This window comes from Ereboglobus sp. PH5-10, assembly GCF_029504735.1.
Classification (GTDB): domain Bacteria; phylum Verrucomicrobiota; class Verrucomicrobiia; order Opitutales; family Opitutaceae; genus Ereboglobus.
Genome location: NZ_JAQFIP010000010.1, coordinates 57672 through 115342 on the forward strand (window position 1 = coordinate 57672; position 57671 = coordinate 115342).

The window sequence follows — 57671 nt, forward strand, 5'->3', positions numbered from 1 at the left end:
TTCCGCGACATGGCAAAACGACGGCAAGCAGCTTACCCTGAAAAAAGGAGGCACCCGAATCGAGATTACGGGCGAGTCGCGCGAATTCCTGCTCAACGGCACGCGGGTTTTTGCGGGCTCGGCGTTCAGAATCTATCGCCGCAGCCTGTGGGTCAGCCGCATCGACGCCGACACCCTTTTGGCGCCGATCATGGACCCGAGGCGCGGACGCGGCACCGTGATACCGCTGAAAGTTATCGCAATCGACGCCGGGCACGGGGGCATTGACAAAGGCAAGATCAACGAGCGCCTGAAAATCTACGAGAAGGACATGGTGCTCGACACGGCCAAGCGCCTCAAAACCCTTCTCGAAAAACGCGGCTACAAGGTCGTGATGACGCGCACGTCCGACAAAAAAGTCGAGCTCGGCGACCGTCCCGAGATCGCGGCCAAGGCAGGCGCGGATTTGTTCATCAGCATCCATTACAATTCCGTCGCGTCGAGGCCGCAGAGTGTTTCCGGCGCGGAAGTCTATCGTTTCACGCCTCGCTACCAAGTGCCGATGCGCCGCGAAAAATCGCAGCCGTCCGACGCGCTTTGGAATCCCGGCGATGCGCACGGCTTTTGGAGTTCCGTGGCGGGGATTAAAATCCAGCAGGCGCTGCTCTCGTCGCTGAAAGTTTCCGACCGCGGCTTCAAGCATGACAAGCTGGCCGTCCTGCGCCTTGCGAAGTGTCCGGCGGTTTTGGTCGAGGCGGGTTTTCTCTCGCACAATGCCGAGGCGCGCAAAATCGCCACGCCCGCCTACCGCCAGCAAATCGCCGAGGCCATCGCCAAGGGCGTTGATGCTTACGCCGCCGCCGTGGCCGCCGCGCGGAAGTAGGCTGCGCGCCAGCGCGTCCCCGTGTCCGCTTGCGTTCAATGTCTCGGAGCCCGCTCTGTTTTTTGCCTAAATCCTTGGTGGAAAACATTCACGGCAGGCAAAGAATCTGGAAGAATCCGTCCGATGGAAAATATTTTGCAACAAGGATGGTCTTGTTTTTCATTACTTTTTGCAGGGCAATTAATTACGGGATATATGCGGCATCTGTGCATATTGAAAAACAGCTTGCGCTTTCCGGCTTACCTCCCTGCTTTTAGATGCCCATTTTTCTTATTCTCATCAACTGCATAGCACAAACGTAAAAAACATATGAATAACAAACCCTCGGATTCACCGGTTCAGCGTGAAATCAAGAATTTCCGCTCAAAGCCTTCCCGGCTTTCTACGATAAAAAGATCGCCGTTCATTTGTGGCACGTTTGCCGCCGTTTTCATGCTGGCTCTTGTGCTGGGATCGACGGTGGAGATGTTGGGGGCCAACATTTACTCTAGTATTTTTGACACGGACCCATACGCCACGCACCAAGGCACCCAGTCTCTTAACATTACTACCCAAGGAAATTATTCCACAGCATACAACGCAACTCCGACAGCCACAATCTACACGGGCACCAATGCGTCGGGTGACTATTTCTACAATCGATATTACGCTTACAACAAGGACATGAACGCCGTGTTGAACGGCGTCGCGGGAACGGGTGGCGTGGTTTCCATTACCCATGACAACACAGGCGCCCTAGCTGCCGACGGCAATCTCAACGTCACCACCTCCGGCAACAACAGCAATTATGCGCTGGATCTGACCAATCAGAGCCTCGACGGCACCACCACGGTTACTCTCAACAACGCATCCTTTGTTGGCACCACCAGTGGTGTCCGCCTCATTACCCCGTCCACGGGCGCCAGCTCGATCGCCCTGGGATCCAATGTCACCGTGAATGCAACCACGGCATTGTATTTTAGCTCCCTGAGTGGCGCGACGACAATCAACAACGCCGGCACAATTACTGGTGCTGATTCAGCCATCCAGAACGCCAACGGCGGCACCGCCGCAGTGCGCCTCGTCAACACCGGCAACCTCATTTCACAAGGGCTTAGCGGCCTCTCCTCGGCGGTCGAGCTCTACTCGGACTCAGGCGATATCACGGTCGAGCACAACGCCGGCACCATTGTCGCCCAGAACCAGGCCTCCACGGGCCACGCCATCGACCTCGCCTCGACCTCCGGCAACCTCGCCGTCACCACGGCGGCGGGCGCCACGGTCACGGCGGCGGGCAGCGGACGCGGCATCGATGCCACTTCATCGACCGGCGACATCGCTATTGCCGCAGGCGGTGCCGTGACCGTGCAAAACGGCGACGGCATTTATGCCAGCAGCGCGGGCGATATCGACATCACCACCACCGGCAACGTCATCGCCACCGGCAATGGCCGCGGCATCGTTGCCGCCGGCACCGGAACCGAGGACATCAACATTACCGCCAGCGGCGGCGTCATCAGGACGGCCAATAATTCCGGCATCGTGGCCACAAACAATGCCGCCGGTGCGGGCGATATCACCATCGACACCACCGGCGCCACGCTCGACATCAATGTCAGCGGCTCCCAAGGCATTCAGGCCACCCTCGGCAGTGTCTCGGCCACGGGCGACATCTCCGTCACCACCGGCACGGGCACCATCAGGCTGGGCGTCAACGGCGACGACGGCATCCAGGCCCTCAACTACGGCTCCGGCAAAGTCACCGTGGACAACAGCGCCAACATTTACAACCAGGGCCAGCTTGCCCACCACTACGGCATCGTTGCGATTTCCGGATACAGCTCCACCACCGACGGTGGCGCGGTCTCCGTGACCAACAGCGGACGGATCGAAACCAATGCCGGTCCCTCCATCCTTGCCTCCGCCCGGAACAACGCGGACGGCGACGCCGTCACCGTTGTCAACAACGGCGTGCTCAAGAGCGAGAATCACAGCGGCATCGTCGCCACAAACGCCGGCGGGGCGGGCGCGGTCAACGTCACCAATTCCAGCACCATTGACGCTTACAGCCACGGCATTGAGGCCGTCGTCGCCACTGGCACGGCCACAATCACCAACACCGGCCTCATCACCACCGAAAACGGCTCGGGCGTGCGTGTCAGTGCCGGCTCCGGGCTGGCGGTCGTGCGAAACCAGAACGGAATTCTCGCCCAAGGCATCGGCATGCACGGCGTCGAGATCAACGGCTCCGGCACCGTCACCAACACCGGCGTCATTGAAAGCGAAAACGTCAACGGCGACGGCGTGCGCATCACCGGCACGGGCTACGTGGACAACCAGCTCAATGCCGTCATCAAATCTGGCGGCGGCAACGGCATCCACGTCGGCTCGGGCACGGTCTCCAACTCAGGTCGCGTCGATGCCGCGGACGGCACGGGCGTGCTCATCGACAACGCGGGACTCGTGGTGAACACCGGCAGCGTCAACGCCGCCAGCGGCGTGTTCGTGGGCGGCGTCGCCCGCGTGGACAACTCCGGGCGCATCAAGGCGACCGAGGGTCACGGCGTGCGTGTCAATTCCGGCCTTGTGCAAAACCTCGGCGCGACCGGCAGCATCGAGGCGGACGGGGCGAACCACCACGGCGTGTTCATCGACACAACCGGCACCCTCATCAACCAGGGGCTCGTCCAGGCCTCCGGCGCCAACGGCCACGGCGTGAACATTGGCGGCGACGGCGCGGTCGGCAACACCGGCGCGATCACCGCGATCAACGGCCACGGCGTGACCATTGGCGGCGACGGACTCGTCGAAAACACTGGCGCGGGCAGCATCCAGGCTGGCGGCGCGGATCATCACGGCGTGTTCATCGCCGGTTCCGGCACCGTCATCAACGAAGGCTCCATCAAGGCCACCGGCGCCAATGGCGACGGCATCAACATCGGCCCCGGCCTTGTCCAGAACGAAAACCTCATCGAAGCCAACCACAGCGGCATTGTCATCAACGGCTCGGGCACGGCCCTGAACACCGTCACCGGCAACATCTTCGCAGGAAACGGCAACGGCATCCAAATCAACGACGCTGGCGCTGACTTAAACCGCGTCGAAAACGCGGGTAACATCTCCCTCGGCGTCAACACCGGCGCGCGCGGCATCGAAGTCACATCCCAAGGCGGCAATATCGACATCATCAACACGGGCAAGGTCGCCAACCTCCACGGCACCGGCGGGGCCGGCATCTACGCCACCACCACTGCCACCGGCGAAATCAACATCACGCAAACCGGCGCGGGCGCCGAAATCCGCACCGGGCACGCCACGGGCATCTTCGCCGAGGCGGAGGATGGCGCGATCAACGTCGTTCTTGATGAAGGCATCCTGAGGGCCACCGACGCCGCGGGCATCGTGGCGCGCACCCAGGACGGCGACATCCTCGTCGACACCACCGGCGCCACCGTCCAAATCAGTGCCATTGCCGCCAACGAGCACGGCATCGAAGGCTCCTCCTCCGGCGCGGGCAGCGTCCAAATCGTCACAGGCGACCCCGCCACAGTCATTTCCACCATTGGCACCGGCGCCAACGGCATCCGTGCCACCAGCGATACTGGCGCGGCCGTCACAGTTGACATGCAGGGCGGCTCCATCACGACCGCCGGCCCCGACGCCACGGGCATTTACGCCGCGCTCACCGGCGCCGCCGCCACCGGCGATGTGGGCGTCCGCCTTGCCGGCTCCATCACGACCACCGGCAATGTTTCCCACGGCATCTCCGCCACCAATGCGGGCTCCGGCGACTCCATCGTCGAACTGGCCGACACCGCGGCAATCACCACCTCCAACGGCTCGGCGGTTCACGCCACCACGGTTGACGGCGACATCTTCGTCACCGGCACAAAGGCCACCATCAACGCCGTCACCCGCGACGACGCCCTCAACGCCCTCAACACGGTCTCCACCGGCGCGGGTAACATCGAGGTCCTCGCCGCCGGCAACTACACCACCCACGGAGACGGCGCGCACGGCTGGAACCTCCAGACCGACGGCGGCAACATCCTTGCGATTCACAACAACGGCGCGCTCACCACGAGCGGCGAGCTTTCGCACGCCGTCAACGCCGAGACCACCGGCGCGGGCACCGTCACGATCGGCCTGTCCGACGACACGGTTATCAGCACGGTTGACGGCTCGGCGGTCAACGCGCTCTCCGAGGACGGCGACATCATCATTTCCGCCACAGGCGCAACCATCGACGCGAACACCGTGACCGACGGCATCGCCGCGCTCAACGCGGTCGCCACCGGCGCGGGCGACATTCAGGTTGCTGCCCAAGGCAACTACACCACCACGGGCGACGGCTCGCATGGCTGGAACCTCCAGTCCGACGGCGGCAACATCACCGCGATTCACAACAACGGCGCGATCAAGACCTCTGGCGAAGTTTCGCACGCCGTCAACGCCGAGACCACCGGCGCGGGCAGCGTCACGATCGGCCTTTCCGACGACAGCGTGATCAGCACGGTTGACGGCTCGGCGGTCAACGCGCTCTCCGCGGACGGAGACATCATCATTTCCGCCACCGGCGCGACCATAACCGCGAACACTGTCACCGACGGCCTCGCCGCGCTCAACGCGGTCGCCACCGGCACGGGCAATGTGTATGTTAAGACACAAGGCGACTACACCACCGCGGGCGACGGCGCGCACGGCTGGAATCTCCAATCCAATGGCGGCGCTATCGAGGCGATTCACGGCGGCGGCGCAATCACCACGACCGGCGAAATTTCGCACGCCATCAACGCCGAGACCAGCGGCGCGGGCTCGGTTGTCGTTTCCATATCCGACGACACCGTGATCAGCACGGCGGACGGCTCGGCGGTCAACGCGCTCTCCGGGGACGGCGACATCACGATTGTCTCCGGCACTGCCACGAGCATCACCGCGAACACCGTGACCGACGGCATCCACGGCCTCAGCGCGGTTGCCACTGGCACCGGCAGCATCCTCGTTGCGACGCAAGGCGACTACACCACTGCGGGCGACGGCGCGCACGGCTGGAACCTTGCGTCCAACGGCGGCAACATCCTCGCCCTGCACTCAAATGGCGCAATCACCACGACCGGCGAAATCTCGCACGCCATCAACGCCGAGACCAGCGGCACGGGCGCGGTTGTCGTTTCCATATCCGACGACACCGTGATCAGCACGGCGGATGGCTCGGCGGTCAACGCGGTCTCCGAGGACGGTGACATCACGATCGTCTCCGGCACCGCTACGAGCATCACCGCGAACACCGTGACCGACGGCATCCACGGCCTCAGCGCGGTTGCCACTGGCACCGGCAGCATCCTCGTTGCGACGCAAGGCGACTACACCACCGCGGGCGACGGCGCGCACGGCTGGAACCTTGAATCCAACGGCGGCAACATTGTCGCCTATTATGGCGGCGGCGCGCTTACGACGACCGGCGAGGTTTCCCACGCGATCAACGCCACGACCAGCGGCAACGGCGGGGCTGGGATTTATCTCTCCGATGACACCGTGATCAGCACGGCGGACGGCTCGGCGGTCAACGCGGTCTCCGGGAACGGCGACATCATCATCTCCGCCACTGCCGCGAGCATCGTTGCGAACACCGTGACCGATGGCATCCACGGCCTCAGCGCGGTCGCCACTGGCACCGGCAGCATCCTTGTTGCGACCCAAGGCGACTACACCACCGCCGGCGACAACGCGCACGGTTGGAACCTCCAAACCGACGGCGGTGCGATCACCGCGAACTACCTCGACGGCGCGATTTCCACCAATGGCGACAACTCCCACGGCATTTACGCCGAGACTAATTCCGTGGCCGACGGGGACATCACAATCAGGCACGGAGGCGCGATTTCCACCAATGGCGACAACTCCCACGGCATTTTTGCCGACGCCTATGCGGGCAGCTCTGTCGATATCGGCCTGATCGACGGTTCCAGCATCACCACCGCCGACGGCTCCGCGATTGTCGCCTACACCGATGACGGAGACATCCTTATCCGCGGCGACGACGTGACAATCAACGCCAACACCATCACTGACAATGTTCACGGTCTTGATGCAACCTCCTACGAGGCGGGCAATGTGTCCGTCATCACTAGGGGCAGCTACACCACCGCCGGCGACGGCGCGCACGGCTGGAACCTTGAAACCGACGGCGGCAATGTTTACGCCGAAATGCTCTCCGGCACGATCACAACCGCTGGCGCGGACGCCATCGGCATCAACGCCATGAACCATTCCGGCACGGGCGATGTCACCGTCGTCTCCAACGCCATCATAAACACCACGGGTGCCGGCGCGCACGGCATCGTGGCCGAATCCGCCGATGGCGTTTCGACTATCATCAGCAAGGGTGCCGTCACGACCACCGGCGACTACGCCAATGCGCTCATGGCCGCGTGCCGCATCGCCGTTGTCCAGCTTGAGGCCAATGCCGACGCATCCGGATTCAACGCTTCCGCCATCGTTGTCGAGCCCTCGTTCAGCTCGACGGTCAACATCCTCGCCGGCATCTCGGCGCACGGCGGCTGGGGCGCCGGCGCGGCGGGCATCATCCTCGACGACACCGGCTCCGTCACGGGCGGGCACACCGTCACTAACGCCGGCTACATTGGCGCGTCCTCCGACAACGCCATCACAATCCTCGGCAACAGCGACGTGACCGTGGTCAACACCGGCACCATCGTCGGCACCATCACTGGCGGCACCGGCCACCACACCATCGTCAACACCGGCGAATGGCACCACCGCAGCCACGCCGACACCACCGGCGCCTCCGGACGCGACACACTCGGCGTTGCTGTCTCCCACCTTGGCGACGGAATCAACACCATCATCAACACCGGCACGATGCACGTCGTCGGCGCTGATGAAAGCGACGTCGTCACCGTGGATGACACCGGCAGCTACCATCCCTTCCTGCACACCCAGCACGCCCTCGCCGCCAGCGGGGCCGCCCACGCGCACGTCCTCCGTGTCGCCTCCTTCCACAATCAGGGCGTCCTCAACCTCGCCAACGGAATCACCGGGGACATCCTCCTCCTCTCCGAAAGCGCCATCGCGGGCGACGCCGGCTCCGGCGTTTACATCTCCGACAACGGACGCCTCACCATCGACTTCGTTTACAACGAAGGCGGCGCGAACTCGCTCTCCGACATCCTTGTTGTTGACAGCACGCAAGTCGCCGGCGGCGCCACCATCATCACCGCCAATCCCGTCGGCGGCCCCGGCGCCCTCACCACGGGCAACGGCATCCCCGTCGTCGAGGTGCTCGGCGGCATGGGCGTTTCCGCCCGCGACGCCTTCGCCCTCGACAGCCGCCACTTCATCGGCCCCTTCGAATACCGCCTCTACCACGGCGCGAAAGGCGGCAATCCCGCGAACGACGGCAACTGGTATCTGCGCTCGCACTACCGCCCCTCTGTCAGCGGGCACCTCGCCAACTGGTATGAAGGCGCGGTCATGTTCAACCACACGCACCACGAGCGCGTGAGCAACGACCTCTCCGCCGCCTCCGCGACCGACGCCTCCGCCTCCGGCAACGACAAGAAAAACAACGGTTGGCTGCGCATCTCCGGACGCATGAACCTCGGCGACAGCGCCGCCAAGACGCACCGCGTGAACACGACAAACTACGTTGTCCATGCCGGCTACGACATGCTCGCCACCGAGGGTGCCATCCTCGCCGGCGACCTCATTCGGGTCGGCGTCATGGGCGGCTACGGCAACTCCCAGACCGACATCAAGGTTGACGACATCTCCATCAAGGGCTCCTCCCGCATCGACGGATTCAACATCGGCGTTTACGGAAGCTGGTTTGCCGACAAGGCCGGCAAGCGCGGCTGGTATGCCGACGCATGGCTCTCGTTCGCGACCTACGACAACCAGGTCGATGACGACGGCATGCGCCGCCTCAAGTATGACTCGCACGGCATGAGCCTCAGCGTCGAAGGTGGATACGCATGGTATCCGAAAAAGACCGGCATGGTCTTCGAGCCCCAGGCGCAACTCATCTACAACCGCCACAGCACGGACACGCACACCGACGAAGTCGGCATGACCGTCCGCTCGCGCTCGTCGGAATACATGCGCTCGCGCCTCGGCCTCCGCGTCTATCCGCAGCGCCGGCACTTCTTCCAGCCCTTCGTCGAGGCCAGCTGGTGGCACGCCTACCAGTATGCCGAGCTTCGCTTCGACAGCCACCGCGTGAAATACAGCGTGCCGCGCGACATGTTCGGCTTCAAGTTCGGCGCCCAGGCTGACCTGGGCCGCGGCTGGACGATTTGGGGCGACGCCGGTGCGCACATTGGCACGAACTACAACTACATGGATGTGCGCGCCATGTTCGGAATCCGCTACGGCTGGTAAGCCCCGCGCAATTCCGAGGCAATCCACGCGCCTGCCATTTCGACGCCCCCGGAACCCCGGGGGCGTTTTTTTGGGAATGCGCCGGGGCGCGATTCGGCCGGACAACAATGAAGGCTCCTTCTCTCCTTGTGCCTCGTTGTGCCAGTTCCGAATGTTGGAAACCCGACCATCAACGCCCAGGCCGTGGCCGCCGCGCGGAAGTAGGGGCGCGCACCTTACGTGCGCCCAAGTATGCTAATGGCAGGGCGGTTGGCGAACTGTCGCCAACGCTCGAACCGTCGTTACCGAGCACAGGCGTCATCTGTCAACCGCAGTGTTCATCTCCCGTATTTCTCGGCGCGCTCGGCGAGCGCGCCTCACCCAAAACTAGGGCTGTTTCGGTTTAAATTGTCGCGAGGAAACGCCTTTTGGTAGGGCGAACCGTCCCGGTGAGCCACAACATCTCCGGCTTACCGGGACGGTTCGCCCTAGCTCAAATGCGACAGAATAAACCAAAAAAGCTCTGGCTCATGAATGGCCTCACTTTGCGAGGATGGGCGCGAGCCAGTCGGGAGGGGGAGGGGCGTAGGGACCGTCGAGTTTTTCTTTCCACATTTTGTCGGTGAGACGTTTGGTCAGGGCCCATTCCTCGTAATAGGAAAGCACCGCGCCGGTGCAGAGCAGCTCGCGTCCGCGCCAGGGATAAAGGACAAACAATGCTCGCGCGCGTCCGGTGGCGACGCCGAGGGATTCATCGACGTTTGGATCATGCGCGACCTCCGCCCACCGCGGGGCGTTGTCGCGAGGTTTTCCCTCAGTGGATGAATGAAAATAACCCATCGCGTTGGCGAGCGTGTAGCCGAATTGAACGAGCGTGGCTCGTTCGGATTTGGTGAGTTCGATTTCGTCGAGCTGCTTGGCGAGAATGGTTTCCAACTGGCGTGAAAGGGTGGCGAGCTTGTTCCATCGGTTTTGCACACGCTCGCTACCGTCGCTGAATCCGGGTTCGTATTCTAGGGATTCACTTGTGTCGGCGTTTTCGTTTTCAAACGGAGTAAAAACGCCATGCTGTTCGAGCAGTGCAATCGTGCGCTCAACAAAACGCACGTATTCGCGCCAGAATGCGGGGTTGGGTTCGACGAAACCGGGCGGAGGCGGACGGAGATCGCCGACGCCAGTAATGCGCATCACGGAAAGTTTTGCCTGCAATGCGTAAGTGTGCCGGATTTGCGCCCAGCTCGCGAGTTGGGTCTGGCAGGTTTTTCTTTGCCAGGGGAGGCTGCCCATGAACGCCGGTGCTTCCTTGACCGGCGGCGCGTTGAGTGCGCGGAGCACGTCGATGTAATCGGCGTAGAGGCTGCGCGGTTCGCCTCCCTGCGAGAGTGTGATTTGTCGGGCTCGTTTGCACCACGCCGCCCACTCTGCGCCATCGGGGTCGTCCTTGATTTTGGGCATGCGCTCATGCGCGAACGCGGAGCCGAGGAACGCGGCAACGGTGAGGCCGTTAGGGCGAATATTATCGTTGAGACACGAGGAAATGATTTCGGCGTCGGGAAGCGCGTGCGTGGGCATCACGCGGAAACGGATGTCGGAAAACGGCGAATGATTCGCTTGGGGCTCAATGCGGTTTTCGTCGTTGATGGCGGAGCGTGGCGGATTCTGGCGCGCGTCCTGAAGGAGTATTTCGCGCAGGCGATCGAGTCTAAGCGTTGCGGGCTGGACTTTGTTCTTAACAATATCCGAAGAGGGATGGCAGGCGGATCGAATGTCGGAATTGTTGACGATGATTGTGCGGTCGGCGATGGGCCCGGCAAAGATGCTCAGGCCGGTAAAGCTGGTTATGAACTCGGGATTCCCCCTCTCATTATACCATTCCCAAGTGTTGGAAACCCTGACCATGTTCGCCCATGCCGCGAGCTCGGCGTCGTTGGTTGCCCGCATGGGGACGAGTTGCAGCCAGCGGACGGCGCGATGGTAGTCGGCGAGCGCGTCGTCGTCGGCGTAGAAACTCACCGGTTCGCAGCGGCGATAGTCGATTTCAAAAAGCCAATCATCTTTGCTGTAATCGAGCCATGGAGGGCATTCCAAAACTTCGGCGTCGCGAATGAGCGCGACTTGCCGATTGATTTCAGGGAGCAGGGATTCGGAGAAATATTCGGTGGTCGCGGGAGTGCCGAGAATCACCATCGCGGGGCCGAGGATGTGTTGAATGAGCGTGGATGGATAAACCGGTTTCTTCTTTTGGGAGGAGAAGGGTTTGCATGCATTGTAAAGGCCTTCCAAGTCGACGCGCAGGCGGGTGGCGCGGCGCAGTTCGAGTTCGCGGAACGAATCCTCGAACAATGCGTGATAGGCGGCGAGGGCGGCGTCGCTGGTGATGAAACGGATCGCTTGGGGCGACTTGCCGAGCGCGATGTAGGGTGTGAAGATTTGCGGATAATCTTTTGCTCCGATGATGAGTTTGTCGCGCTGGAGTTGTTCGTGTTGCGCGGGGGTAAGTTCGGAAACGGGAAGTTTGTCGCGCTGGGCGCTGGCGAAAGGTGAAAGCGCAAATGCGGCGGCGAGGGCAATCAGGGTTGGGCGAAGCATGTCGCGGAGTCTTCGGTTTTCCCTCGGTCAATGCAAGCCGTGAGCGCGCGGTTTCGGGCGGCGCCGCGCAATCGCGGGCTTGCGCCTTGGCGCGCGGGGCGTCGTAGTGTGGGCATGACTCTTCAACGCACACCTCTTTACGACTTTCATGTGGCGCATGGCGGACGCATGGTGGACTTCGCCGGATGGGAAATGCCCGTCCAATACAAGAGCATTCTTGAGGAGCACAAAACCGTTCGCCGCGCCGCCGGTCTTTTTGATGTGAGCCACATGGGCGAATTCGATGTGCGCGGCGCGGACGCGTTTGCGTTTCTGCAGCGCCTCCTGACAAACGATCTTTCGAAAATGACGCCGGGGCGTATCGTGTATTCGCCGATGTGCTATCCGAGCGGCGGCGTTGTGGACGACCTGCTTGTTTACAAGCGCGGCGACGGGGATTATTTTCTCTGCGTCAACGCTGGCAATATCGCCAAGGACCTCGATTGGATCGGCGGGCAACTGGTTGCGTTGCGCAAGCCCGACGGGGCGCGCTATGACGTGACGGTCTCCAATCGTTCCGCTGACTACGCGCTGCTGGCGATTCAAGGGCCGCGCGCGCTTGAGATCGTGCAGTCGCTTGCGCCCTCCGCCGGACTTGGCGAGATCAAGTATTATCATTTTACGGACGGCATCGAGGTTGCCGGAGTGCGGTGTCTTGTGAGTCGCACGGGATACACGGGCGAGGACGGTTTCGAGCTTTACCACGCGCCCGCCGACGCGCGCGCGCTGGCCGACGCGCTTCTCGCCGCGGGCGCGCCGCTCGGCATGGAGCTCGCCGGACTTGGCGCGCGCGACAGTTTGCGGCTCGAGGCAGGCTTCCCCCTCTACGGTCACGAAATCACGGCGGATATTTCGCCACTCACGGCGGGGCTCGACTGGACGGTGAAGTTGAAAAAGGAGGGAGGCTTTGTCGGTTGCGAGCCGCTCGCGGCGGAGATGGAGTCGCGCGCCTCCACCGCGCCGCAAGCGCGGGCGGCGTTGCGGAAGGTTGTTTTCTTCAAAACCGGCGACAGGCGCATCGTGCGCGCGGGCGCTCAGGTGCTCGACGCGGCGGGCGAAAAAATCGGCGAAGTGCTTTCGGGCACGCTTTCGCCGGTGCTCAACGAGGCCATCGGCTCGGCGAGCGTCCCGGCCTCAGCGGCGCTTGAGCCGATGTTCACCGACATCCGCGGAACAAAAATCGCTTTGCAACTCGTCAAACCTCCATTTGTTCAACTAAAGAAATAAACAAACATCATGAGCAACCTCCCCCAAGACATCAAATATGCAGAGTCCCACGAATGGCTCAAAATTGACGCCGACGGCATTGCGACCATCGGCATCACCGACTATGCGCAAGGCAGCCTCGGCGACATCACGTATGTGCAACTGCCCAAGGCCGGCGACTCGTTCAAGGTCGGCGAGAGCTTTGGCGTTGTCGAATCCGTGAAGGCTGCGTCCGACCTTTACGCGCCGGTGGCCGGCACGGTTGTCGAGGTCAACGCCGCGCTCGACGCATCGCCCGACTTGGTGAACACGGCGCCGTTCACCGATGGCTGGATGTTGAAGATTCGCATGGATTCACCCGCAAGCACCGCCGCGCTTCTCGACGCGGAGGCATACGCAAAACTGACCGCCTGACAAGGCGGTCCGCGAAAAACCCGGAGCACATGATCCGTTCCCTCATATTCAGCGAAGGCAAGCTCGTGGGCCGCGACCTGGAGGTCGAGGCGCTCCGGCTTGTGCGCGCCGACAAGGGGCTTGTGATCTGGGTTGATCTTGAGGACCCGACGGACGACGAAACCAAGGCCATCCTCGAGGGCGTCTTCCAGTTCCACCCGCTCGCAATCGAGGACTGTGTGTCGCCCAGCTCGCTTCCAAAAATCGAGGACTACGACGACTACTTCTTCCTGGTCGCGCACTGCGTCGATCCCACGCGCGTCGAAAAATTCAACACAACCGAGATCAATCTCTTCCTCGGGCGCGACTTCATGGTCACGTTTCACCGCGCCAGGATGCACGTCGTCCAGTCGGTGCTTGAGCGTTGCGCCCGTTTCATCGGCGGCGTGATCGCGCGCGGCCCGGACCGGCTCGCGCACCTTTTGCTTGACGCGCTCATCGACAACTTCAAGCCGGTCACGGACGAATTGCGCAACGAACTCGAAATAATCGAGGAAAAGGTTCTCTCCGAGGAAACGGACCGGAAGCGCGCCCCGCAGCTCATCCCGAAACTCCTCGAGGTGCGCTCGGAAATAAACCATCTGCGCGAGATTATCCGCCCGTTGCGCGAAGTCGTCGGACGCCTGACGATGGGCAACACCAAAAACATACGCGCCGCCACGCTGCCCTATTTTCGCGATCTTAGGGACAACCTGATTCGCATCGATGAAACCGCGGCCACCTACGCCGACCAGTTGCTGATCTCGTTTGACCTCTATCTGAACAAATCGGATTTTTCGGCCAACGAAGGCATCAAGACACTCACCGCCCTCACCGCGCTCACGCTTCCCGCGACGCTTGTCGGCACTTGGTATGGCATGAATTTTGAAAACATGCCCGAATTGCGAACGCCGCTCGGCTATCCAATCGCGATCGGCGTCACCCTGCTGATCACCGCCGTGATCTGGTTCTGGTGCAAGCGCCGTCGCTGGATTTAAAACACGCGACGCCATGATCTCCTCGCTCGTATATCGCGGAAACAAATTCTCGGCGCTCAATCCCGCGCCCGAGACGCTTGCCGCGGTGCGCGAGGAGCCCGGCGCGCTTCTTTGGGTCGACCTTTCGGACCCGACCGACGAGGAAATCAAATTCATTCTCGACTCAACCTTTCGCTTCCACCCGCTTGCGATTGAGGACTGCGTGAGCGACGCGCCCGTGCCCAAGGTCGAAATGTATGACGACTGCATGCACCTCGTCATGCACGCGGTCACGTATGATGACGAGGAGCTTTTCAAGACCAACGAAATCGACCTGTTTGTGGGGCGAAACTTTCTCGTTTCCTATCACCGCAATCCGCAGCCCCTGATCGAGTCCGTGCTGGAGCGCATGTCGAAACCATCCTCCGCGCCGGTGCGCGGCCCCGACCGTTTTGCGCACACGATTCTCGACGGCATGGTCGACGGCTACAAACCGTTCATCGAGACGCTCCGCCTCCAAGTCGAGGGGCTCGCGCAGCGCGTGATCCAGCGCATCGACGCCGAGGAGCTTTTCCCTCGCATCGTGGCGCTGCGCAAACAGCTTTCGCAACTGCGCCAGATCGTGCGCCCGCAGCGCGCCGTCGCCCTTGATCTCGCCCAGGGAAAAAACAGATACATCCGCAAGGTGATGCTGCCCTATTTTCGCGATCTCGAGGAGGAGCTTGGCCGCATCGAAAACCAGGCCGCGTCGCTGTCCGACCAGTTGATTTTGTCGTTCCGGGTTTTCCTCAACAAATCCAACCACGAGGCAAACGCCGGCATTCGTGTGATGACCGCGATCACCGCGCTCACGTTTCCCACGATTCTCATCGGCGGCTGGTATGGCATGAATTTTCTCGACGACATGCCCGAATTGAAAATGCGCTACGGTTATCTTAGCGCGGCCGTGGCGGCGGTGCTGGGCACGGTCGGCGTGTGGATTTTCATGCGTTGCAAGAAATGGTTGTGAGCAACCAAAACTGATTACGTTTGCTTATAGGTTAAAATGGCGCGCATCCTTTTTGAGGAAACAGAGTCAGACACTGCAACCAACCCGCGCATCACATGAAAACGCCCAAACTCCTCGTTGTTCTGTGCCTCCTGTTAGCATGTCCACTCGCGGCGGATACCGCGCAAGTCGATGTGCCAAAGTTAACGCCGGCTGAAGTCGAGACACTGGTCGGCCCCATCGCGCTTTATCCCGACGCGCTCATCGGCGTCATATTGCCCGCGTCAACATACGCGACCGAGATCGTGCTCGCCGCGCGTTATTTCGAAAATGGCGGAACCCTCGAGCAGGTCGAAAAACAGTTCTGGGATGAAAGCGTGCGCTCGCTCGCTCATTATCCCGAAGTGCTAAACTGGATGAATGAAAACCTCGAGTGGACGCGGCAGCTCGGAGTGACGTTTGTCGTGCAGCCCGAGGACGTGATGGCGGCCATACAACGCCTGCGCGCGCGCGCCCACGCGCTCGGCAACCTAAAATCGACCTCGCAGCTCACCGTCATCAAGGAGCCCAATTACATCCGCATCATCCCGACCGTGGCTGAGACAATTTACATACCTCGCTATGATCCCGACGTGATCTATGTGTCGCGTCATTATTGGGGATTTGGTCCCGCGTGGTCGTGCGGCCCGTGGCTTCGATACGATTGCAACTGGCTGCTGGGCGGCATCTGGGTCGGCGCGTGGAGCTCCTCGCATTTTCATCGCCCGGCATGGATTCATCACGCCGGACGCCCGCATCCGCCGCGCTATGTCCACCAGCACACATGGCGCCCAAAACCCGGGCACGGAATCACGCACAACAAACCGCCGAAGCACCGCCCCGGACATGTTGCGCGTCCGCGCCGCGTCATCAGCGATCCGCACTTCAATGATTCCGGCAGGCCGCCCGCCGGAAACCGTCCGTCGCGGCATGCCGGCAATTACACGGAGCGCCGTCCGTCATCCGGAAAAGGAGCGCCGTCCGCAAATAAATCAGACGACCGCCGCCGCCCGTCCCAGCCCAAGGCGGGCGCATCAACACGCCCGTCCTCAAAACAAAGACCGGCTCATGCCACGAACAATCGCGGCAGCTCGCGGACAAATCTCACCGCGACAACAACCGCGCCCGAAAACACCGGCAACACACGCGCCACGCGCCAGCGCCGGCCACGCAATTCGGACGTGACTCGCCAGCCCGCGCAACAACGCCAGTCTCGCGACGTTTCAAGAACGCGCACAAACTCCCGCGGCAACAGGGATGCGACCTCCTCTCGCAACTCGGGCACAAGGCAACCGCAGTCACAACCGCCACCGCGGAAAGCTGAATCGTCCCGTTCGTCGTCATCATCATCTTCCTCGTCGTCAAAATCAACGGCGTCCACTGGTGGCAGTTCCGAAACCAAAAGCTCCAGCAGCAGCTCCACCACATCCAGCTCCAGTTCGCGCAGTGACAGCAATAACAGCAGCAGTCGGAGCTCGGGCAGTTCGGATCGCGGTTCGAGCCGCGGTTCCGAGGCGAGATCCTCCTCGTCGTCGTCCTCAAGGTCATCTTCCTACCAACACCGCTCATCATCGGGCTCGTCGCAACGAGGCGGGCCGTCATCGGGATCGCGTTCATCCTCCGGGTCGGGTTCGCGCGGAGGCCGCCGGTAAAACCCAAGACATTTTTCCGGACGCAGTTTTTCAATTTGGGGCGGCGACTTGAAAATCGCCGCTCCGTTGCAAACGCCCTGCCCGGGTATTTCCAAGCTTTGGGATTCGCCAACCACGACATGGCGCGTTTTTTTGAATTTGTCGCAAGCGTGCGGCTCGTCCATGAGTGTCGGGTATTATGGAGTCGCACCCAGACACACGCTGGCTTGAGTGGAGCAGGCGGCTTCAAGCCATCGCCCAAACCGGGCTCACTTTTACCCGGGATTTCTACGACATTGAACGCTACAAGGCGATTCGCCAGCTGGCCGCCGAGATGCTCGCCGCGGGTTCAGGCATGGAGCAGTCTGCCATACTTGGTTTGATGGAAAACGAAACGGGTTACGCCACGCCCAAGGTGGATGTTCGCGGCGTCGTTTTTCGCGGCGACAAATTGTTGCTGGTGCGCGAGCGTGCGGATGGAAAATGGACGCTGCCGGGAGGGTGGGCGGATGTCTGCGCGTCTCCGGCGGAGAATGTCGTGCGTGAGATTCATGAGGAGTCCGGGTTGCTGACCCGCGCGTTGAAAATCCTGGCGGTGTTTGATCGTGAAAAGCATGAGCACGCCCCGCCGTTTGCCTTTCACATATATAAAATTTTCATGCTGTGCGCCATTGAGGGCGGGAAGGAAACGACCAGTGAGGAGACCGATTCTGTTGGTTTTTTTGGCGAACAGGATATTCCTGAACTGTCAATCAGCAGGGTCACAACGGCGCAAATTGCCAGGATGTTTGAGCATCATCGCAATCCGGATTTGCCGACGGATTTTGACCGTGACTGAAATGAGCGAGGCGCGTTCGAGGGCGTCCGAATCTCATTGCCCGTCAACCGGCAGCACTTGCGCGGCCGGCGCCGGCGCATGATTGCTCTGGGATTGGTAGAGTTTTTTCTGCGCCTGGTTCACGACCATGCACACGCCGAAGATGATCACGATGATGGCGGCGATCATGTTGAGTCGTCGCAGGAACCCGTGGCCGAGCAAGCGCGACACCGTGTGCGCGCACATGCAAAGAAGCACCCACCATCCCATTGAGGCGACGAAGATTCCCGAAACCAGCATCGCGGCGTGCATGTGGTTTGTGTCGGGGCCGCCCATGCCCGTCGCGGCGATGATCGTCGTCATGCTGAACAGCGTGATGGGGTTCGACAAGGTGAGCACGCATGTCGAGAAGTAGGCGACAATCAGGTTGCGCTCATGCACGGGGCGCTTGACCTCCTTGATGCGCGGCGGCGTGCAAAGCAGAAAGATGCCCATCGAGATGACCACGCCGCCGCCGACGAACTGCACCGCGGTGTTGTGCGCGTCGAGAATCGGGAGTATCCACGAGAGGAAGAGCGCGCCGATCGCCCCGATGATGGCATCCGCAGTGGCCGCGCCGAAGCCCGACACGAGGCCGGCGAGCCGGCCGTCCGCCATCGTGCGGCGCAGGATCAAAATCGCAATGGGCCCGATCGCCACACACACCGCAATGCCGGCTCCCAAACCTTGGGCGAAAGGTGTCAGGTCCATCATGGCTCCGGTTACAATAAAAACAGGCCAGCAGTGTGTTTTCTGTTGGCCTGCGAAACTAGGGAGTGCTGGGTCGTGTTACTTGGCATCCACGTAGCGTGAGATGGCGGTAACGGTGTAGGTCTCCTCGGCGTTGCCGATTTTGACGGTGATGGTGTCGCCAACTTTTTTGGAAAGAAGAGCAAGGCCGAGCGGCGTTTTGTAAGCGATGATGTTTTGCTCGGGGATGCTGTCCCATGCGCCGAGGATCGTGTAGCGCGCGTTTTTGCCGGAGGCGGTCTTGACGTCCACGACGCTGCCGACGCTGACTTGGTCGGTGGTGGCCTCGGTGAAGTCGGTGATGCGCGCGCGACCGATTTCCTTTTCGAGCTGCGCCTTCTGGGCCATGAGCACCTGCTGGTCCTGCTTGGCCATTTTGTATTCGGAGTTTTCCTTGAGATCGCCGTGCTCGCGGGCGGCGGCGATGGCGCGGGAGTTTTCCGGAATTTTTTTCGATTTGATTGTTTCGTATTCCTCGCGCTTGCGCTCGTAGCTTTCGCGGGAAACGAGGAGCTGCTCCTCCTTGCTTTCGGCGTCGCTGGCGACGAGCGACTGGATGGCCGGGAAAATTTTGATGAAGCGGGCGAGGAGCGACTTCTTGGTGAGTTCCTCGAAGCCCTGGTTGAGGAGAAGCGCGCTGGCGAGGTCGCGGGCGGTTTCAGGGTCGGCCTCGCGGAGGAGGTCGCCGATGAGCTCAAGGTCGTCGCTGAGCATTTCAGCCAGCGGAATGCGGCGGGCCGACGCGGCTTGAAGCGCCTCGTAATCGATCGCGTAGAAAATGGAGCTCAGGAGGCGCGGGGCGATGAGGTCCTGAAGGAGCTTGGCAAATTTCTTCGAGTTGCGGTTCTTGATGATCCATTGGAGCACCGGCGCGCGAAGGTTTTGCTCGGTTTGCCAGCGCTTGAGCGTCTCGGCGAGTTTCTGCGACTGCTCGTTCTCCACAAGGAAGTTGATGCATTCGGTGGTGAACTTGCCCTGGCTGTTTTTGAGGAGGCCGAAGGTGATTTCGATGTAATCGCCGGGATGGGTTTCCTTGACGAGGTCGAGGAACTTGCCTTGGAACTGGACGGGGATTTTTTCGGCGATGGAGCCGAGTTCGCGCTGGTTGGCGACGAGCGCGCCCTGCGAGGGCTCAAGCGTGGTCACGTCGACGCCGGCATGGCGTGCGAGCGAGTCGCGGATGTGCGCGCCGTAGAGTTTTTGCGCGGCGTCAAGCTGGTTGCTGTTTTTTACAGCCTCGGTGACCGCGTCGAGAACCTTGCTGACATCCTTCTTGGTGTTTTTGGATGCGGTGAGCGTGTGCAGGAGTTCCTCGGCGAGCGCGATGCGGCGGCGGGCGGAACGGGTTGCGTTAAAATCGTCCTCAATCTCATCCTCGGCGGCGATGGGCACCTCGCGAAGAATGTAGCACTCGGTTTTTTTCTCGGGAATGACGATGCGCGGATCGCGGGCGATGGCTTTTTTTGCGGCGGTCCACCATTTTTTAAACGCGGGCTGGCCGACAACTTGCGCGAGGGTGAGCTCGAGGTCGATGGCGGTCGTGGCGTGGTTGGGGTAGGATTTCAGCGCCTCGACAATAAGCTCCGCGGGCGCCTCGGTGATAAGTTTGTTGATCGTGGCGGCTTCCGTCTGTTTGCGAACGAGGAGGTGTTTTTCGTTTAGCACCTGCATGGTGTTCACGCAAAAGGCGGGGTCCATGGAGTGGCCTTTTTTCTCAAGAAAATCGATGATGAGGCGTTGCGAGCCCTCGTTGTAGGACTTGATCTGGCCGAAACCCCAGCTGTTGTGAATAACGTAGCTGCCGGCTTTCATGGCCTCGAGCTTGGCTTTGGACGCTTTGAGCGTGGGATTTTTTGCGATGAGCGCGTTGACAGCTTCCGAATTCATAATGGTCAGTTCAGTTTTTAGAATCTGAGAGTCAAACGCTACTGCGGCGCACATGTCAACCCAGCGGCTCCAGTTCGTGAAATTTGGACGAGTTCTTGAGTTTTTTGTTTTTCAACCCCGTCGTTTTTTGACATTAGAGCGCGCGCCGTTTCCACTCTTGCTTTTGAAGATCGTGACGGCGGGCTTTGCTTGAAAAAACAGAGGGGCGCAATGCGGGTGTTGATGGGGGGTGCTTGTTGGATGTTTCGTGGGCGCGCAGAGATGGGTGGCCGAGTGGAAGTATTCCCGGGATTGGAGCGGGCTTTCCCCAAGCAATCTCATGCAAACACACCCCTATATTACCGCACGGGACAAAACTCCCCTCATAGGGGGAAGGGGTAATATGGTGCCCAGAGGGGGACTCGAACCCCCATGCGGTTAGGCACAGGCTTCTGAGACCTGCGTGTCTACCAATTCCACCATCTGGGCGACTTGGGAAACCGCAAAAGACACACTGCTGTCGGACGCGCGGCAAGCATAGAATTTCAGTGTTTTAAAGAGCACTCCTTTTTGCGCTTTCAGTTTGCATGCGACAACGCGGAGCATCCCGCCTCGTGATGGATTTTATTGCCGACAACAGGGTAATTAGTGTTTCCCAAAACTTCATCCGTTGATTGTCAGAGATTGGTGCGGCTGGACGGAATCGAACCGACGAGACCTGCTTGGAAGGCAGGAGTTTTACCACTAAACTACAGCCGCGTGGGAAAATCTTGCCCTCATAATTTAGTGTTCGCGCCAGTGGTCAAGCTTTCGCTTTGGATTTCGTCTTGCGTTGCGCGTGAGCCAGACGCTTGGCGCATGGAGAATGTCGTATGCTTAGCGGCTGATGTCGCCGAGCATTTGGTCGAGCGTCGTGTAGGATTCGAGTTGCTTGAGCGCGGAGGCACAGCGGTCTTTCGGGGCTAGGGCTGTGTTTTCGGCGAGGAATACAATGTAGCCGGCCACATTTTTCGAGTAGTTGATCAGGCCTTCGTCGCTCACCGAATAGAAGCGGGCTCGCTGTCCGTAGCCGGCGGGCGAGTGGTCGCCGAGCGCCGCCTTCTCCGCCTTGCCGCCGCCGGCGAGGACGTAGAGGAAGTTATACTCAAACCAGAACATGTGCTCGGGGCTTGGTGTGAGCGAGTCAATCGCGGCGCGGGTGGCGGCCTCGTTGGCGAAAACATCGGTCGGGTTGCCGGATTTTTCGAGAGCGTCGATGATGAAGCTGCGCGCCATTTTTTGCTCGGTGACGTCGGTCGCGAACGCGCCTTTGACGGCGAGCTCGACGGTGAATTGATACCAGTCTTCCCAGAGTGCCTGATCGGAGGGGTTCTTTGATGCGTGAAGGGCGCGGCCCATTTCGTAGGTGTAGCGTCCGCTGGTTTTGATTTCGAGGCAGCCGCCGGTGACCGCGCCCATGACTTGGTAGTTTTCAGCGGACTTGCCGGAGCCGGAATGGAAGCCGATGCTGACGCCGAATTGTTTGCAGACGTCCCATTGTTTTTCGATGAGAGTCCGGAGCGCGGTGTTGTCGGGGTAGGGCATGTTTTTCTGGAAGCCGAAGGCGGGGGCGACGAAGTTGATCGTCATGCCCATCGCCTCGCAGAGGGCGAGCATGATGGCGGTGGTTTCGGGCGTGGTGAGTCCGGGGAGTTCGTCGATGGAGAGTTCGCGGAGGTAGGCGCAGCCTTCCTTGGTTGCGAAGAGTTGTTCGCGGGCGATGCGGTATTTTTCGTCGCGCACTTTCATTTTTTTCATCGCGGGCCAGACGTAGGCGAGGAGCTTGGCGAGCGCGTCCCCGTCGAGTTGGAGTCCGGCGGCGGCAACGCGTGTTTTCACTTTTTCGACGAGTTCGGGCGCCATGTTTTCGGCGACCCAGGCGCGGGCGTCGCCGGGGGCTTTTGTGAGGGCGAGCTCGGGCGAGATGTCGAAGGTGATGTAGCTGGCGAGCACGCAGCCGCGCACGAGTTGGTCTTCGCGCACGTCGAACTTGCCGCCGATGGGTTGGTGGTCGGCGTTGAAGCTCCATGCGATGCCGCGTTTGTGGAAACCGGTTTTTAGTTTGGAGAGCACGCAGCCGTGGCTCATGCCTTCGACGGACTGGCCTTGGTGGCCTTCGGGGACGTTGGTGCCGATGAAGGGGAAGGGGACGGTGTCGAGTTTGCCATCGAGCATCGCGTTCACATCGTAAACGAGTTCGCGCGGGATGGAGTTTTGGTTGGCGGTCATGCCGATTTCGAGCGCGCTCATGGCCCACTCAACGGCGGGCCAGTGCAGCGTGGTGAAGCGCGCGCCGATGCCGAGCGTGCTTTGGCCGAGGCGTTGCGACGCGGTGGGGAAAATGGTCGATTCGGGATTGTGCTCCTGTATGAGGTTTTTAATGCGGAGGAGGTTTGCGAAGGAGGCGGGGAAGGCGACCGCGCCGTCGTTGAGGGCGACGCCCCCGGCCAGCACTTTCACGGCGTCGGCGCCGAGTTCGGCGATGGGGGTGAGTTTCCACGCGCAATCTCCGGTCACGTCCTCAAGCAGCATCCATTGGCCGGCCTCGGTTTCAAAATTGCTTTTGGGGCAGGCCTTCACATCGGGCGAGGCGTTGGCGAGTTTCGCGGCCAGCGCGGGCCAGTCGAGGCAGAAGTCGGGTGACACGCAGGGGTTGCTGGCAATGCGGAGGTTGTTTTTGAGGAGAAACTGGTTGATCGAGGCTGTGGAGATCATGTCGTTGTTGTTTTGCGTTGATTGAAAAGAAGGGGCGAAGGGTGTTGTTTTTTGAAAAACGGACACGAGAACATTTGTGAAACTTAGGGCGGTAGCGAGTGCAAAAAAACAGTTTTTTGCCTTGTCGTATCGCAAGTGCATTCCGTGCCGGAATCCCGGCGCGGGCGGGGCGCATGATGTTGTTTTGTTCAGGGGCGATTGATCTTTTCCGTTCGCAATGCGAGTTCACGTTGCGCGGGGTATTTCAGGCGGACGCGGTGGTCTTTTTTTGGGGGGATTAAAATTGGATTAGCTTTGGAGCCGGTAAGCCGGATTATGTAAGGCGCGCGTCCGAAGATTTGCGCCATGACCGTCATTTCTCTAAGCCGCTTGCGCGACTTCCGCGTCTTGCGACGCGATGCGGCATACCCGCGACTGTTGGACGGGCCGCCCAGCCGCCTATTTTGCCTTGCACCGGATTGGGTTTTTCGTGCCGCCCGCCTTGCGGCGGGGCGCGGTGGTCTCTTACACCACCTTTTCACTATGACCGGGCGCGAGGTCTTGCGACTTTGCGCCCGGCTACTTGTTTTCTGTGACACTGTCCGTCAACGCGGGATGTGGCCCGTGTTGCCCCGGCTTGAGTGGAGGCGTGTCCGACCGGCGCGTGCGCGGCCTTGCGGCGGCGCGCACCGGGTCGGCGCGACAACTTTTCTTGCCGGGAGTCCTGCCCTGTGGTGTCCGGACTTTCCTCTCTGAGATCAAAGAACTCGGAGCGACGATCTGGCTCCAAAGCTAAGGTGTGCAGACAATGCAAACGCGCCCCGGCAACGCAATCACGATTGCGATCCGGGGCGCGTTTTATGCGAGTGCGTGTGTGTTGCGCGTTATTTGGCTCCCGCCGCTTTTTTCTCCTTAAAGAACACAAAGAAGATGACGGCGATCACCGCGGCGAACATCGCGGGCCAGAACCAGATTTGCTGCCAGTTAAAGACAACCTCCTTGGCGCCGCCGACGGTTTCCGTGATGGTGGTGTTTTTTCCAACGAGCCAGTTGATGGCTTGCGCGCCGATCAACATGCCGACGCCTTGCGTGATGAGAACGAAGAAGCTCTGCGCCTGTCCGCGGACTTCATGCGGGGTGTCCTTGTCCACATAAATTTGGCCGGCCACGAAGAAGAAGTCGTAGCAGATGCCGTGGAGGAGGATGCCGCCGATGACCATCCATGCCACTTTGTCGGGCGCGCCGAGGGCGAACAATCCGTAGCGGGCCACCCATGCGAGCATTCCGAAGAGAAGCATTTTTTTCACGCCCAGGCGGACGATGATCAGGGGCATGATCGCCATGAAGAACACCTCGGACATTTGCCCGAAGGTCATCTTGAAGGCGGGGTCGGCCAGGCCTGAGAAATCGACAAAGTTGCGCGCTTGTTGATAGTAGCCCGACAGCGGTATGCAGATGAGCAGCGAGCAAAGCATGAAGAGCGCGAACTGCGGATTCTTGAGCAGCGAGATTGCGTCAAGGCCGAGCAACTGCCCCACGCCGACCTTTTTGCCGGCGAGCGGCGGGGGCGTGTTGGGGAGCGCGAAGCTCATGAACCCGAGGGCGACGCCGGCGATGCCGACAAGATAAAACTGCCAGGGTGATTTGTCGCCGCCGGGCAGCAGCATCGAGACCACCAGGCCCGCGATGATCCAGCCGATGGTGCCGGAGACGCGGACAATGGGAAATTGTTTTTCGACGCTCGTGAGATGCGCCAGCGCCACCGAGCTGCTAAGCGCCAGCGTGGGCATGTAGCACAGGGCGTGTCCCAGCATCAGCAGCACGCACGGATGCCAGAAGCTCGTCGGCGCGGTTCCCGCCACCGAATCCTTCGTGATCATCGTCGGAATCAAAAACATGAAGACCGCCCCGACGAGGTGCAGTATGCCGAGCACTTTTTGCGAAGCAAAAAAACGATCCGCGATCATGCCCAGAAAGATGGGCGAAACAATCGCCGCGATCGGGCACACGCTGAAAACCCAGACTGTCAGGCCGCCAAGCCCCAGGTCGTTGAGCCAGCCCGTCACGGGCACATACCATGCGCCCCAGACAAAAAACTGGAGGAACATCATGGCTGATAATACCGGAAGCGCGCCGGCCGAGGGTTTCGCGGAAGCGGATGAGGAGGTCATATTTGATAATGCTGCAATATTGGTTGGTTGAGGGTTGGTGTCCTTGGCATTGGGGACACAAGAGCCAGAAAACAGGTGCGAATCTATGAATGCGCATCCGATTCAGGTCAATCTTTGGAATCAAAATAAATGCGGCATAAATATGCGTCCTGTGTTGGGTTGCTCTCGCCGCGCCGGGCTTGTTTGCGAGCGTGCGCGGCAATCATCGGGAATAAATCAAATCGGGAATCCCGGCTGGCTTCAATTGTTGGGGAGTTCGATGATTGGCGTCCAATCGGGGGCGGGGGGGCGTGCGGAGAGGTTTAGCGATATTTCGTGGTAGCGCGCGGAGACGGCGTCATCGGGGCGGAGCATGACCGCGTGCGCGAAGGCCTCCGAGGCCGGCCCGAAGCGGCGTGCGCACCAGGCGTCGAATCCGTCGGCGCACGCTTGCAGATAGGCTCGTTGCGACGCGCTGATCGCGGTCATTTCGCCGATGAGTTCGTGCGCCTTGATGGCTGCGGGTTTGCCCTTGGCGCGAAGCAGCGCGACGGGGCGCGCGGCCATCAAGCAGTGGACACGTTGCGCGGTGAGCGGGCCGATGAGCACGCCGGTGCCGAACTCCTTGTTCGCGTTCGCGAGGCGCGCGGCGATGCTTACGGCGTCGCCGAGCACGGTGTAGTTTTTCATTTTCTCGGAGCCAACATTTCCGAGCGCCATGCCGCCCGTGTTGATGCCGATGCGGATGCCGAGGCGCTCGCCGTATTCGATCTCGATGCGCTCGTTGATCGCGTCGAGCCGGCGGCGGCTTTCGAGCGCGGCCCGGCAGGCGCACAGCGCGTCGTTGCCGAGCGGCTCGGGCGCGCCGAAAACCGCCATCAGTGCGCCGCCTATGTATTTATCGATGTATCCGCCGTGCGCGATCACGCACTCGCTGAGTTCATGCAGGCAGGTGTTGACGAGCGAGACGAGCTGCGTGGAAGAGAGGCGTTCACTGAGCGCGGTGAAATTGGCGATGCCGGAAAACAGCACCGTCAACTCCCGGCGTTCGCCGCCGAGCGTGAACGCCTCGGGATTTTGCATGATTTTTTTTACCATCGCGGGAGGGACATGTGCTCCAAGCCAGCCCTGGATTTCGCGTTTTTTTTTCCGCGCGCGGAAAACCCCCGACGCGCTTTCGATCCCGAATCCGAATATCACGCCAGCGACGATGGGCGCGGGTGCGAACCACACGCCGCCGAGCACGAAAAGCGCCGCGCCGCCGCCGGTCGCAATCGCGAGCAGGCTGGCGGACAGGATCGCGAGCCGCATTGGGCCGGTTCCCTTGCGCGCCGCGAAACTGATGAGCGCGACCGCAAGCAGCATCGCGACGAGCGCGCGCAACGAGTGTCCTTCAACAAGCGAGCGGGCGATTTGTTCGCGCCCGGATGAGCGCCCTGTGAAGAGGTGTTGGAGCGATTCAAACCACGCGCGATCAACCGCCGTCAGTATTCCCGTCGCGCCAAGCAGGAGCACAAGCACAATCGCGCACACCGCCGGAGCGAGCGCGGCGGTTGTGTTGCGGAGTGACGATTGCGCGCGGAAGGTCATGCGTGGGTGCGGCTGTCGCATGCGAGCGTCGCCAGGTGTTGCGAATCGGAATTGAAGGGAGCCACCACGCGCGGGATGGCGGGCTGGGAAACCGGGGGGCTCACAACAAGGATTGCGATTTGGTGCACACGGGTTTTCATTGATAACAAGTATTAAGGGGTGCTTTCCGCCTACTTTTGCATTGGGAAGTTTTCGCAATCAGTTGCGCTTTTTTCGAAGCAAGATGTGCGCGGAAAGGGGGTGAATGGCATGGAATAATTATTCCATTAGGTTCTTCTTGTCGAAGGCGTTAATCATGGCGTAATCGAACAGAACCCTATTTTTCCCTATGCGCACCCAACCTCCACTCCGTCGCTTCAAGTCCGTCATCACCGCAACCGCCATGCTTGCGGTTTTGCTTTCCTCCGCGGGATTCTCCGCCGAGCCGCCGCCCGGTTTCACGGCTCTGTTCAACGGCCGCGATCTCGACGGCTGGTGGGGCGCGAAGACCGAGGATCCGCGCAAATACATGGCCATGTCCGCCGACGAATTCGCGAAAAAACGCGACGCCAGCCTGGACGATATTCGCGCGCACTGGAGCGTCGAAAACGGCGAGCTCGTCAACGACGGCAAGGGACTCTTTCTCACCACCGACAAGTATTACGGCGACTTTGAATTGCTTCTCGAATACAAGGCGCTTCCGCTCGGCGACAGCGGCGTTTACTTGCGCGGATGCCCGCAGGTGCAGATTTGGGATTACACCAATCCGAAGGAGTTGAAGAACGGCGCGGACAAGGGGTCCGGCGCGCTTTGGAACAACTTCAAGGGCTCGCCGGGCCGCTTCCCGCTCGTGCTCGCCGACAAGCCTTTCGGCGAATGGAACCACCTGCGCGTCATCATGGTCGGTTCGCGCGTGTGGGTCTGGCTCAACCACCAGCTCACCGTGGACGGCGCCATCATGGACAACTATTACGACCGCAAACTCCCGAAGGCGGAGCGCGCCCCGGTTCCGCCGCGCGGCCCCATCCAACTCCAGACGCACGGCTCGGAAATCCGCTGGCGCGATGTCTTCATCCGCGAAATCCCCGGAGACGAAGCCATCTCCATTTTGCGCAAACGAAGCGGCGTCGGTTTCACGCCCATTTTTAATGGCAAAAACCTCGACGGTTGGGCGGGCGCGATCGACGCCGTGCGCGCGAAGGACGGCGTGATCATCTGGCAGCCGAAAAAAGGAGGCACGCTTTACACGAAGGCCGAGTATTCCGATTTCGTGGCGCAGTTGGATTTTAAACTCCCCCCCGGCGGGAACAACGGCCTCGCGATTCGTTATCCCGGCAAGGGCAACCCCGCTTATGTCGGCATGTGCGAGAACCAGATCCTCGACGACAATTACGAAAAGAACACCGGCAAGAAGCTCAAAAAACTTCAGGTGCACGGTTCGGCCTACGGCATGGTCGCGGCGCATCGCGGCTACCAGCGCCCCGTCGGCGAGTGGAATTACCAGGAAGTCACCGTCGTCGGCTCGACCATCATGGTCGAGCTGAACGGAACGCCCATCCTCAACGCCGATCTATCGACCGTCACCGAGTTCATGGACAACAAGCAGCATCCGGGCAAGGATGTCGAAAAAGGCCATTTCGGATTCGCCGGCCACAACGACCCCGTCGCCTTCCGCGAAATCGCCATCAAGCGGCTGAAATAAACAACCGCCTCACTCTTCCACTCGTCTCATCCATTCACACATGAAAATGAAAACCCGCTCCACCTCGCCCTTCGCCCTTGCGCCGCACACACGCCGCTCGTTCCTGAAAATGCTCGGCGCCGCGGCCGCCACCGCGCCGTTCATCACGCGAAACCTCTTTGCCAACACACCCTCCACGCGCATCCGCCACGCCGCCGTCGGCGTGGGGCACATGGGCTGGCAGGACCTCGTGCAAATCGCCGGTTGCGACAACCTCGACATCGTCGCCCTCTGCGATGTGGACGAGAAATTCCTGGCCAGGGCCAAGGAGGCGCATCCGAACGCGCGCGTCTTCAGCGACTGGCGCAAAATGCTCGACGCAATGGGCTCGCAAATCGACACGATCAACGTGTCCACGCCCGACCACATGCACGCGGCCATCGCCGTGAGCGCGATGCAGCGCGGCATCCACGCCTACGTTGAAAAACCCCTCGCGCACGAACTCCACGAAGTGCGCCGCATGGCCGAGATCGCCCGCGAGAAAAAACTCGTCACGCAAATGGGCATCCAGATTCATTCCAACGCCCACTATCGCATCGCCGTGCAAACGCTGCGCTCCGGCGCCATCGGCAAGGTCCGCGAAGTGCACTCCTGGTGCTACAAAACCTGGGGTGACGACAAGCCGATGCCCGCCCGCACCGATCCCGTGCCCGCGGGCCTCGATTGGGATTGCTGGCTCGGCGTCCGCGAGGCGCGCCCCTACATCGGCCCCGATTATTATCACCCGAAAAACTGGCGCAAACGCCTCGACTTCGGCACCGGCACGCTCGGCGACATGGCCTGCCATATTTTCGATCCCGTTTTCAAGGGACTCGACCTCGCCGCGCCCATCTCCGTCCGCTCCGAGGGCCCGCTCTCCGAGCACGGCAATTGGGCGCTCAACGCCCGCGCCATCTACACCTTCGCCAAGACGCGTTACACCGCCGGCGACACGATGCGCCTTTGCTGGTATGACGGCACCGAGCGCCCGCCCGCGGAGGTCACCTCCCTCATCGAGCTCGACAAGCTCAAGGACAACAAACTGCCCAACAACGGCTCGATATTTGTCGGCGAAAAAGGCGCGCTCCTGCTCCCGCACTACTCGCGCCTCTCGCTCTATCCCTCGGTGAAGTTCGCCGACTTCCAACTGCCGCGCGAACGCGGCGCAAACCACTGGAAGCAGTTCATCGAGGCGTGCCGCGGCAACGGCAAAACTTCCACGCATTTCGATTACTCCGGCCCGCTCACCGAGGCCGTGCTCCTCGGCGGCATCGCCTCCCGCTTCCCGCAAACGACGCTCAAGTGGGACAGCCCCGCGTTGCGCTTCGACCTCGCCGCCGCCAACCGCCACGTCCGCCGTCCCTACCGCAAAGGCTGGGAAGTCGCCGGACTCTGACCTGTGGGGGCGCACCTTGCGTGCGCCCTCGTGTCAGCCCGCTTTGTGCGAACGTGTGCGAACAGTCATTCGCACATGAGGGCGCACGCCAGGTGCGCCCCCACGGCGCAAAATTAACACTCACACACAACACCTTAAATCCGCCAAAACCCAACCATGCCCACAGAAACCGCTCCCTCCACCAACGCCGCCGAACGCATCGCCGTTTGCTCATGGTCACTTGAACCCGCAAACCTGCGCGACCTGCTCGACAAACTCGCGCTCACCGGCGCGACCCGCGTGCAACTCGACCTCGACCCGCTGCATGTCTCACCCGACGCATGGAGCGATTGCGCCGCCATATTTGCGCAAAACAAAATCGCGCTCGTCTCCGGCATGGTGCGCTGCGTCGGCGAGGACTACTCGACGCTCGAAAGTATTCGCGTCACCGGCGGCATCGCGCCCGACGGCACATGGGCGCAAAACCTCGAAAACTTCGGCAAATGCGCCGCCATCGCCGCGCAACTCCGCATTCTGCTCATCACGCTCCACGCCGGATTTTTCCCGCACAAGGAGGACAAGGCCGGCTTCGAAAAAATGATCTCTCGCGTCGCCGCAGTCGCGGACCTTTTCGCCTCGCACGGCATCGCCCTCGGCCTTGAAACCGGCCAGGAAACCGCCGCCGAACTCGCGGAGTTTTTAACCGCGCTGAACAACAAAAACACCGGCGTGAACTTCGACCCCGCCAACATGATTCTCTACGGCAAGGGCGACCCGGTTGACGCGCTCGGCGTGCTCGCGCCGTGGCTGCGCCAAATCCACATCAAGGACGCCCGCTACGCCAAAACCGCCGGCGAATGGGGCGAGGAAGTCGCGGCGGGGGAGGGTGCCGTGGACTGGCCGCGCTTCCTCGAAAAACTCGCCTCGCTCAACTACACCGGCGACCTCGTCATTGAGCGCGAAGCCGGCGCGCAACGCGTCGCCGACATCCGCACCGCCCGCGAGCTGCTCGCGAAATATTTAAAATAATACAACCACGGGTTACGCGGATTAACACCCGTAGGGGCGTCGCTTGCGACGCCTGGATCGTCATCCGTGTTAATCTGTGAAATCCGTGGTCCCAAAAACACCTCTCAAAAAATATACACATGAAAAAAACAAAACACATTAACGTCGCCGTGGTTGGTCTCGGCTTCATGGGAGTCACTCATCTGCGCGCATGGCAAAAAGTCCGCAACGCGCGCATCGTCGCCGTGTGCGACGCGATTCGCCAGCCCGAGAACGGCGTGTTGCGCGGAGTCTCCGGCAACATCAAGCGCTCCGACGACATCCACCTCGGCGCCAAAGTGCGCAGCTTCCGCGAATTCGACGCACTGCTCGAAGCGCCCGGCGTTGACGTCATCGACATCTGCACGCCCACCGCGCTGCACCCCGCGCAAGTCATCGCGGCGTTGCGCGCGGGCCGTCACGTGCTCTGCGAAAAACCGCTCGCGTCCACCTCGGCGGAGACGAAAAAAATCCTTCAAGTCGCGAAAAAATCGCGCGGTTTCCTGATGCCCGCCATGTGCATGCGCTTCTGGCCCGGCTGGCGCGAACTCAAGGAGCTCATCGCCAAAAACACTCACGGACGCCTGCTGAGCGCCAGCTTCCGCCGCGTGTCGCAAATGCCCGGCTGGAACGCCGCGCAAACCTATTCCACCGCGGCGGCGGGCGGCGCGCTTTACGACCTGCACATACACGACACTGATTTTGTCCACTACCTCTTCGGACGCCCCGCCTCGGTTTTTTCGAGTGGCGTCACCGGCCCCAACGGCGCGATCAACCACATCGTCACCCAATACCAATATCCCAAGGGCCCGGCGGTATCCGCCACCGGCACCTGGTTGCACCAAGGCGCCTTCAACATGGGCTTCACGCTCAACTTCGAGCGCGCGACGCTCACCTGCGACCTGACAAACGGCGGCGCGTGGCATATTGACGCCATCGGCAAAAAAACGCGCGTCATCAAGCCGCGCGGCACCGACGGCTACGACGCGGAAATTCGTTACTTCGCGGACTGCCTCGCGCGCGGCGCAGCCCCGGAAGCGGTCACTGTCGCCGACGCCGTCGCCACGCTCCAAACCTGCGAAGCCGAGGAACGCTCCGTCCGCCAATCCCGCTGCGTAAAACTCGCCTGATTTCAGGCTCGCGGATTTCACCCGTAGGGGCGTCGCTTGCGACGCCCTTTTTGTTTATAAGGAGCGGCTTCGTCTCGCTGCCGAACGAGGCGCGCATCGGTTTTTGCATGCATCCGCTCGCTGTTTCCGCGCGGGAAAACCCGTGTCCGGAGCGTTTATAAAAAGAATCCCATAACCGGCGCGACTGTTGACGCGACTCCATGTCCGAGAATCACACTCGCGCAAGTCAAGGCAGCCCCTGCCATTCGGAAAACAATCTTATGGTGACGGCCTTGCCGTGGCGGGATTCATTGGCGCGGGCCGATTGTCTTGCGCGGTGTGAAATGGCGCGTTGCGCGGCGGGGATCGTAAAATTTTTTTAAAACATTATTTGCCAACCACACCAAGGCATTTCACATGTTTGGAGATGATCATCGGCATCCCCAAGGAAATCAAAAATGGAGAAACTCGCGTATCAGTAACGCCCTCGCTTGTCGCGCGGTGTGTCAGTCTCGGAGCCACCGTGCTCGTGCAAAAAGGCGCGGGACTGCCCGCCGGGTTTGCCGATGCCGAATATGCCGCAGCCGGCGCGGAGATCGAATCGAAGGCGCGCACGATTTGGAAAAACGCCGAACTGATCGTGAAGGTGAAGGAACCGCTCGAAGCCGAATACGGGCTGCTGCAAAACGGCCAGACGCTTTTCACTTACCTGCACCTCGCCGCCGTGCCCGAGCTCGCGAAGGTTTTGCTCAAGAAAAACGTGCTCGGCATCGCCTACGAAACCATCGAGGCGCGCGACGGCTCGCTGCCGTTGCTCAAGCCAATGTCGCAAATCGCGGGACGCCTTTCGCTCCAGATCGGAGCTTATTTTCTGCAAAGCCAGAACGGCGGCTCGGGTGTGCTGCTCGGCGGCGTGCCCGGCGTGAAATCGGGCGCGGTGGCGATTGTCGGCGCGGGCAACTCCGGCGCGCACGCGTGCCGCATCGCCGCGGGCATGGGTGCGCGCGTCACGATTCTCGACCTCGACACGCGCAAGCTCGACATGATCGACGACTTGTATCGCGGAGCCGTCACCACGCTCGCGGCGAATCCCGCCAATATCGAGGCCGCCGTGGCCAACGCGGACCTCGTCGTCGGCGCGGTGCTGATTCCGGGGGCGAAAGCCCCGGTTGTCGTCACCCGTCAAATGGTGCGGCAGATGCGTCCCGGCAGCGTGCTTGTTGACATCGCGGTCGATCAGGGCGGCTGCATGGAAACGATCCGTCCGACATCGCACGAATCGCCCACCTACAAGCGCGACGGAGTCGTGCACTATGCGGTGCCGAACATGCCGGCGATGGTCGGGCGCACTTCGACAATTGCGCTCACGCAGGCGACGGAGCCGTTCCTCGTGCGCTTTATCGAAAAAGGCGTGAAGTCCGCGATCGAGGAAACGCAAGGCCTCGCCAAGGGCGTCAACACGCGCGACGGCAAAATCGTGAACACGGCCGTGGCGAAGGCGCTTGGATACGCCTGATAAACCAGTTCGGTTTTCCAACCGTATCCCTGTCCCGCAAATCCTGCTCATCCCGCCCGCAATTCCATTCAAAGATGGTTTGGGTGGCATGAGTGTCCTGTCCGTGGGAACGGATGTAACGTTACGCGAGTTTTGCTTTGCCGTTTTATTGCGCGTGTTCACAGGATTTCCTGAAAGGCTTGAACGTTCCCCGACATGAAAAAAAACGACATATTGAAGGCCGGCGTCATCGCCCTTGCGGCTCCCTTGTTTGCGCAGGCCGATGCGACGGTGAAAAACATTGTTGTGATTCTGGCCGACGATCTCGGCGTCATGGATCTCGGTTGTTATAACAAGGGCACTTTTTATGAGACTCCAAATTTGGACAGGCTTGCCGCGCAGGGCGTTCGCTTCACCAATGGTTATGCATCCTGCCCCGTGTGCAGTCCCTCGCGGTTCGGTCTGATGACCGGGCGCTATGCCACGCGCGCCGACGCCACCGACTGGTTTGGCGCAAAGCGCGGCGGCAGATTTCAACCGGCGCAAATGATTCATCACATGCCGCTGGAGGAGGTCACCCTGGCCGGGCGTTTGCGCGAAACGGGCTACCAGACGTTTTTTGTCGGCAAATGGCATTTGGGGGAGGACGAAAAATACTGGCCCGAGCACCGGGGGTTCGACACCAATGTCGCGGGTTGGATGCGGGGAAGTCCCGGGAGTTATTTTTCCCCTTACAAAAATCCGCGCCTGCCCGACGGTCCCGCTGGAGAATTTCTTACGGACAGGCTTGCGAGCGAAAGCATCGCGCTTTTGCGGAGCAGGGACAAGACGCGTCCTTTTTTGTTGTATCATAGTTTTTACCAAGTGCACACGCCGTTGAGGGCTCCGTCCGAGTTGATTGAAAAATACAAGGCAAAGGCGGAAAAACTCGGTCTTGATCGCGGGGAAGATTTTGGTGAGGAGGAGCAATCCTGGCAGCGCGCCCAGCCGCGTCGCGTGCGCATTCGGCAAAACCATGCCGTCTATGCGGCCATGGTGGAGAGCATGGACACCGCGGTTGGGCGGATTCTGGACGAGCTCGGCAAACAGGGCCTTCTGGAAAACACCCTTGTTATTTTCACATCCGACAACGGCGGGTTGAGCACCAGTGAAGGCCATCCCACATGCAATTTGCCTTATCGCGGAGGCAAGGGCTGGATGTATGAAGGCGGGTTGCGCGTGCCGTATATTGCGAGACTTCCCGGAGCGGCGCGCGACGGGCGCGTATGCGACACGCCGGTGTGCGGCATCGATTTGCTGCCAACCACGCTTGCGTTTGCCGGCGTGGCGTTGCCGGTGAATCGCGAAATCGACGGTGTTAACTTGATGCCCCTGTTGGAAAAAAATGAAGCGCCGGAGCGGGATGCGCTTTACTGGCATTATCCCCACTACGGCAATCAAGGCGGGTTTCCCTCCTCGGCCATTCGCATGGGCGATTGGAAACTGATAGAGCGGTTGGAGGACGGACGAGTGCACTTGTATAATTTGCGCGCGGACATTGGCGAAAAACGTGATCTGGCCGCGCGGGAACCCGAGCGTGTCGCCAAAATGCGTGCGAAACTTCATGCTTGGTATAAACAAACCGGGGCGCGTTTCTTGGAGCCAAAGCCCGGCGGTCCGGTTCCTTGGCGGCCTGATGATAAATGATAATAAACATCAGGTGACATTTCCGCACTGTTGAAAAGCAGCGGTAACACGAAACCAAATGATATGTCGGCGATACCGGGCATTGGTCGCGATATTCCCTTCGCGCACATTTCGAAATATCGCCACTATACAGCTCGCTTGGCATTGGTGGATTTTTTGCAATGATTCAGGCCATGCGTATTCGAATTACCCTTTTCATCATCGCTTTGGTTGCGCTCGTTTCCGGCGAGTTTGGCTTGCAATCCGCAGTCAACGCCCAGGTTGCCTGGCCCGAAGTCACTCGCGAGGCGAAGCCTTGGACGCGTTGGTGGTGGCTTGGCAATGCGGTTGACGAGCAAAACCTCTCGCGAGAACTCAAGCTCTTCGCCGAGGCGGGACTCGGGGGTGTGGAGATCACGCCGATTTACGGCGCGAAGGGCTATGAGGAGCGTTTCATTCCGTTTCTCTCGGAGCGTTACATCGAGGTGCTCGGCCACACAATCAACGAGGCAAACAAACTCGGACTTTCGGTTGACATGGCCACGGGCACGGGCTGGCCGTTCGGCGGTTCGCAGGTGCGCGACGAGGACGCCGAACTTAAAATCGCGTTTGATGCCGAGCGGAAGTTTGCGCCCGTTCCCACAAATTTTCGCGTGAAGCGCGCCGCGCCGGGAGGCGAGGGCTTGGTGCTCAACCCTTACTCGGCCGATGCGCTCGCGCGCTATCTCGCGCCGATTTCGGACGCGCTGGCGAAGCTGCCCGAGGGCGCGCGCGTGCACGGGCAGCTTCATGATTCATTTCAATACAAGGCAAACTGGGCGAATGAGCTTCCTGCGGCGTTTGAAAAAATGCACGGCTACAAACTTGCCGATCATTCCGCGCTTCTCTCCACGCGCGGCGCCGACATTTCCGCGCTTTCGCCCGGGGACGCCGACAAGCTCGCGCGCATTAAATCCGATTACCGCGAAACGCTTGCCTCGTTGCACATGGACTTCGTTCGCGAGTGGGTGAAGTGGACGCATGGCGTCGGCGGAATCGCGCGCGAGCAGGCCCACGGCGCGCCGGCCAACCTGATCGACCTTTACGCGCTCGCCGATATTCCCGAAACGGAAATCTACGGTTCGTCGGTGTTTCCCATCCCCTATTATCGCAATTCCGACGCGACCGGACGCCGTGAGTCGCCGCACCCGCTTGTCAACCGCTTCGCGTCATCCGCGGCGCACCTTGCCGGGAAGAATCTCGTCTCCGCGGAAACCTTCACCTGGACTCGAGAGCATTTTCACGGGTCGCCCGCGGCGCTGAAACCCGAGCTCGATCAGCTTTTTCTCACAGGCGTGAACCATGTTTTTTATCACGGCTCGGCTTACAGCCCCGTGGACGTGCCGTGGCCGGGCTGGCTCTTCTACGCCTCGACGCAATACAATCCGCGCAATCCGCTCTGGCCCGCGTTCACCGCGTTCAACACTTACATCACCCGCGTGCAATCCTTCCTGCAAATGGGGCGGCATGATAACGACATGCTCATCTACTGGCCCGTTCACGACCTCTGGCACCGCGCCGCCGGCTGGAATCGCAACTTCGGCGTGCACGGCAGGGGCTGGATGCTCGATTCGCCGACCGAGGAAATCGCGCGCGTCCTCGTTGCGCAGGGGCGCCAGTTCGATTTTGTATCCGACGATCAACTACAAAAAGCGGTGGCCGACAAAACACGCCGCGCCTTGGTCACCGAAAGCGGGGCGACCTACAAGCAACTTGTCGTTCCGCCGGTCACGCACATGCCCGTGGAAACCTTTGCCGCCATCATACGGCTCGTCGAAGCCGGCGCGCAGGTGACCTTCATGAAGGACATCCCTCGCGATGTTCCCGGTTTTGCCCGCGTTGAGGAGCGTCGCGCCAGGCTTCGCCAGATGCAATTTGGGTTTCCCGCCTCGTTCAATCCCCGCGCGCCGCTCACCCCCGTGCGCACCATGCGCGGCACCTTTCACGTCATGTCAATGGAGGCGCTCGAGAAAATGCCCGCGCCGTTTGCAAACCAGGGACTCGGCATGGTGCGTCGCAAATATGACGAAGGCGAAATCTACTTCCTCACCAACCTCACAGGAAAAGCGTTTGACGGCATGGTCACGCTGAAGCTCGGACGGCTTCCCTCGCCAGCCGAGGCCGAAAATGAAGTCGCCACAATTCACGATCCGCGCACGGGCACCATCGGCATGGCCGATCTTCATCGTGTTTCCGGAAAAATTCCGCGCACGGAAATACGCCTTCAGCTCGCGCCCGGCGAAAGCCTCGTCGTCAAGGTTGCCCGCGACGGCGCGCGCACCCGCCTCTGGAAATACGCCAAGCCCGCGGGAATTCCCGTGACGATTTCTGACGATCGCGAATGGCGCGTCACGTTCACGGAGGGAGCGCCCGCGATTCCGCCTGCCCATGTCACTCGCGAACTCAAGTCGTGGACGGAGCAGGGCGGGGAGGCCGGGCGCTACGCGGGCACGGCGCGCTACGAAACGACATTCACGCTGCCCGGGGGCGCGAAATATGACGACTGGCGGCTCGACCTCGGTGATGTGCGCGAGGTGGCGCGCGTTTTTGTCAACGGCAATGAAGTCGATTATCTTTGGTGCCTGCCGTTTCGCACACGCGTGGGCAAACATTTGAAGCCCGGTGAAAACACGCTCGCAATCGAGGTCACAAATCTCGCGGCAAACCGCATCCGCGACATGGATGTGCGCGGCGAACAATGGAAAAATTTCCATGAAATCAATTTTGTGAACGTCCACTACAAGCCGCTCGACGCCTCGAAGTGGCCGCTGCAACCCTCCGGCCTTCTCGGCCCCGTGACGCTCACTCCTTTGAAATTGGAGTGATGCGGCGACGCCGCGCGTCATGCCGCGTTTCAAGGCACGGGAGCGGACGGGGAGAGTTCCAATGCGCCGAACAAGGCCGCGCCGCCCGTTTGCTGAATTGGATAACAAGTGCGGGCGGCTCGCGCTTCGGGCGCACGGGGCAGGGGAGTCGCGGCTTATCTTGCGCGCGGAACGATTACCACAGGGCAGGCTGCCTTGCGCAGGACGGTTTGCGTGGTGCTGCCGATGAGCAGGTCGTAGAAGGCAGTGTGGCCGTGCGAGCCCATCACAATATAATCGGCATTATGTGTCTGGGCTTCCGCGAGGATCCCGGTTTGGGCGGGCCCGCTGATTTGCACGGTTTGCACGTGTTGCAGGCCGCGGGATCTTAGCTCCTCGCTGATTTCGGCGAGGCGGCGCGTGGCGTGTTTTTCGCTGGAGGCGATGGTTTCCTGGAAGTTTTCCATCGTCAGGCCATAGTCGCTCGTGATGATCAGTGGTTGCACGACATGGAGCAAAACAATGCGCGCGTTCATGGTGGAGGCGAGGGTGGTCGCCGCTTCGATAACCCCTTTTGTGGCTTTCGAGAAGTCGATTGGAACGAGTATCGTTTTCATGGCGATTTCAGGATACGCGGAATTTGTGTTTTGGCCATGACGAAATAGTGTTTGCGGAGCAAAAAAATGAAAAAACACGGCTGTTTTGGGCGCGCGTTTTGTTGCGCGTTATTCGGCGTTCACTTTCTGCCTGCGCAACGGTTTGCGCCCTTGGCGCGGGGCGCGTGTGTGTTGGCTCTGCATCATGCGGCGTCTTCATGGCGCGGCAGGGGCGTGCTTGTCGTCCAAATATTTTGAGGCCAGTAAAATGACATGGACATTGTCCGTGTTTTTGAGCAAAACGCAGACCTGTTCCTCAATGATATGAATTCCTCATACACTCTCGGCAGTTGTGCTAGGTTTATCTCAGGAGTGGCTCTCCTTTTTGGCCTCGCTTATTTTTCACCTGCCGTTGCCCAGACCAGGCTCGGCATCAAGGCCGCGCCCGACGACCCGAATGGCGAAATCGTTGAGCTGCCGCGCTACACCGTCACTGATTCACGCATCCTTCCGCCACCCGAATCTTGGCGCCACGCCACGTTACCCGGCTACGAAATCCTCTCCAATGCCCGCGATTTTACCACGCAAAATTTCCTGAAGGATTTTCAGCAACTCCAAGCCGCCATCGGAATTGTGTGGCCGACGTTGGTAGACAGCAGGGCCAACACTCCCACGCTGATAATCCTTTGCGCGCGTGGAAATTCCTTTCAGCAATTCGTTCCGGAGGATGCTGATCCCAGCGTTTTTATTACACGCACCAGCTTGTTTGTTGAGGACAAGGAGCGCGGAGCCATCGTAATCGATTTCACAATGCAGGAAGTGTTTGAAGACCAAATACTTGAAGATAGTGAGGGGCAGAAAATTTCCGCAATGAGCGATCCTTATGGTGAGTTTTACCGCCAATACTCACGGTTTCTTATGCGCCATGCAAACGGCGGCGTGCCTCTTCCTGAATGGCTGGAGGAGGGATTATCCCGTCTTTTCACCACGCTCGACTTTCGCAAAAAATGGATCGAGTTCGGAAAAGTGGAGCACGGCTTTAGCCAAACAGCGGTATCCAACCTCGAGTCGGATGGTTCAAAAGAGATCAGGGATATCGATGAATCTAGCAGTTGGTGGGATTCCGCTCCGCAGTCGCCAGATTCAAATATTGGCGGCATGCCTGAAGGTGGTCGAATCACAACCAAGAGCAGGAGGGAGCGGCACGGTGCCATCTTTTCATTCGACAAAATGTTCGATTACGAAAAAGGAAAATCGACAACATTCAATCACAGTCGCTGGAGCAATCAGTGTTTCGCTTTCGTTCACATGTGCATTTACGGGTTGCAGAAAAAATACCAAAAACAATTTATCAAGTTTGCGCTTCGCGCGTGCAAGGGGCCGGTGAACGAAAATGATTTCAAGGAATGCTTCAACCGCAGCTATGAGCAGATGGCCACCATGATGAGCATGCATGTGGACACGCTCGCGCAAGAGTCGGTGCTTTTCAAGGTCAAGCGCGGACAGGAAGGACTGCCTGATCCCATGCCGGTCGAATTGCGCGAAGCCACGCAGGCGGAAATTGGGCGCATCAAGGGCGAGGCGCTCCGGCTTGCCGGCCATGTGGACGCCTCGCGCGAGGCGTTCATCGTTCCCTATCTGCGCAAAGAGCGCGATGCCGGGCTGCTAGCCTCGCTTGGTTTGCTCGAAGTGATTGAGCAACGCGACGCGCGCGCGCGCAAATTCCTCGAGGCCGCGGCCAAGGAAGACGTCGTGCGTCCGCGGGCCTATGTTGAGCTTGCGCGCCTGCGGTTGAACGAGGCGCTTGCCGCCCCGGCGGGATCCAACGGCAGGCTCAGCGCGGCGCAAACCGCCAATGTGCTCGAGCCGCTTTTCACGGCGCGCACACAACCGCCGCCGATGGAGGATGTGTATTCGCTCATTGGATACACGTGGATGTGCAGTGAAGTGCCGCCCAAGGAGACCCACCTCGAGGTGTTGCTCGAGGGGGCGTTGATATTCCCCGGGAGCGCGCGCGTCATGCGGTATGCCGCCACACTCTACGCGCTCCACGGCGGCAACAAGACTTTGGCAAGATCGCTTGTCGACATGGGTGTCAGGATTTCACCCGACCAAGAAACGCGTGAAAGCTTCGAGTCGCTTCGCGGCAGGCTGGATTAGACTCGGCGGCGGTGGGGCAAATTTCAAAAGATGCGCCACCTTTTTTCATTATCAGGTTTGCTCTAAAGATTCCTTCTCCATTCAATGGATCCTCTCTGCATCAAATCCATTCACGGTATCGGATTTATCCTTGGTCTGGCCTTGGTTCTCAGCTTGGCCGTGCATACGAATGCCAGTGCGCAAAGGCATCTCAACATCAAGGCCGCGCCCGACGACGAAATTGTCGAGCTGCCCCGCTACGTTGTTACCGACGAGCGTATTCTTCCACCACCCGAATCTTGGCGCCATGCCAAGTTGCCCGGCTATGAAATTCTCTCCAACGCATCCACCCGTGCCACACGCAGGTTTCTGGAGGATTTCCAGCAGCTTCAGCAAGCTCTTCATATAGTCTGGCCAACGCTAATAGACCGTAAAATCAATGTGCCTACCCTCATTGTCGTCTGCGGACGGGGCAATTCATTCAGGCCTTTTGTCGAAAAGGCGCGCGAGGACGGCATTTTCATCACACCGATGAGTCTTTTCGTCGAGGACAAGGAGCGCGGTGCCATCGTCATAGACTTTTTTTTCCAGGAAATGGGCGACTTTGGAGTGCTCACCTCAATCAACGATCCTTCAGATTCGGGGATGATCGATGCTTCAACTGAAGGAGCCTTTGCGGAAGCATCAATCAGCGGCGGCTCCAGTGCGTCCTTTGCTTCAGCCATTGATCCCTATCAGGAGTTTTACCGCCAGTATGCGCGATTCCTCATGCGTCGCGCCAATGACAACAAGCCGCTTCCCCCGTGGCTTGAGGAGGGACTCACCCGGCTTTTCGCAACACTTGATGTGAGGAAAAAAAACATTGAGTTCGGACGAGTTGAATACTTTGGCGGAGGGCGGATGGTCGGAATGGGTTCAATGGTGGGGGATAGCGCGGCGGAGAAGGCGGCATTTAACCCCATTTTTGTTGCATTCGGACACCTCGATTCCCTCGACAAAATCATCGACTATGTTCCGGGGAGCGAGTTGCCGCGCCCTTCAAATTGGGCCAATGCATGTTTCGCCTTCGTTCACATGTGCCTTTATGGGTATCAAAAAAAATATCAAAAGGGCTTTCTCTCTTTTTCCCGGCGTGCGATGACCGGCCCTGTGACGGAGGCCGATTTTAAGGAATGCTTTGGCCGCACACACAAACAAATGACCATGCTGTTGCGTGGGTATGTTGAGGCTTCCGACCATGGTTCCATTCTATTCAAGGCGAAGAAGGGCACGGATGGATTGGGTGACCTGCCGCCTATTGAAATTCGCGAGGCGACCCAGGCCGAGATCGGACGCATCAAGGGCGAGGCGCTTCGTTTGGCCAACAACATGGACGCCTCGCGCGAGGCGTTCATCATTCCCTACCTGCGCCAGGAGCGCGACGCAGGGCTGCTTGCCTCGCTTGGTTTGCTCGAAGCGCTTGAGCAACGCGGCGCGCGCGCGCGCAAATTCCTCGAGGCCGCGGCCAAGGAAAACGTCGTGCGTCCGCGGGCCTATGTTGAGCTGGCGCGCCTGCGGTTGAACGAGGCGCTTGCCGCCCCGGCGGGATCTAACGGCAGGCTCAGCGCGGCGCAAACCGCCAATGTGCTCGAGCCGCTTTTCACGGCGCGCACACAACCGCCGCCAATGGAGGATGTGTATTCGCTCATTGGATACACGTGGATGTGCAGCGACGCGACGCCCAAGGAGTCCCATCTCGAGGTGTTGCTCGAGGGCGCGTTAATATTCCCCGGGAGCGCGCGTATCATGCATCATGCCGCCACACTCTACGCGCTTCACGGCAGCAACAAGACTCTGGCGAAGTCACTTGTCGACATGGGCGTCAGGATATCGCCAGACCAGGAAACGCGTGAAAGCTTCGAGTCACTTCGCAGCAGGTTGGAGCAGGAGCATGTTCAGGCTGCAAATTGATGAGGCATTTCTCCGCTTGTCTGATTCCGCGGAAGCGGCAACATGCTGTGTTTTCACACCTCATCCCCCTTAATCACACATGAATAAAATCATTCCGGCACTCCTGTTGTTTTTCGCTTCACATGTCGCGCTGGCGGACAATCTGTATGTTGCGTCGTTTAACATTCGCACCGACGCCGCCTCCGATTATAAAAAATTCGACGGCTGGTCGCAGCGTGTCCCCGTCATCTCCAGCCTCATCCGTTTTCACGATTTTGATTTTGTCGGCACGCAGGAGGTGAAACCCAACCAGCTTGCGGACATGCTTAATCTCATGCCGGAATACGCCTACATCGGCGTTGGCCGCGACGACGGCACGGACAAGGGTGAGCACTGCGCCCTATTTTATAAAAAGGACAAATACACGCTGCTCGAGCAGGACTCATTCTGGCTTTCCGAAACCCCCGACATTCCCGGAAGCAAGGGCTGGGACGCCCGATACGCGCGCATCTGCACTTGGGGAAAATTCCAAGCCAAGACCGGCGCGAAGCAAACCGTGTATATATTTAACCTGCACATGGATCACAGGGGCGTGCAGGCGCGAGAGGAGAGCGCAAAGCTCGTGCTCAAAATGATGAAGTCGATCGCCGGCAAATCGCCCGCCCTCATCATGGGTGACTTCAATGTGACGCAAAAAAGCGCCCCCTACGCCGTTCTCGCAAAGTCGAATTACGTGACCGATTGTTTCGACGCCGCGCCGATTAAGCACCTCCCCAACGGCACCTTCAACGGTTTCAACGTAAACCGTCGCACCGACGAACGCATCGATCATATTTTTGTGACAAAACAATTCGCCGTTGAGCGTTACGCGATTCTAGGTGAATGTTATTGGATTCCGGTTCCCAAGGAGTTGATGAAGGAGGGCGACACCGAAAAATCGCTTGCGAAAAAAGGCCTGCCCAAGCTTCCGTCCGATCACTTCCCGGTCGCGGTCAAATTGCGCTTGGCCGAGTGACCTTTCAACGCGCTTGGCGCTGTCGGGCGCCGGCGCGTTTTGATCAGTTCCTTCGCTTTCACACACTGCGTATTTTGCACTGTTCAGCGGACGCATGCGCGAGCAAACTACTCACATGCGCATCAATATTATTTTCCGAATTGGTTTAGTTCTCGCATTAGCAATCGGTGTTGCCAGCACGGCGCCGGCGGAGACACCGTTGCGCGTTGTCAGTTACAATATTCATGCCGGACGCGGTATGGACAAGCAGCTCGACTTGACGCGCATCGCCGGAGTTTTGCGGCGGCTCAATGCCGACGCCATCCTGCTGCAGGAAGTGGATGTGCTAACGAAGCGTTCGGGCGGCGTCGACCAGGCGGCGGAATTGGGGAGGATGCTGGGGATGCATTCCTATTTCGCGAGGGCCATGAGTTATGGCGGCGGCGAATACGGAAACGCGGTTTTGTCGAAGCTGCCGTTTGCGCACACGTCCACGCTGTCGCTTGCGGGCGGGGTCGAGCCGCGCTCGGCGGGAATCGTGGAAATCGTGGTGCCCCGATCCGGCGCGAAGGATGCCTCGGCAGCGCACAATGGGCATCGGGTCATGTTGGTGAGCGTGCATCTGGATCACAAAAAAAAGGAAACGCAGATGGAGCATGCGAAACAGATTTCGGAGGAAGTGGAGCGTCTGATGGAGAAGAACTCATCGGCGGTGGCGATCTGGGGCGGCGATTTCAACGCGAGGGAAACCTCGCCGATTTGGGATGTGGTAAGAAAGCAACACAACTGGTTGATGCCTCAAAAACACGAAACAGCGAAAGCAACATTCCCTTCTCACAATCCAAAATCGGAAATTGACTGGTTCTTATACCGGACGCGCGGAACAAAAACCCCGGCACCTGAGGTGCGGGAATACAAGGCAATCCCCGAGCCGGTGGCCTCTGATCATTGTCCCGTGGTGTTTGCCGTGGAGCTGCGCGCCGGACGGTAGGGCGAACCGTCCCCCGGTGAGCCGGGATCGGAATCAAACCCCTCATAACCCGCCTTGCTTCGACACAAGTCGATTTGCGTCGATTCATGTCGAAGGCTCGCGTGACGCCCTATCGCTTGAAGAACGAATCGAGCGCGTTGAGACTTTTTAGCGGGGCGGATTTTTTTCCGGGGGAGGGCGTCATTGAAATGAGCGGCTTGGGCGAGGGCGCCGCGGCGGGGGCGGGCGCGGCGGATGCGCCGGACGGAGGCGCGCCGGTTTTTCTCAGCGCGGCCAGCGCGCGGTCGAGCTTCACGGCGGAGACGGGCTCGGCGGTGCCGAGTTCCTGCGCGAAGAGGCTCACGCGAAATTCCTCGACGAGCCAGCGGAAGGTTTGCGCCTCGGGGCGCGGATCGGCGGCGAGCGACGCCGCGGCTTTTTCGTAGGGCGCGAGTTGCTTGGCGCGCTCGGCGTCCTTCGCGGGGTTTTGTTTGTGGCGTTCGGCGCGCAGGCGCATCGCCTTCAGGTAGCGCGGAAATTGCGAGAGGCGTTCGAGCGTGACGGACGGGTCTTGCAGGAAGTTTTCCGAAATGAGCGAGGCCGCGTCGCGCGCGAGCGTGGCGTGCGCGCCGGGGAGGACTTGGAGCGTGACGCGCGCGGTGAGGATTTCGCGAAGCAGTTCGGTGAGGCGCGGGATGATCGTGCGCACGTCGTGCGTGGCTTGCGTCGCGGCGGCGGCGAAGGCGGATGCGGTGAGCGCGCGCACGCGCGCGGGGTCGCAGATGTGGCGGCGCAGAAGCGCGAAGGCGCCGGCCTGGAGTTTTTCAAAGGAGAGAAAGGAGGCGGCGAGCGGGGCGAGGGCGCGGAGGCTTTTGGCGAGGTCGCGCTCCGTCCAGGCGAGTTCGTATTTGAGGTGGAGCTCGAGGAGGCGGAAGAGGCCGCGCCGGGTTTCCTCGCGCGCGGTTTCGGGTGTGCGAAAGAGGCGGAGGGAGACGCCGTCGTCGGGGGGTGGCGCGGCACGGGCGGCCCGTCCGTGTGGTTTGTGCGGCATGGGCGAACCGCCCATGTTTTTGATCTTTGCATTTTCCAAACCCACGGGCGAGTCGCCCGTGCCACTCAAACCGATGCACAATCCCGGATACGCCTCGACGGGGACGCCGGCGAGGTCGCCGATGATGATGCGCTCGGGGATGTCGCCGAAGGCCCATGTTTCGGCGGGCGGTTTTTCGTGGCGCTTGCGCGCGCGTTTCCACATGGCGGGATCGTCGCGCGAGACAGCGGCGCTGACTTCGCGGGTGCGGGCGCCGAGCGCGGCGCGGATTTCATCGAGTTCGCGGCTGGCGCAGATTTCCCCGCCGTCGTCGTCGAGCACGCGGACGCGGACGCGGAGGTGGTCGGGCGGCGGTTTTTGCGCGAAGGTGACGACGGGGATTTGTATATTGAAGCGCTCGGCGATTTGCGCGGCAAGGGATTCGGCGATGGTTTCGCGGCGGCCTGTGAGGCGGTCGCGCGAGGTGATTTGCGCGGCGAGCGTTTTCGCGGTTTCGGCGAGGGGCATGAACGCGCGGCGGAGTTCCTTGGGCACGGCGCGCAGGTGGTGCTCGACCTTGGCTTCGAGGTGCCCGGGCACGGCCCAGTCGAGCGCGGCGGGCGTGAGCGCCTCGGCTTCGCGGATGTTGACTTGGATGGTGACGCCGTCGTCGGCCTGGCCGGGTTTGTAGGCGTAGGAGAGCGGGAGAGCGCGGTTTTCGAGGGGGACGGTTTCGGGGAAGGCGAGGGTGTCGTGCCGGAGTTCCTCGGGCGCGCGCAGGTCCTCGATTTGCATTTCGAGGAAATGCGGGTCGCGCGGTTTGCGTTCGCGGACGAGGGTGATGAGTTCGGGGACGGAGGACACGGAGTGCGGTGATTCATCACCGCTTTTGACGGCGGGATTTATCCCGTCGCTTCCGGAAGATTGCGGACCGATGAATCGGCCCGTCGAAAGCGGCGATGAATCGCCGCACGCCAAACGCCCGGCGTAAAAGCGGTAGACGCCTTCGTCGAGGTTCATGTAGCGGTTGTCGCGGGCGCGGGTGAGCAGGTCCTCGACTTTTTCGCGGATGGCGCGGTTGTGGATGAGGAAGTCGAAGGGCCAGGTGATGGTGTCGTTGACGAGCGCTTCGCGGATGAAGATTTCGGTGGCTTCGCGCGGGTTGATTTTGCCGTAGCCGACGGCGTGGGTTTCGAGTTCGAGTCCGTGGAGGCGCGTGCGCTGCTTGACAAGGACGCGGCCTTTTTGCCCGTCCCAAAAGGGTTCGCTGTGGGTGCGCTTGAGGAGGTGCTCGCCGAGTTCGATCGCCCATTGCGGGTCGATGCGGGCGCAGGTGCGCGCGTAGAGGCGCGTGGTTTCCATGATCTCGGCGGCCATCAACGCGGCGGGGGACTTGGGCGCTTTTTTGTTGCGCGCGTCGTTGCCGCGCGTCGATGACGCGTCTTTTCGTTTCGGTTCGTCGCGGGTGAAGAGGACGGAGCCGGGGAAGATCGCGACGCGGCGGTCGTGCGTGGATTTGTAGCCGCCGCGCTCGTCGTCGCGGAGCGCGATGTTGCCGAGCAGGCCGGAGAGGATCGAGCGGTGGATGGCGCGGTAGGCGGGCGTGCCGTAGTGGAGGGGGACGCCGCCCTCGCGCGCGAGGCGTTTGGCGTCGAGTCCGTCGGCGACGGAGCTGGGTTGCTTGCGAAAGTCGTTGCGGGTGGTGAGGACTTCGAGGAGTTGCGCGTGGATGTCGCGCCATTCGCGCATGCGGGTGTAGCTGAGAAAATGCTCGCGGCAGAATTTGCGCAGGCGCGACTGGGTCATCGTCTCGAACTGGTCGTGAAAGGTTTCCCAGATGTTGAGCAGCGTGAGGAAATCGGAATCGGCGTGGGCGAAGCGGCGGTGCGCGGCGTCGGCCTGGGCTTGTTTTTCGAGGGGGCGTTCGCGCGGGTCCTGGATCGAAAGGCCGGCGGCGATGATGGCGACTTCGCGCACGCATTTTTCCTTGCGCGCCTCAAGGATCATGCGGCCGACGGTGGGATCGACGGGAAGGCGCGCGAGCTCGCGGCCGATGGGGGTGAGAGAAGAGGCCGGAAAGCCAGAGGCCAGAAGGCCAGAGACCAGAGTGCCAGAGGCCGGAGTGCCAGATGTCGGAGAAGTAGATGTCGGAGGGGCGGAGTGGTCTGTCTTCTGGCCTTCTGGCCTCTGGCTTTCTGGCACTCTGTCCTCTGGCCTTCTGGCTTCTTCCAGCGCGCCCAGCTCTTCCAATAACGCGTAGCCGGCGCGGATGGATTTCGCGGCGGGCATGTTGATGAAGGGGAAGCGTTCGATGTCGCCGAGGCCGAAGGCCTTCATGCGGAGGATGACGTCGGCGAGGTTGGCGCGCTGGATCTCGGGCTGCGCAAAACGGGGGCGGTCGTTGTAGTCGTTTTCCGAATACAGGCGGACGCACACGCCCTCGGCGACACGGCCGCAGCGGCCCTTGCGCTGGTCGGCGCTTGATTGCGCGATTTCCTCGATGGGGAGGCGGCGCGTGCGCGCTTGCGGGGCGTAACGGCTGACGCGCGCGAGGCCGGTGTCCACGACGAAGCGGATGCCGGGAATGGTGAGCGAGGTTTCGGCGATGTTGGTCGAGATGACGATTTTGCGGCGTTGCGTGGGTGCGAAGACGCGCTGTTGCTCGGTGTTGGAGAGGCGCCCGAAGAGGGGGATGATTTCGCAGTTTTTCAGGCGCGCGCTGGCGGAGCGTCCGCGGCCTTCGAGGAGGTCGGTGGTTTCGCGGATGTCGCGCTCGGCGGGCATGAAGACGAGGATGTCGCCTCCCGCGCCGGTGTCGGTTTCGCGGACGATGCGCTCGACGGCCTCGACGGCGCCGTCGATGTAGTGGAGCGCCTCGGCGCGGGCGTTTTTGTCGTTCTCGTCGGAGGCGGAATCGGAGCCGAGGTCGTCGAGCGGGGCGTAAATGACTTCGACGGGATAGGTGCGTCCGGAGACTTCTATTATCGGGGCGTCGTCGAAGGCCTTTGAAAACATCTCCGTGTCGATGGTGGCGGAGGTGATGATGATTTTGAGCTCGGGGCGCTTGAAGCGGAGGTTGCGGAGGTGGCCGAGGAGGAAGTCGATGTTGAGGGAGCGCTCGTGCGCCTCGTCGAGGATGACGGTGTCGTAGGCGCGGAGCATGGGGTCGCTCTGCACCTCGGCGAGGAGCATGCCGTCGGTCATGAACTTGATGACGGTGGCGCGCGAGGTGCGGTCGTCGAAACGGATTTTGCAACCGACTTCGCGGCCCCAGTTGACGTTGAGTTCCTCGGCGACGCGGCGCGAGATGGAGAGCGCGGCGACACGCCGGGGTTGCGTGCAGGCGATTTGGCCGCGCGAGCCGCGCCCGGCGGCGAGGCACATTTTGGGGATTTGCGTGGTTTTGCCGGAGCCGGTTTCGCCGGCGAGGATGACGACTTGGTGTTGCGCGATGGCGGCGGTGATTTCGTCCGCGCGCGCGCTGATGGGCAGTTCCGGCGGAAACTCCAGGCGGAACGGGAAGGGCGTTCGGCCTTCGGCGGGCGGTTGGGATGAATCTGGGAGGTTTTCGGTCACGCAGGGGGAAATTAAGAATTAAGATTTGAGAAGTAAGAAGCCGGAAATGTTGCGGCGGGAGTTTTCTCGTTTTGCCTTTTGGCGAATTGGCGGATTGTCCTTCTTAAATCGCAATTCTTGATTCTTAATTTTAACCATGTCCGCCAAACCTCCACCCATTCCCGAACTCGTTTACCAGCGCGTAATGAAAGTCGCGCGGTTCGACGGCCATATGGTCATGTGGATAGCCGGCATCGGGGCGCTTTTGGCTGCGGCGGGCGGCAGTCATACCGCCGCGGTGGCGGCGTGCCTCGCGGCGGGCACGGGCGCGATGGAGATACATGGTTCGCAACAATTGGCGCGCGGCAACGAAAGGGGTGTCAACTGGCTGGTTCGCGCGCAATTGCTGCTCATGTTTGTGATACTTGCCTATGCGACATGGCAGCTCACGCATTTTAACGAGGGACTTTACCGGGAGTTGATCCCGCAGTTTCGCGAATACACGGAACAGGCAAGCCGACGCTACAAAGTGAACAATCCTTATGACGCGCTCGACGACGCGCAGCTCATGTTATTGTTCCGGATGTGTCACACGCTGCTTTACGCAGTGGTGGGGTTTGTGACATGCATATATCAAGGTTTGATGGCCCGGTATTATCACAAGCGCCGGGCGGCGGTGGCGAAGGCGTTGGATATCTATTACGGCGTGGAATAAGGTGTGGGACGTGTGGCGATAAATCGGCGCGGCCCCGTGTTCGTGACCCGCGCCGGTTTATTTACAAACTGAGCCAGGCGATGATGCACGGAATGATGATGCCGAGGGCGGCGAGGAGGCCGCCGCGCCGGGTGATGCCGTTTTTGCCGCGCAGGAGGAAGAGGCCGGTGACGGCGATAATGAGGAGCGAGGCGGCGAAGGCGTCGGCGAACCAGAGCCAGGCGCGTCCGGGGTTGAGGTGGAGCCTGTTGAAGGTGGCGAGGACCGGGCGGCGGCGCAGGACTTCGATGTCGAGCGCGCCGGTCTGGCGGTCGAGCGTGGCGGCGCCGTTGTCCACGAAGATGCGGATGTGGCGGTCGTCGGGCGCGAAGTGTTTTTTGTAGCGCGCATCGACTTTTGCGTCGGCGAGGAGGGCGAGCGCGGCGTCCTTGGTGAACGGGGTGCGCGCGGCGAGTTCGGCGGGCGCGGCGTGCGTGCGTTTTTCGACGCTGTAGTTGGGGTTCCAGTCGGCGCGGTGGTTCACGGCGAGGCCGGAAACGGCATACACGATTGTCGCGCCGAAAAAGAGGTAGCCGAGGTCGCGGTGCAGCACGCGAAACAGGGCGCGCCAGCGGGGAGGGCGTTGCGGGGGCGGCGGAGCGGCGGGAGTGGCGGGAGTGGGCGGGCGGGCGGTGCTCAAGGATGGCGGGCGTCTTAAATCGACTTAAATCGACGGGAGTCGATTTAAGTCGGGATGAAGGGATGGCTGCGGCGTCGCGGGGGCTCAGTCCGCTTTTTGCCACGAGAGGCTTTCGAACGAGAGCGAGGACAGATAGCCTTTTTTGCTCTTGGCGAGCAGTTCGCGATGTTTGGCGATGCGGGCGAGCTGGGCCTGCTTTGTCTTGGCGAGCTGTTCAGCGGAGACCTCTTGCTTCTTGGTGGGGCAGCTTTCGCAATCGTCGTCCTTGCCGTGGCCGTGATCGTGATCGTGCGCGCCGGTGTTTTTCGGATTCTTGATGGCGGCCTCCTGTTCGTCGAGGTCGGCGGCGGTGACGCGGGTTTCGTGAAGGATGCCGGTGACGCGGAGGGTGTCGCCGCGAAGCTCGGGCGAGAACTTGGGCGCGCCCTTGCCCTGGGTGAGGAGGAGCGCGGTCTTGGATTCGCCGTCGGCGTTGATGATCTGCGCCTTGCAGCCCATGTGCGGGCAAACCCAGGTGGCCATGCCCTCGACGACGATTTGTTTGCCGACGTTGGCGTCAATGGCGGCGACGAGATCGGTGACCGAAAGCGGTTTGGCGTCGGCTTGGGCGTTGAGCGTCGCGGAGCCGGCGAGAAGGGCGAGCGCGAGAGCGGCGGTGAGTGAAGTCAGGCGTGTGAGCGTGTTGTTCATGATGTTAGTGTTAAAAAAATGAATAGTTTGATTTTTTTATCGCAACGGGACGATTTTCGCGATGTTACTGGGAGTCAATCTCAATCTCATTATTAATGAGCCATTGTCTCATATGTGTTTAATCATTGGTCTTAATGCTCTTAAGTAATTGGAAAAAAAATATTTTCTCGTTCATGTTCATTTTTTTAGGTGAATGGAGCGGTTTGTTGCGCCGAGGGGATGGAGTTTTTGCAAGCAGAGATCACGCACTGGATGCGTCTCATGCGGAAAGAATGAACGCGAGGTTTCGTCTTTTGACTTGGTGCTGGAAGCGCGTGCCGGAGAGGTGCAAGTGGGCGGTGGTTGCGTTCCGGCAATTCAGCGCGACCACGGTCATTGGCGCGTGGTTTGCGCAATATGCGTTCTCGATGCTCATCACGGCGGCGTTGCTTGCGGCGCTGTTTTTGATGCCGGCGACCCCGACCAGGGATGCGGGTATTGCGGGAGGTGGTGCCGAGACGGATGCTGAAAATGCGTTTGTGCTGGTCGATGCCTCCTCCATGAGCGCGGCGCGCGCGGGCGGAGGCTCGGTTGGAGGCGAAACAACGAACGCACCGACGGATGAGGATTTGCCGGCGTTGACGCGAGACGAACTGGCTGCGGTGGCATCGGAATTTGCTTCGGAGGAATTGACGCAATCGCGTTTGGATGCGTTCGCGTGGATCGAGGCATGCGGACAAATATCCGCTGCAGGCGGGGACGGGGCGTTCGGGACGGCGGGGCTGCACGGGGCATCGCTTGCCGGAGGTCCGGGCGGGTTTGATGCGGGCGGATTTTCTTTTGCAGGGTTTGAAAGCGGTAAATTTGGCGGCTCCAAATCGGGCAGGCTGGGGGGGGCGGTGACGTTTATGCCCGAGCCGCTTTATCCGGAACTGGCGCGACGTGAAGGCCGCGAGGGCGTGGTGGAACTGGCCGTGGTGGTTGATGCATCGGGCCGCGCGCGCTCGGTTGATGTTGAGCGGAGTTCGGGGCATGCGGATTTGGACGATATTGCGCGTTCAACGGTTTTGCGCCAGTGGCGTTTTCAACGCGCCACAACAGGGGCAAACCGCGAATGCGTGGTGCAGGTTTCGTTTGATTTGAGAAGAAGCCGCGGCAGAGGGTGAGGCAAACAGGGGTGCCGCAAACGACGCCCTTGCGCAAAGGCTGATTGTCGTGGACGCGACTTTGATCGCGCTGACTCCGGCTTACTCGCCTTCGTGTGTTTTCAGGACGGTGCGCCGCCGAGGATTTTTGAGGGGTTGGACGGATCGCGTTTCCAAATGTAGAGCGGCGGATGCGCGGGGGCGCGGTCGAGTTGTTTGAAGAGGACGGTGGCGTCGCGTTTGTAGAGGGTGAGGTCGTTGACGCCGCCGGCGTCGCAACTGCAGATCGCGGCGTGCGCCTTGTGGATGCGGGGGCGGCCGATGATGCGGGCGGCAGCGTCGGGGACGACGCTGTCAGCACGCGAGACGCGCGCGGTCCCCGCTGAAGGAGCGGATTTTTTTTGAAGAACGAGAAAACTGTAGGGGAGGCTGCGCAGATCGACGCCGGCGCGCTTGCCAAATTTCACCCAATCAGAATCGGCGTAGATGTTGCGCGGGGGCTCGGCGAAATTGTGGCACCAGTGGCGTTCCGCGCCGGGCGCGAGGAGTCCGCAGGGGGCGGCGTGCGCGCAGGGGGCGACGATGTCGAAATCAACGCGCAATTTTTCGCGCACCGACACGAGCGCGCGGCTGTCGGCATGCGTGCCGGGTTCGACCCAGATGACCGCCCCGGCGCGGCGGGCGAGGGCGGTGAGCTCGGCGAGCGAGGCGTCGGAAAGCTCGTTGATGACGTGGCTGAGGAGGAGGACAAATGCGGAAGGCGGAGTGCGGAGCGCGGAGTGCTCGATCTTCAAGTCGGGGAAGTCGCGGCGTGCGGCTTGCGCGGCGAAGTCGCGCGCGAGCGGCGAGTGATCCCAGAGGTGCAACGTGTCGAAGTTTTCCGGTCCGAAGGCGCGCAGCACGCGGCGCGAGGCGACGCCGCTGCCGCATCCCCAGTCGAGGAGAGCGCGCGCGGAGGCGGGAGGCGTCCAGTTGCGGCGGCGGAGTTCGGAGAGGACGGCGTCCCATTTCCAGCCGATGCGCTCGGCGTAGGTCATGTCGTAGTTGGCGAGGTCGGCGGGCGTGCGCCAATAGGGGCCGGCGGCGGCGGTTCCCTTGATGAAGCCGTCGCGCAACCGGTCGAGCGCCTGCCAGTCGAGTTGTGTCCAATCCATGCCGGTTAGAGAGGCGTTTTGCGGCGGGGTGACAAGCCGGTTTGTGCGCTTGCGGGTGATCAAACCTTTGGGACGCGCGTTTTTTTGCGAAACGCTGTTTTTGTCATTCCCACCCATTCGAGTTTTTCCCACTCTGTGCGGTTTTTATTGCACCACGAAATTCTACCATCTGTTTGACCCTATGATCGTTGACACTCCCACCATCGTCACTTTTGCCGTTTATATTGTGCTTATGCTCCTCGTGGGCTGGCTCGGATACCGCTCAACGAGCAACCTGTCCGACTACATCCTCGGCGGGCGGAGGCTCGGCAGTTTTGTGACGGCGCTGTCGGCGGGCGCGTCGGATATGAGCGGCTGGTTGCTCATGGGGCTGCCCGGGGCGATTTTTCTTTCCGGCGTGTCGCAATCGTGGATCGCAATCGGTCTCATCGTCGGCCAGTGGTTCAACTGGAAATTCGTCGCGGGCCGCCTGCGCATCTACACCGAGAAATGCGACAACGCGCTCACGCTCGCCGATTACTTCAGCGTGCGCTTCAAGGATAAGAGCAGCATCCTGCGCATTTTCACGGCGGCGGTGATTCTTGTGTTCTTCACGCTTTACTGCGCGTCGGGTGTCGTGGCGGGCGCGCGTTTGTTCGAGTCGATGTTCGGCATGCCTTACAACACCGCGCTCTGGATTGGCGCGCTGGCGACGATCACGTATGTGTTCATCGGCGGCTTCCTCGCCGTGAGCTGGACGGACACGATTCAGGCCTCGCTCATGATCACCGCGCTGATCATCACGCCGCTCATGGTGATTTATTCGGGCGGCGGAGTCGCGCAAAGTTTTGCCGACACGGTGGCGGTGAAGCCCGGCTTCTTCAGCCTCACGCACGATCTCGACACGCTCGCCATCATTTCGCTCGCGGCGTGGGGGCTCGGTTACGTCGGGCAGCCGCACATCCTCGTGCGTTTCATGGCGGCGGAAAGCGCCGCGAAGATTCCGGCCGCGCGTCGCATCGGCATGACGTGGATGGTGGTTTGCCTCGCGGGCGCGGTGGCCGTGGGCGTTTTCGGCTGGTCGTATTTCGCGAACAATCCCGCGATTGCGGGCGCGGTGGGCAAGAACAGCGAATTGGTGTTCATCGAGCTGGTGCGCCATCTTTTCAATCCGTGGATCGCGGGCGTGTTTCTGGCGGCCATTCTGGCGGCGATCATGAGCACGCTTTCGTGCCAGTTGCTCGTCACCTCGAGCGCGCTGACGGAGGATATTTACCGCGCGTTTCTGCGCAAAACGGCATCGCAAAAGGAGCTCGTCTGGTGCGGACGCATCATGGTGCTCGTCGTCGCGGTGATCGCGATTGTCATCGCGATGAATCCGAACAGCAAGGTGCTCAAAATGGTCAGCGACGCGTGGGCCGGTTTCGGCGCGGCGTTCGGCCCCGCCGTGGTGCTGTCGCTTTTCTGGCCGCGCATGACGCGCAACGGCGCCGCCGCGGGCATGTTCGTGGGCGCGGCGACGGTGCTTTTGATGATCCTGTTCAAGCATCATCTGCCCTTTGCGATTTATGAAATCATCCCCGGCTTCGTCCTCGGCGGAATTACCATCGTGGTTGTGAGCCTGCTCGGCAAGCCGCCCGCGAAGGAAATCGTCGAGCGCCACGAGGCGGTGAACGCGGAAGTGCGCGGGATGTAGGGGCGCACCTGGCGTGCGCCCTCGGTTTCGAAAATCATTTTGTTTGCGCGCCCGGCCGTAATGCGGACGGGTGCGAGGGCGCACGCGAGGTGCGCCCCTACTTGACAAGCAGCCGCTTTATGCCGTCGCATGGAGGGCATCATGGATCATCCCTTTCTCGACGCCCGTTTTGAAATACCCTGGTCGCGGCTCACGCCTGATCGCGTCAAGCCCGACATCACCAAGGCCATCGCCGACGCGAAGGCGCAAGTCGACGCCATCGCCGCGCTGCCGCTTGGCTCGCTCACTTACGAAAACACGTTCGCCGCGCTTGAGCGCGTGACGGAACACTTCAGGGGCGTTTGGAATCGCGTCGAGCATCTGAAATCCGTGGCGGACTCGCCCGCGGTGCGCGCGGCCTACAACGAAATGCAGCCCGTCGTCACCGCGTTTGGCGCGAGCATTCCACTCAACGCGGAATTATGGAAGCGGCTGAAAACGTATTCGGAATCCGGGGACGCGAAGGGCGCGGCGCGCAAGCCGGTCGAGCTTCGCCTCATCAGCGAAACGCTCGCGGAGTTTCGCCAGCAGGGCGCGGATTTGCCGCCGGAGAAACGCGCGCGCATGGCCGAGCTTGAAAAGGAGCTCGCGCAACTCACGCAGAAATTTTCCGAAAACGTGCTCGACGCAACCAATGCCTACGAGCTCGTGATCACCGACGAGTCGCGCCTGGCCGGGCTGCCGGAGCGCGCCAAAAACGCCGCGCGCGCCAACGCCGAATCGAAGGGACTCTCCACGCCCGAAAAGCCCGCGTGGCGTTTCACCTTGCACGCGCCGTCGCTCAATCCCGTGCTCACCTACGCGGACGATGCGAGTTTGCGCCGCGAGCTGTTTGAGGCGTCCAACGCCGTCGGCGCGCGGGCGCCGTCCGACAACACGCCGCTCATTCCGCGCATCCTCGCGTTGCGCGCCGAGAAGGCCGCGCTGCTCGGCAAGGCGCATTTCCCGGACATGATTCTCGAGCGCCGCATGGCGAAATCCGGCGCGCGCGCAATCGCGTTCGTCAACGACCTGCAACGCCGCACCAAGCCCGCGTTCGATCGCGAGTGCGAGTCACTGGAGGCGTTTGCGGGAAGGAAGGGCGAGCATCTCGCGCCGTGGGACCTCAGTTATTACGCCGAAAAAATGCGCAAGAAACTGCACGATTTCGACGAGGAGGCGTTGCGTCCGTATTTCCCGGCGGATCGTGTGTTCGCGGGGCTGTTTGAAGTGTGCAATCGCATTTACGGCATCACCGTCAAGGAGCGTGAAACCGGCACGGGACCGGGCAAGGTCGAGGTGTGGCATCCCGACGTGAAGTTTTACGAGGTGTATGACGCGAACGGCACGCATCTCGGCTCGTTTTACTCCGACTGGTATCCGCGCGAGTCGAAACGCTCGGGCGCGTGGATGGACGCGTTCGTCACCGGCGGGCCGCGCGCGGACGGTTCATGGGCACCGCATCTCGGGCTGATTTGCGGCAACATGACGCCGCCCGTTGATGGCAAGCCCGCGCTGCTCGACCATCGCGAGGTCGAGACGATTTTCCACGAGTTCGGCCACCTGATGCATCACCTGTTTGGGGCTGTGCCCGTGAAATCGCTCAACGGCACCAACGTCGCGTGGGATTTTGTCGAACTGCCCTCGCAGATCATGGAAAACTGGACGTGGGAGCGCGAGGGCTTGGATTTGTTTGCGCGCCATTACAAGACGGGCGAGAAAATCCCGGACGAACTTTTCCGCCGCATGATTGCCGCGCGCAATTTCCGCTCGGCGTGCGGGCAGATGCGCCAGCTTTCGTTTGGCACGATGGATTTGCTGCTGCACATCAGCGCGGGCGAGTTCAAGCGCGAGCCCGACGTCGAGCCGGGCATCCGCCGCCTGATCACCGACTGCCTGATTCCGACCAACCCGCCCGCGCGCACGAACGTGAACCGTTTTCACCATTTGTTTTCGAGCCCGGTCGGTTACGCGTCGGGGTATTATTCCTACAAATGGGCCGAGGTGCTCGACGCGGACGCGTTCACGCGCTTCCAGCGCGAGGGCATTTTTAACGCGGCAACTGGAAAGGCGTTTCGCGACACGGTTTTGAGCAAGGGCAACA

The 57671-nt window shown here is 60.8% G+C and carries 35 protein-coding genes, 2 tRNA genes and 1 other RNA gene (2 of these 38 cut by a window edge); 23 read left to right on the forward strand and 15 right to left on the reverse strand.

Annotation, left to right across the window (positions count from 1 at the left end):
* Positions 1–862, forward strand: partial view of an N-acetylmuramoyl-L-alanine amidase gene (locus M2447_RS09320; protein ID WP_277558388.1) — the 3' portion only. 299 nt of this gene lie to the left of the window's left edge; the window shows 862 of its 1161 coding nt (coding positions 300–1161); the start codon falls outside the window, past its left edge; it ends in the stop codon at positions 860–862.
* A 432-nt stretch (positions 863–1294) separates the two neighbouring features.
* A complete protein-coding gene (locus tag M2447_RS09325) occupies positions 1295–9241 on the forward strand; it encodes an autotransporter outer membrane beta-barrel domain-containing protein (protein WP_277558389.1) in 7947 nt (2648 codons plus the stop codon).
* Positions 9242–9760: 519 nt separating this feature from the next.
* Here the strand turns inward: M2447_RS09325 and M2447_RS09330 are convergent.
* Complete coding sequence (locus M2447_RS09330) at positions 9761–11809, reverse strand: DUF3160 domain-containing protein (RefSeq protein WP_277558390.1); 2049 nt, start codon at positions 11807–11809, stop codon at positions 9761–9763.
* A 114-nt stretch (positions 11810–11923) separates the two neighbouring features.
* On the opposite strand from M2447_RS09330, the gene gcvT reads away from it, so the two are divergent.
* The 6 genes from gcvT to M2447_RS09360 all read left to right on the forward strand — a co-directional run bounded on the left by gcvT (position 11924) and on the right by M2447_RS09360 (position 17959).
* A complete protein-coding gene (gcvT, locus tag M2447_RS09335) occupies positions 11924–13075 on the forward strand; it encodes a glycine cleavage system aminomethyltransferase GcvT (RefSeq protein ID WP_277558391.1) in 1152 nt (383 codons plus the stop codon).
* A gap of 9 nt (positions 13076–13084) precedes the next feature.
* Positions 13085–13468, forward strand: coding sequence for a glycine cleavage system protein GcvH (gcvH, locus tag M2447_RS09340; RefSeq protein ID WP_277510033.1), 384 nt, complete (start codon positions 13085–13087; stop codon positions 13466–13468).
* A gap of 29 nt (positions 13469–13497) precedes the next feature.
* Positions 13498–14484, forward strand: coding sequence for a magnesium/cobalt transporter CorA (corA, locus tag M2447_RS09345; RefSeq protein ID WP_277510032.1), 987 nt, complete (start codon positions 13498–13500; stop codon positions 14482–14484).
* 13 nt (positions 14485–14497) lie between these two features.
* Positions 14498–15472 (forward strand): magnesium transporter CorA family protein, encoded by a 975-nt coding sequence (locus tag M2447_RS09350; RefSeq protein WP_277510031.1) that lies wholly within the window; start codon positions 14498–14500, stop codon positions 15470–15472.
* A gap of 95 nt (positions 15473–15567) precedes the next feature.
* A complete protein-coding gene (locus M2447_RS09355) occupies positions 15568–17142 on the forward strand; it encodes a DUF3300 domain-containing protein (protein WP_277558392.1) in 1575 nt (524 codons plus the stop codon).
* Positions 17143–17320: 178 nt separating this feature from the next.
* Complete coding sequence (locus tag M2447_RS09360) at positions 17321–17959, forward strand: NUDIX hydrolase (RefSeq protein ID WP_277558393.1); 639 nt, start codon at positions 17321–17323, stop codon at positions 17957–17959.
* 33 nt (positions 17960–17992) lie between these two features.
* Here the strand turns inward: M2447_RS09360 and M2447_RS09365 are convergent, their stop codons facing one another.
* The 9 genes from M2447_RS09365 to M2447_RS09405 all read right to left on the reverse strand — a co-directional run bounded on the left by M2447_RS09365 (position 17993) and on the right by M2447_RS09405 (position 27206).
* On the reverse strand, positions 17993–18691 hold the full coding sequence (locus M2447_RS09365; RefSeq protein WP_277558394.1) for a LysE family transporter: 699 nt from the start codon (positions 18689–18691) through the stop codon (positions 17993–17995).
* A gap of 75 nt (positions 18692–18766) precedes the next feature.
* Positions 18767–20614 carry a GreA/GreB family elongation factor gene (locus tag M2447_RS09370; protein WP_277558395.1) on the reverse strand — a complete coding sequence of 616 codons (1848 nt, stop codon included), beginning with the start codon at positions 20612–20614 and terminating at the stop codon, positions 18767–18769.
* Positions 20615–20997: 383 nt separating this feature from the next.
* Positions 20998–21082 (reverse strand) — tRNA-Leu (locus M2447_RS09375).
* A gap of 196 nt (positions 21083–21278) precedes the next feature.
* Positions 21279–21352 (reverse strand) — tRNA-Gly (locus tag M2447_RS09380).
* Positions 21353–21469: 117 nt separating this feature from the next.
* Complete coding sequence (locus M2447_RS09385; protein ID WP_277558396.1) at positions 21470–23347, reverse strand: tagaturonate epimerase family protein; 1878 nt, start codon at positions 23345–23347, stop codon at positions 21470–21472.
* A 288-nt stretch (positions 23348–23635) separates the two neighbouring features.
* Positions 23636–24118: RNase P RNA component class A (gene rnpB / locus M2447_RS09390), an RNA gene on the reverse strand.
* A 92-nt stretch (positions 24119–24210) separates the two neighbouring features.
* Positions 24211–25497, reverse strand: coding sequence for an MFS transporter (locus M2447_RS09395; RefSeq protein ID WP_277558397.1), 1287 nt, complete (start codon positions 25495–25497; stop codon positions 24211–24213).
* Between the two features lie 240 nt (positions 25498–25737).
* A complete protein-coding gene (locus tag M2447_RS09400; protein WP_277558398.1) occupies positions 25738–27087 on the reverse strand; it encodes an adenylate/guanylate cyclase domain-containing protein in 1350 nt (449 codons plus the stop codon).
* On the reverse strand, positions 27063–27206 hold the full coding sequence (locus M2447_RS09405; protein ID WP_277510023.1) for a hypothetical protein: 144 nt from the start codon (positions 27204–27206) through the stop codon (positions 27063–27065). The genes M2447_RS09400 and M2447_RS09405 overlap by 25 nt, the downstream gene beginning before the upstream one ends.
* A 188-nt stretch (positions 27207–27394) precedes the next feature.
* Here M2447_RS09405 and M2447_RS09410 point away from each other — a divergent pair, with 188 nt between their 5' ends.
* The 7 genes from M2447_RS09410 (at position 27395) to M2447_RS09440 (ending at position 38320) form a co-directional block, all read left to right on the forward strand.
* Positions 27395–28747 (forward strand): DUF1080 domain-containing protein, encoded by a 1353-nt coding sequence (locus M2447_RS09410; protein ID WP_277558399.1) that lies wholly within the window; start codon positions 27395–27397, stop codon positions 28745–28747.
* 40 nt (positions 28748–28787) lie between these two features.
* Positions 28788–30161: a Gfo/Idh/MocA family oxidoreductase gene (locus M2447_RS09415; protein WP_277558400.1), complete on the forward strand. Its 1374-nt coding sequence runs from the start codon at positions 28788–28790 to the stop codon at positions 30159–30161.
* 156 nt (positions 30162–30317) lie between these two features.
* Positions 30318–31169 carry a sugar phosphate isomerase/epimerase family protein gene (locus M2447_RS09420; protein WP_277558401.1) on the forward strand — a complete coding sequence of 284 codons (852 nt, stop codon included), beginning with the start codon at positions 30318–30320 and terminating at the stop codon, positions 31167–31169.
* A gap of 119 nt (positions 31170–31288) precedes the next feature.
* The gene (locus tag M2447_RS09425) at positions 31289–32317 is read left to right on the forward strand and encodes a Gfo/Idh/MocA family oxidoreductase (RefSeq protein ID WP_277558402.1); all 1029 of its coding nucleotides are present in this window, start codon (positions 31289–31291) and stop codon (positions 32315–32317) included.
* A gap of 406 nt (positions 32318–32723) precedes the next feature.
* Entirely contained in the window at positions 32724–33812 is a 1089-nt protein-coding gene (gene ald, locus M2447_RS09430) for an alanine dehydrogenase (RefSeq protein ID WP_277510018.1), read from the forward strand.
* A gap of 195 nt (positions 33813–34007) precedes the next feature.
* Positions 34008–35477, forward strand: coding sequence for a sulfatase (locus M2447_RS09435; RefSeq protein ID WP_277558404.1), 1470 nt, complete (start codon positions 34008–34010; stop codon positions 35475–35477).
* 173 nt (positions 35478–35650) lie between these two features.
* Positions 35651–38320 carry a glycosyl hydrolase gene (locus tag M2447_RS09440; RefSeq protein ID WP_277558405.1) on the forward strand — a complete coding sequence of 890 codons (2670 nt, stop codon included), beginning with the start codon at positions 35651–35653 and terminating at the stop codon, positions 38318–38320.
* 155 nt (positions 38321–38475) lie between these two features.
* Here the strand turns inward: M2447_RS09440 and M2447_RS09445 are convergent, their stop codons facing one another.
* Positions 38476–38916, reverse strand: a complete 441-nt coding sequence (locus M2447_RS09445) for a universal stress protein (RefSeq protein ID WP_277510014.1) — start codon at positions 38914–38916, stop codon at positions 38476–38478.
* A 351-nt stretch (positions 38917–39267) separates the two neighbouring features.
* On the opposite strand from M2447_RS09445, the gene M2447_RS09450 reads away from it, so the two are divergent.
* The 4 genes from M2447_RS09450 to M2447_RS09465 all read left to right on the forward strand — a co-directional run bounded on the left by M2447_RS09450 (position 39268) and on the right by M2447_RS09465 (position 44948).
* The gene (locus M2447_RS09450; RefSeq protein ID WP_277558406.1) at positions 39268–41055 is read left to right on the forward strand and encodes a hypothetical protein; all 1788 of its coding nucleotides are present in this window, start codon (positions 39268–39270) and stop codon (positions 41053–41055) included.
* 84 nt (positions 41056–41139) lie between these two features.
* On the forward strand, positions 41140–42984 hold the full coding sequence (locus M2447_RS09455; RefSeq protein WP_277558407.1) for a hypothetical protein: 1845 nt from the start codon (positions 41140–41142) through the stop codon (positions 42982–42984).
* Between the two features lie 79 nt (positions 42985–43063).
* Positions 43064–43978, forward strand: coding sequence for an endonuclease/exonuclease/phosphatase family protein (locus M2447_RS09460; RefSeq protein WP_277558408.1), 915 nt, complete (start codon positions 43064–43066; stop codon positions 43976–43978).
* 115 nt (positions 43979–44093) lie between these two features.
* The gene (locus M2447_RS09465; RefSeq protein WP_277558409.1) at positions 44094–44948 is read left to right on the forward strand and encodes an endonuclease/exonuclease/phosphatase family protein; all 855 of its coding nucleotides are present in this window, start codon (positions 44094–44096) and stop codon (positions 44946–44948) included.
* A gap of 109 nt (positions 44949–45057) precedes the next feature.
* On the opposite strand, the gene M2447_RS09470 is transcribed toward M2447_RS09465, so the two are convergent.
* Positions 45058–49533: a DUF3418 domain-containing protein gene (locus M2447_RS09470; protein WP_277558410.1), complete on the reverse strand. Its 4476-nt coding sequence runs from the start codon at positions 49531–49533 to the stop codon at positions 45058–45060.
* A gap of 136 nt (positions 49534–49669) precedes the next feature.
* On the opposite strand from M2447_RS09470, the gene M2447_RS09475 reads away from it, so the two are divergent.
* Positions 49670–50227, forward strand: coding sequence for a hypothetical protein (locus M2447_RS09475; RefSeq protein WP_277558411.1), 558 nt, complete (start codon positions 49670–49672; stop codon positions 50225–50227).
* 61 nt (positions 50228–50288) lie between these two features.
* Here the strand turns inward: M2447_RS09475 and M2447_RS09480 are convergent, their stop codons facing one another.
* Positions 50289–50906 carry a PepSY-associated TM helix domain-containing protein gene (locus M2447_RS09480; RefSeq protein WP_277558412.1) on the reverse strand — a complete coding sequence of 206 codons (618 nt, stop codon included), beginning with the start codon at positions 50904–50906 and terminating at the stop codon, positions 50289–50291.
* A gap of 84 nt (positions 50907–50990) precedes the next feature.
* A complete protein-coding gene (locus M2447_RS09485) occupies positions 50991–51596 on the reverse strand; it encodes a hypothetical protein (RefSeq protein ID WP_277558413.1) in 606 nt (201 codons plus the stop codon).
* 134 nt (positions 51597–51730) lie between these two features.
* On the opposite strand from M2447_RS09485, the gene M2447_RS09490 reads away from it, so the two are divergent.
* Positions 51731–52741 (forward strand): energy transducer TonB, encoded by a 1011-nt coding sequence (locus M2447_RS09490; protein WP_277558414.1) that lies wholly within the window; start codon positions 51731–51733, stop codon positions 52739–52741.
* Between the two features lie 101 nt (positions 52742–52842).
* Here M2447_RS09490 and M2447_RS09495 read toward each other — a convergent pair whose 3' ends face one another.
* The gene (locus tag M2447_RS09495) at positions 52843–53874 is read right to left on the reverse strand and encodes a small ribosomal subunit Rsm22 family protein (RefSeq protein WP_277558415.1); all 1032 of its coding nucleotides are present in this window, start codon (positions 53872–53874) and stop codon (positions 52843–52845) included.
* Between the two features lie 181 nt (positions 53875–54055).
* Here M2447_RS09495 and putP point away from each other — a divergent pair, with 181 nt between their 5' ends.
* Positions 54056–55549, forward strand: coding sequence for a sodium/proline symporter PutP (gene putP / locus M2447_RS09500; protein WP_277558416.1), 1494 nt, complete (start codon positions 54056–54058; stop codon positions 55547–55549).
* A gap of 141 nt (positions 55550–55690) precedes the next feature.
* A protein-coding gene (locus tag M2447_RS09505; RefSeq protein ID WP_277558417.1) for a M3 family metallopeptidase crosses the window boundary here: on the forward strand, positions 55691–57671 show its 5' portion. Its footprint extends 86 nt past the window's final position; 1981 of the gene's 2067 nt are visible here — the first part of the coding sequence; the start codon lies at positions 55691–55693; its stop codon lies beyond the right edge, outside the window.

Excerpts from the sequence above, each read along its gene's own strand:
- M2447_RS09385 (WP_277558396.1), bottom strand. The coding sequence starts at position 23,347 with ATGATCTCCACAGCCTCGATCAACCAGTTTCTCCTCAAAAACAACCTC.
- M2447_RS09355 (WP_277558392.1), top strand. The coding sequence starts at position 15,568 with ATGAAAACGCCCAAACTCCTCGTTGTTCTGTGCCTCCTGTTAGCATGT.
- corA (WP_277510032.1), top strand. The coding sequence starts at position 13,498 with ATGATCCGTTCCCTCATATTCAGCGAAGGCAAGCTCGTGGGCCGCGAC.
- gcvH (WP_277510033.1), top strand. The coding sequence starts at position 13,085 with ATGAGCAACCTCCCCCAAGACATCAAATATGCAGAGTCCCACGAATGG.
- M2447_RS09330 (WP_277558390.1), bottom strand. The coding sequence starts at position 11,809 with ATGCTTCGCCCAACCCTGATTGCCCTCGCCGCCGCATTTGCGCTTTCA.
- M2447_RS09405 (WP_277510023.1), bottom strand. The coding sequence starts at position 27,206 with ATGAAAACCCGTGTGCACCAAATCGCAATCCTTGTTGTGAGCCCCCCG.
- M2447_RS09495 (WP_277558415.1), bottom strand. The coding sequence starts at position 53,874 with ATGGATTGGACACAACTCGACTGGCAGGCGCTCGACCGGTTGCGCGAC.
- gcvT (WP_277558391.1), top strand. The coding sequence starts at position 11,924 with ATGACTCTTCAACGCACACCTCTTTACGACTTTCATGTGGCGCATGGC.
- M2447_RS09415 (WP_277558400.1), top strand. The coding sequence starts at position 28,788 with ATGAAAATGAAAACCCGCTCCACCTCGCCCTTCGCCCTTGCGCCGCAC.
- M2447_RS09435 (WP_277558404.1), top strand. The coding sequence starts at position 34,008 with ATGAAAAAAAACGACATATTGAAGGCCGGCGTCATCGCCCTTGCGGCT.
- M2447_RS09410 (WP_277558399.1), top strand. The coding sequence starts at position 27,395 with ATGCGCACCCAACCTCCACTCCGTCGCTTCAAGTCCGTCATCACCGCA.
- M2447_RS09445 (WP_277510014.1), bottom strand. The coding sequence starts at position 38,916 with ATGAAAACGATACTCGTTCCAATCGACTTCTCGAAAGCCACAAAAGGG.
- putP (WP_277558416.1), top strand. The coding sequence starts at position 54,056 with ATGATCGTTGACACTCCCACCATCGTCACTTTTGCCGTTTATATTGTG.
- M2447_RS09325 (WP_277558389.1), top strand. The coding sequence starts at position 1,295 with ATGCTGGCTCTTGTGCTGGGATCGACGGTGGAGATGTTGGGGGCCAAC.
- M2447_RS09420 (WP_277558401.1), top strand. The coding sequence starts at position 30,318 with ATGCCCACAGAAACCGCTCCCTCCACCAACGCCGCCGAACGCATCGCC.
- M2447_RS09455 (WP_277558407.1), top strand. The coding sequence starts at position 41,140 with ATGGATCCTCTCTGCATCAAATCCATTCACGGTATCGGATTTATCCTT.
- M2447_RS09465 (WP_277558409.1), top strand. The coding sequence starts at position 44,094 with ATGCGCATCAATATTATTTTCCGAATTGGTTTAGTTCTCGCATTAGCA.
- M2447_RS09490 (WP_277558414.1), top strand. The coding sequence starts at position 51,731 with ATGCTCTTAAGTAATTGGAAAAAAAATATTTTCTCGTTCATGTTCATT.
- M2447_RS09475 (WP_277558411.1), top strand. The coding sequence starts at position 49,670 with ATGTCCGCCAAACCTCCACCCATTCCCGAACTCGTTTACCAGCGCGTA.
- M2447_RS09485 (WP_277558413.1), bottom strand. The coding sequence starts at position 51,596 with ATGAACAACACGCTCACACGCCTGACTTCACTCACCGCCGCTCTCGCG.
- M2447_RS09400 (WP_277558398.1), bottom strand. The coding sequence starts at position 27,087 with ATGCGACAGCCGCACCCACGCATGACCTTCCGCGCGCAATCGTCACTC.
- M2447_RS09440 (WP_277558405.1), top strand. The coding sequence starts at position 35,651 with ATGCGTATTCGAATTACCCTTTTCATCATCGCTTTGGTTGCGCTCGTT.
- M2447_RS09365 (WP_277558394.1), bottom strand. The coding sequence starts at position 18,691 with ATGATGGACCTGACACCTTTCGCCCAAGGTTTGGGAGCCGGCATTGCG.
- M2447_RS09350 (WP_277510031.1), top strand. The coding sequence starts at position 14,498 with ATGATCTCCTCGCTCGTATATCGCGGAAACAAATTCTCGGCGCTCAAT.
- M2447_RS09425 (WP_277558402.1), top strand. The coding sequence starts at position 31,289 with ATGAAAAAAACAAAACACATTAACGTCGCCGTGGTTGGTCTCGGCTTC.
- M2447_RS09360 (WP_277558393.1), top strand. The coding sequence starts at position 17,321 with ATGGAGTCGCACCCAGACACACGCTGGCTTGAGTGGAGCAGGCGGCTT.
- M2447_RS09395 (WP_277558397.1), bottom strand. The coding sequence starts at position 25,497 with ATGACCTCCTCATCCGCTTCCGCGAAACCCTCGGCCGGCGCGCTTCCG.
- M2447_RS09460 (WP_277558408.1), top strand. The coding sequence starts at position 43,064 with ATGAATAAAATCATTCCGGCACTCCTGTTGTTTTTCGCTTCACATGTC.
- M2447_RS09370 (WP_277558395.1), bottom strand. The coding sequence starts at position 20,614 with ATGAATTCGGAAGCTGTCAACGCGCTCATCGCAAAAAATCCCACGCTC.
- ald (WP_277510018.1), top strand. The coding sequence starts at position 32,724 with ATGATCATCGGCATCCCCAAGGAAATCAAAAATGGAGAAACTCGCGTA.